Source organism: Janthinobacterium aquaticum (assembly GCF_009208565.1).
Classification (GTDB): Bacteria; Pseudomonadota; Gammaproteobacteria; order Burkholderiales; family Burkholderiaceae_D; genus Janthinobacterium.
In genome coordinates this window covers 168,310-225,280 of record NZ_WFLK01000012.1, presented here as the reverse complement: position 1 = coordinate 225,280, position 56,971 = coordinate 168,310, and the positions used below count along the sequence as shown (strand labels likewise).

Sequence of the window (56,971 nt, the reverse complement as noted above, 5' to 3'; positions counted from 1 at the left end):
ACTCGCCACCAGAGCAAGCTCCGTGCTGCCGTTCGACTTGCATGTGTAAGGCATGCCGCCAGCGTTCAATCTGAGCCAGGATCAAACTCTTCAGTTTAATCTCTGTTACTTTGCCGTTTTACCGGCATGGCCGAACCTTTTAATCGGTTCAAACCCCTCGCATTGCGAGGTGTTTGCTCACTCAAAAAACTGACAGGCCACTACTTGCGTAGCGCCTATTTCATTATTTCTTGTGAACATTTGATATTTTAAGTTTTACGCCGATCCGAAGATCGACGCTGCACTCCATCAAATGCCCACACTTATCGACTGTTAATTGTTAAAGAACTGTATTCGGTACTGCGTTTTTCGCGCTATCGACAAAGCGTTGTGTTTGTCAGCTGCGAAGAAGGAAGAGTATGAAGCGTTTGCAGCATTTCGTCAACCTTCTTTTTTCACTCGCTTCACAGTCACTTGCATGTACTGCGTTGCGAGGGACAGAACTATAGCAAACGTCCGCCAAAGCCGCAAGGCCTGTTTCGCCACACCGTCCAGCCAGCCTCCGATTCATTCCAGCCCGTCTTTTACGCAGCCTGTCGCAATGCACTGGTTGCAGACAGCACATTCAGGCAAAGTGATGACATCGATTAATTCCTGTCACTTCTGCATTTGAAAGTAACGCATGCCCTATTCCAATCCACCTCAGTTGTTGAAGGTCATCCTCACCTGGCTGCAACATGCATTTGATGCAACGACGACCTGGGTTACCCAACTGTCGTGGTGGAAGTTCTTTCTGTTTGCCGCACTGGCGCTGATTGCCGGCTCGATCCTGCAAGATGAACTGTTCTCCTCCGGCCCCGACGAAGAAATCGTCAGCAAATCGAGCAAGCGCGCCAACCGCGGCGGCGAGACAAATATCCTGATCGACGATACCGGTATCCGCTTCAATCCGCGCAACAGCAAGGCCAAGCGCACGACGGAAACACCGGCCGAGCCCACCGAGGATACATCCGGCGAACACGACAAAATAGTTGCGCCAGAGCCCCCCGAGCCGCCTGCTGCACCGGCGACGCCAGTCAAACCCAGCTATCCGGTGACCACCAATGCTTCGGGCGAAGAGGTGCATATTGAACTGCCGCCACAAATCGGCGAAGAGTTGTCGAACGCCATCGAAGAGGCAGTTGACGATGCGGCCGAACAAAAAGTGTCGCGCTATCACAAGCAGGCCTCGACCTGGTTCAAGAGCTTTGTGTCGCTGCTGGTACTGGCCCTGTTTGCCATGAAGGCATTGGTCGGCGGCAAGAAGCGCGCAGAAGCTGAAACCGTCACCGCCAATGAAGCGGCCGAACGCGCCTCCATGCAGCGCCAGCTCAGCGAAGCAAAGATGCAGATGATGCAGGCGCAGGTGGAGCCGCATTTCCTGTTCAATACCTTGGCTTCGGTCGAGCACCTGATCCAGGTCGATCCGCCGCGCGCGGCCAAGATGCAGCGCAGCCTGATCCAGTATTTGCGCGCGGTACTGCCGCAAATGCGCGACAACGCCCTGATCACCAACCTGGGCCGCGAAGCCGACATGGTGCAAGCCTATCTGAACCTGCTGAAAATGCGCATGGAAGAACGCCTGACCATCGACTTCAATATTCCCGACGGCCTGCGCACTGCTGCGTTCCCCCCCATGATGCTGCAATCGATGGTGGAAAACGCCATCAAGCACGGCCTTGAAGTGAAGCCCGAAGGCGGCACCTTGCGCGTGCTGGCCGAAGTGGCGCACAGCAAGCTGCGCGTGACCGTAACGGACGATGGCCTGGGCTTTGGCGCGGTGCCCAGCGACGGCACCGGCCTCGGTCTGCCGACCATCCGCGAGCGGCTCAAGCTGCTGCATGGCGACCAGGGCAGCCTGACCATTACGCCCAACTTGCCCAGCGGCGTGTGCGCCGTGATCGAAGTGCCATACCTGTTATCCAAATAAAGCCGGCGGAGGTGTTGATAAATACGCTAATTCATTGAATAATCAATCTTCGCCAGTTCACACTTGATTGCCATGCCTACAGCCATTATTGCCGACGACGAAAGACTCATGCGGGACCAGCTGCGCCTGCGCCTGGGCCAGGCCTGGCCTGAACTGGAGATTATCGGCGAAGCCAAGAATGGCGACGAAGCGATCGAACTGGTCGACCAGCTCAAGCCGGACTTTACCTTTCTCGATATCCGCATGCCGGGCAAGACCGGCCTGGAGGCGGCGCAGGTAATCGGCAACAAGAGCCGTATCGTGTTCGTGACCGCCTACGACAGCCATGCGGTCGAAGCGTTCGAACGCGGCGCCGTCGACTATGTGCTCAAGCCGCCCGAGCACGAACGCCTGCTCATTACGGTCGATCGCCTGAAGTCGCACCTGATCCAACCGGCTCAGGACGTCAACAGCAGCGTCACGGCCATGCTGGCGCAACTGGCGCAGAAGATCACCACCAAGCCCAGCTACCTGCAATGGATACAGGCCAGCATCGGCCAGGACCTGCGCATGATACCGGTCGAGGAAATCCTGTTTTTCCGTTCCGACGAAAAATATACCTGCGTGCAGACAGCCAAGTATGAAGCCCTGATCCGCAAGCCGGTACGCGACCTGGCCGAAGAACTCGATCCGTCGCTGTTCTGGCAGATTCACCGCGCCACCCTGGTCAATGTCAACGCCATCGAAGGCGTAACGCGCGACATTCGCGGCCGCCATCTGGTGATGATCAAGGGCACTTCCGACAAGCTCGAAGTGAGCCGCAGCTTCCTGCACCTGTTCAAGCAGATGTAGCCAGGCTGGCCGACTGCGCCAGATCAAACCGGCGCGCTGCATCCTGGCTTACGCTGGCATGTACCGCGCTGCTCTTCGCGCGTCTTCATTGCATATTCGCAAGGAGTCGCCATGCCACCGCCTGCTCCGATCATGCTATGGCGCACGCTGCCTTTCGGCGCAGCGGCCGCATTGACAGCGCTCGGCTATTATCTGGCGCGCTCAGGCAAACAACAGGCCGCGCTGTTTGACACATCGCCCAACGCCATGCTGCGCATTGATGGCAACCGCCTTGTCGTGCAGGCCAATGCTGCCGCCGCGCGCCAGTTTGGCAGCACGGCCGGCGCCATGCAGGGCCAGCCGCTGGCGCAATTCATCCTGCGCGACCTGCGCAGCCTCGATGCACACAAAGCCGCTGCGGCTGGATCACTGCCGGACGACATCACCAGCGAGCTGCGCCTGACAGGCCGGCGCGCCACCGACTCCAGCCTGATCGGCCGGCGCCAGGATGGCAGCACCTTCCCGCTTGAAGGCTTCCTGTCGGCCGGCCAGGGCAGGCTGCGCCAGCACACCGTGATCGTGCGCGATATCAGCGCACGCAAGCAGGTACACGAACAGCTGGCCCGCTCTTTCTTGCAGTTACGCGAATTGTCGGGCGCACTGCAAACCATCCGCGAAGAAGAGCGCAAGCACATTGCGCGGGAGCTGCATGACGACCTGGGACAACTGCTGGCCACCTTGCGCGTCGACCTGACGCTGATGCAGCGCCATGCGCAGATGAACGTCGCACTACAAGGCTTGCTGGAGGGGATGGATAGCCTGCTGGTAACGGCCATTACCTCCTTGCGACGCATCGCCAGCAACCTGCGACCGCGCGCGCTTGACGAAGGCGGCCTGTTCTTTGCCTTGCAAAAACTGCGCACTGACTTCCTGCAGCGCCAGCCAGTCCAATTCGACCTGCTGGCCGACGAGAGCGATCTGGTGCTCGACGACACCCACAGCACCGCCATCTACCGCATCGTGCAGGAAGCGCTGACCAATATTGCGCGCCATGCCCAAGCGAGCCAGATCACCATCGCGCTGCACCGCATCGACTCGGAACTGGCCATCACGATCCAGGACAATGGACGCGGCATCGCCGGCAGCGATCTGGAAAAGGTTGCCGCCATGGGCCTGCTGGGCATGCGCGAGCGGGTCTGGGGACTGAACGGCAGCATCGATATCGGCCCGGATGGCGAACAGGGCGGCACGCGCATCGATATCGCGCTGCCGCTGCAGCCGCTTGATGCTGGCCCAGAAAACAACAATGCCGCCCGGCGCGAACCGGGCGGCATTAAGGCTGACTGCTAGCCGTATCAGAACTTGTGGGTCATGCCCATTTGATACATCGATTTTTCGCTGAACTGGTCGCGGCCGCCATACACGTACACGGCGGTACGCTTCGACAGCGGGTAGTCGTAGCCCAGGCCAAACGCCTTGGCCGTTTCTTTACCACTGACCAGACGGCTGTCCTGTTTCTGTTTCACGTAGCTGGCCTTGATGGCGCCGCCACCGATGTCATACGACAGACCCAGCAGGAAGCTCTTGAATTCGCCAACGGTGGCAACGTCGGTATCGGCTTTCGAGTAGTCGAACGTCACTTTGGCAGGACCGAATTTGTAGCCGCCACCGATCAGCCACAGGGTAGGCTCGGCAGCCGCATTGGCAACCGACTGGACTTTCTTCTGGTAGCCGGCGTGGGCGCTGGCAGGACCCATGTCATAGGTAGCGACGACGCTGACGCCCGAATCGGCATCCTTGATTTCGCTGGCGACGTACTGGCCGCTGATCACGAAACCGCTGAACGATGGGCTGTTATAGGTCACGGCATTGCTGACGCGCGATGCGCCGACGGTTGAACCTGCCACTACTGCGCCGTTAGGCGACTGGCCGCCGCGCATGACCGGCTCATTGATCTTGCCGATCACGCCGTAGGTATTGAATGGATCGACGCGCGCCAGCGTGCCGTCCAGCAGGTCCTTGGTGCGGCCCAGGTAGACGGTACCGAAGTCGCCGGTCAGACCTACCCATGCCTGGCGGTCAAACAGGGTGTTGGTGGTGGCTTGCGCACCGGTGTCGGCCTTGAATTCGCTTTCCAGGTTGAAAATGGCTTTCAGGCCGTTACCCAGATCTTCCGTACCTTTGAAGCCGAGGCGCGAAGCTTGATTCTCACGCTCCTGCAGTGCACCGCCGCTGGTTTTGGCGATACCCAGATCGACCACGCCGTACACGGTCACGTTCGATTGGGCTTGCGCCGTCGCTGCTGCGAAGGTACCGATGATCAATGCTGCCAGAGTAATTTTTTTCACTTGAGATTCTCTACATTTAGTTGGACAAGATGAGTTGCTGCTTAGCTGCTGACCCGAATCATGCCCACCAAATGCTTCAACAATATGACATCGACAATTTGTTGTTTTTGCGCAACTCATGCCAAGTGAGAAATTACTGACTAACAAGCAAACCAGTGAAATTTAGATACCCGAGTCGCTGGCAAAGCAATTCCGGGCCAAGCGAGGCTGAAAAATGTCGAGCGCAAGACGTAGGTCGGGTCAGCCCGCAGGGCGTAACCCGACAACACCACGGCCATCGGCATTTTCTCGGCCTCGCGTCTCCGGCCCGCCGCTGTTTTTTACATGCCTTTTGTTATTTCAGGCGGCAGCTGAGAAACCAGTAATACTCAAGCCGCTTCATGCGTATCTCGCGCGCTGAGTTGGCAAATTTCTTGCGCAGATGGCTATCGTTCGGGAAATTTTTCAGCACCTCATAACGCTCGCCAGACGCGGTGGTGCGGAACTGGTGGGTATTGCCTTCCAGATCGGTGCGCGCAATCACGGTGCTGCTGCCGTCGACATAGGAATTGTCGATCAACACTAAGAGCACGTCCTTGCCCAGCTTGGCGCGCAGCTGCTTCAGATATTTTTCCTGGTCTTCCTTCTTGACATGCGACCACCAGAAACCGGCAAACACAGCGGTAAATTTGCCTGCCAGATCGTCCGGCAGGTTAAACGCATCGAGCTTGGCCAAGCTCACGTTATCGGGCAATTCGCGCTCGCGTGCCAGTGCCAGCATTTCATCGTTAATATCGGTGGCCAATACGCTGTCGGCTACCTCGGCAATCACTTCCGTCCAGTAACCGGTGCCGCAGGCCAGTTCCAGCACGGTATGGCCTTCGAGTGCATCGGCCACTTTCTCGCGCAGGCCTTCCAGGTCTTCCTGGCGTTCCGGCTTGTCATAGATGCGCTCGTATTCCTTGGCAATGGTGGCGTAATATTGGGCTAGCTGATCGGTAATCATATTTCTTCTCTTTAATCTGGCCGGACACAGCGTCCGGCCGGGTCATGCGTTGTTTATAGTTCGTAATGCTCTTTTTCGCCGCTCATGGCCTGCTCGATCAACTTGCGATTCAGGGTCGGCGTCAGCAGCTCGATAAAGGTGTAGATATAGCTGCGCAGGTAGGCGCCTTGCTTGACAGCCACACGCGACACATTCATGCCAAACAGGTGGCCCACGGGAATGGCGCGCAGGTTGCGGTCACGCTCGGCGTCAAACGCCATGCCCGCTATGATACCAATGCCCATGCCCAATTCCACATAAGTCTTGATGACATCGGCATCGATGGCTTCGAGCAGCACATCGGGCTTCAGGCCACGCAGCACGAAAGCATGGTCGATCTTGTTACGGCCGGCAAACGCGCTGTCATAGGTAATCAAGGGGAAGCCGGCGATCTCTTCCAGCGTGACCGATTTCGACCGCAGCAGGGGATGGTCGACCGGCACCACCACCACATGCTCCCATTGATAGCAGGGCAAGGTAATCAGGCCGTCGATGGCGGCCACCGATTCGGTCGCAATGGCCAGGTCGGCCTGGTCGCGCTGCACCATTTCGGCAATCTGGCGCGGGTTGCCCTGCAACAGCGACAATCTGACTTTGGGAAACTTCAGCATAAAGGCCTGCACCACCCTGGGCAAGGTATAGCGCGCCTGGGTATGCGTGGTGGCAATGGTGAAGCTGCCGCTGTCCTGCGCCGCATATTCCTTGCCGATGCGCTTCATGCTGTCGATCTCCTGCATCACCAGTTCCACCGATTCGAGCACCAGCCGGCCCGGCTCCGTCAGGCCGCGGATGCGCTTGCCGTGGCGTGTGAAAATATCCACACCGAGCTCTTCTTCGAGCTCGATAATGGCTTTCGACACGCCCGGTTGCGACGTAAACAAGGCCTTGGCGGCGTCGGTCAGGTTGTAATTCTGCCGTACCGCTTCGCGCACGAAGCGCAGTTGATGGAGGTTCATTGCTGGTTTTGCCCTAAAAGTTGCTGCCGGCCACTACTGCGGATTTTGCATGCATGCTTATACCCATATCGCATATAAGCAAATGCATACTTAGTAGTTTGGAATAAACACTAAGTTTATTACTATTGCGGGTACTTTGGGGGTGCTTGCATGACTTTGTCTTATATAGTGTCAGGATTTGCTGTAGGTTTACTGGTTGGCATGACCGGCGTGGGCGGTGGTTCGCTGATGACGCCCCTGCTGACCTTGCTGTTTGGCGTCTCGCCGTCGGTGGCCGTGGGCACCGACCTGGCCTTTGCCTCGATTACCAAGAGCGCCGGCACCCTGACCCATCGCGTGCGCGGCACCATCCGCTGGGATATCGTGCGCCGCCTGTGCATCGGCGCCCTGCCCGCTGCCGTGGTGTCGACGCTGGCACTGAAATCGTTTGGCGCACTGTCGCCCGAAATCGGCCAGATCATCCGTTATTCGATTGCCGGCTCGGTCTTGCTGACTGTGGTGGCGCTGATTTTCAAGAGCCGCATGCTGGCCTGGATCAACGCGCACCCGGAACGCCAGTTGCAAGGCAACAAGTTGGCAGCGGCCACGATGGTTTCCGGCGCCGTGCTGGGCGTACTGGTGACGGTGTCGTCGATCGGCGCCGGCGCCATCGGTGCGACCTTGCTGGTACTGCTGTACCCAAGCATGAGTTCGGCTGAAGTGGCCGGCACCGATATCGCCTACGCCGTGCCGCTGACTGCGATTGCCGCACTGGGCCACTGGTGGCTCGGCTCGATCCACTGGGAACTGCTGATCTCCTTGCTGATCGGCTCGCTGCCCGGCATTACGCTGGGGTCCTGGGTAGCGCGCTCGGTGCCGGAAAAGTTTTTGCGTGTGCTGCTGGCCATGACCTTGACCGGCGTGGCGTTCAAGCTAATCTATTGAAACATGATCTAGTCGGATGACGCGTGCTGCTCAAGCGGCGTACGAATCAACACATATAACATCCCGGTTGTCGGATGACGCGTACCGCTAATCCGACCTACGGACCAGATATATAACACCCAGGCAATCAACGGCTTACTTAGGACCAACTATGTATCATTACGATCAGTATGACCACCTTATCGTCAAAGAGCGCATTGCGCAGTATCGCGGCCAGGTCGAGCGCCGTCTTGCCAATGAACTGACGGAAGAGGAATTCATTCCGCTGCGCCTGCAAAACGGCCTGTACATGCAGCGCCACGCCTACATGCTGCGCATTGCCGTGCCGTACGGCCTGCTGTCGTCAAAACAGATGCGCATGTTTGCCCATATCGCGCGCAAGTACGACCGCGGCTACGGCCACTTCACCACGCGCCAGAATATCCAGTTCAACTGGATCGAACTGGAAAAGACGCCCGATATCCTGACAGAACTGGCCTCGGTGGAAATGCACGCCATCCAGACCTCGGGCAACTGCATCCGAAATACAACGTCCGACCCGTTTGCCGGTGTGGCCGCCGATGAGATCATCGATCCGCGCCCGTACGCCGAAGTGCTGCGTCAGTGGAGCACCTTCCACCCCGAGTTCATTGCCCTGCCGCGCAAGTTCAAGGTTGCCATCAACGGCGCCGAAGAAGACCGCGCTGCGATTGCCGTGCACGACATCGGCCTGACCGCCGTGCGCAACGAAGCCGGCGAAGTGGGCTTCAAGGTGATGGCCGGCGGCGGCATGGGCCGCACGCCGATCCTGGGCAGCGTGGTGCGCGAGTTCCTGCCGTGGCAGCATCTGCTGACCTATACGCAGGCCATCATGCGCGTGTACAACCTGCATGGCCGCCGCGACAACAAATACAAGGCGCGCATCAAGATTTTGTTGAAAGCCATTGGCGTGGAAGAATTCACGCGCCAGGTGGAAGCCGAGTGGGTCGATTTGAAAGACGGCCCGGAAACCCTGAGCGTGGAAGAAATGCAGCGCGTGGCCGACTTCTTCAAGCCGCCGGCTTATGCGGCGCTGCAAGACATCGACTACGCCGGCGCCCATGCCGACAACAAGGCCTATGCCAACTGGATACAGCGCAACGTCAAGCCGCACCAGCGCCCAGGCTATGTGGCGGTGGTGCTGTCGCTGAAGAAAACCGGCGTGCCGCCGGGCGACGCCACGGCCGAACAGATCGATTTTGTGGCCGACCTGGCCGACCGCTACAGCTTTGGCGAACTGCGCGTCACGCACGAACAGAACCTGGTGCTGGCCGACGTGGAGCAGTCGAAACTGTTTGCTCTGTGGCAAGAAGCCAAGGCCCATGGCCTGGCCACGCCCAATATCGGCTTGCTGACCGACATGATCTGCTGCCCGGGCGGCGATTTCTGCTCGCTGGCCAACGCCAAGTCGCTGCCGATTGCCGCCGCCATTTCCGAGCGCTTTGACGACATCGACTTCCAGCACGATATCGGCGAGATCGAGCTCAATATTTCCGGCTGCATCAATGCCTGCGGCCACCATCACGTGGGCAGCATCGGCGTGCTGGGCGTGGACAAGAACGATACGGAATGGTATCAGGTGTCGATCGGCGGCGCGCAAGGCAACAACGCGGCCATCGGCAAGATTATCGGACCATCGTTTTCCGCCCTGCAAATGCCCGAAGTGATCGCGCGCCTGCTGCACGTTTATGTGCGCGATCGCCATGAAGGCGAACGCTTTGTCGATACGGCCCAGCGCCTCGGTATCACGCCGTTCAAGGAACATGTGTATGCAACGCCGATCAAGGTCGGCAACCTGGTGGGAGAAGACGAATATGTTTGAAGTACGCGAAGAAATCATCAAGAACGCCGCCGTGGTTGCCAATGACTGGGGCGTGCTGCGGCTGGACGAAGGCGACACGCCGGAAACGGTGAGCGTGCCGGCAGGCAAGGCTATCGTGCCGCTGTCCGTATGGCAGGCCCAGCGCGAGACGCTGGCCGCGCGCCTGCCTGACGTTGGCGTATGGCTGGCCGGCGATGAAGATCCGGCCGCACTGGCCGATGTGGTTGACCAGTTGGCCGTGATCGGCATCGACTTTCCGAAATTTACCGATGGCCGCGGCTATTCGATCGCCTTCAACCTGCGCACCCGCTTAGGCTACCAGGGCGAACTGCGCGCGCTCGGCGACGTGCTGCGCGACCAGCTGTTTTCGATGCACCGCGTGGGCTTCGACGCCTATGCCACGCGTCCGGACCGCAGCATCCATGACGCACTGAAAGGCCTGTCGGTATTTTCCGAAACCTATCAGGCATCGTGGGACCAGAAGTCGCCGCTGTTTCGCCGCCATCATCGCGAAGGCGTCAACCCCGACCTCGACAACGCGGCCGGCATTTAAGGAAACAGCATGAGCGACTTGTCCACTTTAGTCACCGCCACCGAGCAAACGCTGACACGTATCGCTGCCGATTTTTCGCCAGCCGTGTTCGCGTCCAGCCTGGCAGCCGAAGACATGGTGCTGACCGACCTGATCCTGAAAGCAAAGCTGCCTATCGGTATCTTTTCACTGGAAACGGGCCGGCTGCACCAGGAAACCCTGGCCGTGCTGGGCAAGGTCAAGGACCATTACGACCACGACATCACCCTGTACCGTCCGCAGCCGCAAGCCGTGGCGCAGTATGTGGAACAGAACGGCCTCAATGCGTTTTATGACAGCGTCGAGATGCGGCGCGAATGCTGCCGCATCCGCAAGGTCGAGCCACTGGGCCGTGCACTGGCCGGCAACAAGGCCTGGGTCACCGGCCAGCGCCGAGCCCAGTCCACCACACGTGCCGAACTGCATGTGCAGGAAGAGGACGCGGCGCACGCCATGACGAAATTCAATCCGCTGGCCGACTGGTCCGAAGAAGATGTGTGGAACTATATCCGCACCAACAACGTGCCCTACAACGCGCTGCACGACCAGGGCTACCCGTCGATCGGTTGCGAACCTTGCACCCGCGCCGTGCAGCCAGGCGAGGATGTACGCGCCGGACGCTGGTGGTGGGAAAATCCCGATTCCAAGGAATGCGGCCTGCATATGGTGGACGGCAAGTTGATCCGCATAAAATCCGTGGCAGCCTGAACAAAAAACAAAGATTGAGAAAGCACCGACTATGAGCAATATTTTGAACCAGCGTCACCTCGACAGCCTTGAATCGGAAGCCATCCACATCATGCGCGAAGTGGCGGCCGAATCGTCCAACCCTGCCCTGCTGTTCTCGGGCGGCAAGGACTCGGTCGTGCTGCTGCGCCTGGCTGAAAAAGCTTTTCGCCCCGGCAAATTCCCGTTTCCCCTGGTACATATCGACACCGGCCACAATTTCCCGGAAGTTATTACCTTCCGCGACAAGAAAGTGGCTGAACTGGGCGAGCGCCTGATCGTCGGCTCGGTCGAAGACTCGATCAAGCGCGGCACGGTGCGCCTGCGCAATCCGGCTACCGACTCGCGCAATGCCGCGCAGGCCGTGACCTTGCTGGAAACCATCGCCGAACACAAGTTTGACGCCTGCATCGGCGGCGCGCGCCGCGACGAGGAAAAAGCCCGCGCCAAGGAACGTATCTTTTCCTTCCGCGACGAATTCGGCGCGTGGGACCCGAAAGCCCAGCGTCCTGAACTGTGGGATCTGTATAACACGCGCGTCCATCCGGGTGAAAACATGCGCGTGTTCCCGATCTCGAACTGGACCGAACTGGACGTCTGGCAATATATCGCGCGTGAAAAACTGGAACTGCCGCCGATCTACTTTGCCCACGAGCGCCAGGTGATTCCGCGCAATGGCCTGCTGGTGCCGCTGACCGACCTGACGCCGCCGCGCGAAGGCGAAGCGGTTGAAACGCAGGTGGTGCGCTTCCGTACCGTCGGCGATATCTCGTGCACCTGCCCGGTTTCGTCCGATGCCGCCACCGTCGACGCGATTATCGCCGAGACGGCAATCACGCAAATCACGGAGCGCGGCGCCACCCGCATGGACGACCAGACCTCCGAAGCCTCGATGGAAAAACGCAAGAAAGCAGGATACTTCTAATGAACGCAGCAGCTAACATGACCGACATCACCACCAACGACAGCGTCGAGCGCGGCATGCTGCGCTTTATCACGGCCGGCTCCGTCGATGACGGCAAGAGCACGCTGATCGGCCGCCTGCTGTTCGACAGCAAGGGCATCTTTGCCGACCAGCTCGACGCCATGTCGCGCTCCAAGCACAAACGCACCGTCGGCGACACGGTCGACCTGTCGCTGCTGACGGACGGCCTGGAAGCCGAACGCGAACAGGGCATCACCATCGACGTGGCCTACCGCTACTTTGCCACGCCCAAGCGCAAATTCATTATTGCCGACACCCCGGGCCACGAGCAGTACACGCGCAATATGGTCACCGGCGCCTCGACCGCCGACGCGGTGATCATCCTGATCGACGTATCCAAGGTCAAGCTGGGAGACGATGGCAGCGTCGAGCTGCTGACCCAGACCAAGCGCCATTCGACGATTGCCCATCTGCTGCAGATCGAGCACGTGGTGGTGGCCGTCAACAAGATGGACCTGGTCGGCTACGATGAAACCGTCTACAACCGCATCGTGGCGGCCTACCGCGATTTTGCGCAGACGCTGGGCCTGAAGGACATCACGCCGATCCCGCTGTCGGCGCTGGCCGGCGACAACGTGGTCGCGCGCGGCGACAATCTGGGCTGGTACAACGGCCCGACGCTGATCGAGCTGCTTGAATCGCTGTCGGTCTACGATGAATCGCACGACGCGCCGTTCCGCTTCCCGGTGCAACTGGTGGCGCGCCACAACGGCCATGAAGCGAACGACTTCCGCGGCTATATGGGCCGCATCGAAGCGGGCAAGGTCAGCGTCGGCGATACCTTGGTGGTGCAGCCTTCGGGCCAGAGCGCCACCGTCAAGGACATCGTCACGCTGGACGGCTCGCTGCCGTCGGCCGTGGTGGGCCAGTCGGTCACGCTGTTGCTCAATGAATACCTCGATATCTCGCGCGGCGACCTGCTGGCAGGCGCCGACCGTCCGGCCACGCTGCTGAAACAAGTGACGGCCGACGTCTGCTGGCTGTCCGAAGACGCACTCGACCTGCGCCGCAAATACTGGATCAAGCACGGCACGAAGCAGACTGCGGCCAAGATCACGGCCATCGATTCGGTGCTCGATATCAACGTGCAGCAGCGCCATGCGGCCGACGGCCTGAAACTGAACGACATCGCCCGTATCAGCCTGAACGTGCAGCAGCCGCTGGCCGCCGACGCGTACGACGATATCCGTGCGACCGGGGCGTTTATCCTGATCGACGAAGTGACGCATCAGACGGTGGCGGCGGGAATGATCCGGGTTTAAGGCACTCAACCCGACGGCACATTCTGGGGTCGGCAATTCTGACCTCGGCATATCACGTAGGTCGGATTAGGCCCCGCAGGGGCCGTAATCCGACAACATTGTTGACGTTTATGGTGTTTGTCGGATTACGTGGGGCTTTGCCCCACTGATCCGACCTACGCATCAACCAAGCAACCAATCAAGGCAAGCATGAACAGCACCTCTACTCTTCCCGGCAAGGTCTACCTGATTGGCGCCGGCCCTGGCGCGCAGGATCTGATGACATTGCGCGGCGCGCGCCTGCTGGCGCAGGCTGACGTGGTGCTGCACGATGCGCTGGTGACGGACGAGATGCTCGAGCTGTGTCCGCAGGCGCGACATATCCTGGTGGGCAAGCGCTGCGGCCAGCTGTCGACGGCGCAGGCTTTCATCAACAAGCAACTGATCGACCAGGCGCGCAAGCACGCCGTGGTGGTGCGCCTGAAAGGCGGCGATCCGATGCTGTTTGGCCGCGCCGATGAAGAGCTGCGCGCGCTCGAAGAAGCCGGCATCGAGGTGGAAGTGGTGCCCGGCATTACCACTGCGCTCGCCGCCGCCGCTGCCAGCAAACAGCCTTTGACGCGCCGTGGCGTGGCGCGCAGCGTGGCGTTTTTCACTTCCAGCACAGCGCCCGGCGAATCGGAACACACGGCCGTGCCGGACTGCGACACGCTGGTGCAATATATGGGTGGGCGCGAAGCGATTGCCACCGCGCAGCGGCTGCTGGCGCAAGGCCGTCCAGCCAGCACGCCGGTGGTGGTGATTGAAAACTGCAGCCGTCCGGAACAGTGCATCGTGCGCATGGATCTGGCGCAGCTGGCACAAGGCTTGGGCGACAAGCAGGGACCGGTGCTGGTGATGCTCGGTGAAGCGATGGCGCTGCGTAGCGGTCAGATCGATAATAAAGTAATAACATTATCTAATCTTGCCAAGCGGGCCTGAAATTGCTTGTCAGCGTGATAATTGGTGTATTTTTACCGACCTGAAAGTCAGTAACTGACGTTTTTGCGCAAAACATGGTAGGATGCGGACGCAACTTTTCTCGACTTACTGCGTCCACGGCCCTGCCAGACGCGCCTCTGGCGGCAACGCTGCCGATAAAAGCTGCGTCCGCCGCCGCAATACCGCGCAGCGCAACTCCAGCTCAGATTATTCATGACTTTCAACTCCATGCGCGAATCGCTGTATTCGCTCAGCCGCAGCAATGCCGGCGTGACTTCGGCCGTCCTGTTCAGCATGATCGCCGCCATCGGCCTGTGGAACATCTTTCCCGATATCGACAATGAAAACCACCTGCTCGAATGCCTGCAGGCGCTGTTCCTGGCACTGGCCTGCGGCGTACACGCCACACGCGCCTGGCAGGAAAGCGACCGCCAGACGCTCAGCTTCCTGATGCATGCCGGCCTGGCCGTGCTGCTGTTTGCCTTTCTGCTGCGCGAACTCGATATCGACAGCTTTGGCGCCGAACCGTTCTGGACCTACCTGGAAAAAGTGCTGCGCGTCATCGGGCTGCTGATGCTGCTGCGCACGCTGATTTTTATCGCGCCGCGCGCCGGCAAGGTACTGAGCCACGCAGCGATGATTTTCGGCATGCGCGTGACCATCCTGACCGCCATCGGCGGCCTGCTGATGGTTGCCGGCTGGCCGTTCGACAAGAAGGTCATCCACGGCCTGTCGGAGGCCCATTCACTGCTCGGCGAAGAAGTGTGCGAACTGGGCGCTTACCTGCTGCTGTTTCTGGCCTCGTTGTCCGACACCACGGCCGCGCGCCTGGTCAGCCTGGCGCCACGCAAGAAGGCTTAAACCCGCTCGAAGGACGACGGCTGCGGCAGCAGTTGCTGCAACGTGGCCGCGACCTGCTGCAGGCGCGGATCGTCGCTTGCAGCGTCATCGCAGGTGTCGTTCATGCAGAAAAACGGCAGGCTGCCAAAACGCGTCAGCAAGCTGTCCATCTGCAGCGATGCATCGGCTTCGCCGGTAGCGATATACAGGGGATCGAGCACCTGCTCGCGCGCATAGCCCATGTGTACCATCCAGCGCGGCACCAGGTCCGGCAACAGCGCCGGCGCCTGCCACGAACGAAACACGCTTCTGCGCACGCCGGCAAACAGGGCCGGCGCCAGTGCTTCGAGTTCATGCAGCCGACTTTTGCGCAAGGGCCGCGGCGCATGCGCATACAGGCAAGGCTGGTGCACATAGCCTGCGTACTGCGACGAGAGCCATTGCCGCGACACCGTGGCGCAGTTGACGGGCGCCGCCACATCAGCACGCAAGACGTCCTGCGGCGCCACTTGCGCGCTTTCCGTAAATGCGGCCAGGGTACCGCCCTCCCCCTCGCCAAACCACAAGCCAGGCTCGAACGGTGCGCCGAAAAACACATCGTCGTTAAGATAAATAAAGCGCTCGGACAGACCGGCAATATGGTGCAGATACGATTCGATATGGCCCGAATCGAACACCGGCAAAGCGCTTGCGGCCATCAGGCTGGCGTGATCAACGATAGTCAGGCGCCCTTCCAGGCTGGCTGCGTCGCGCAGCCAGGCCGGCACTTGCCGGTCGGTGACCAGGTAAATATGTCCATGGCCGGGAAAGAAGCGTTCGAGTGCGCGCAGGTTGTAGCGCAGTTCGCCATTATCGCGGTAGCGACCGGCCACATTGCCATGCAGCGCCAGCTGTCCAGGGTCGCCTGAGCACCACTTTGCATAAGCGTCGGCGCGGCGCGCCTGCCAGGCCGGATCGGCGCCGTCCACCCATAGATAGACGATGTCGATGGCGGCCGTGTCAGCCTTGCTGCTCACCGTGTCAATCAAGCGCCAGGTGCAGCGACGCAGTAGTCGGCCATGGCGGCCAGTACGCTGGCGCTTTCGCCGATGGCCGGCACCACTTTCAGGCGCAATTGCGGGTGGGCTGCGCGCAGTTCATCGAGCAGCAGCGGCAGGTCGCGCAGCACATGGCCGCCCTGACCCAGAAATACCGGCACCACAGTGGCGTCCAGCACATCGCCTTCGGGCAGCTCGGCCAGCAGCTCGGCCACCAGCTCGGGCAGGCGCGGCGTCATCAGTTCCAAAAACGCCAGCGCCACGCGCGTATCGGGCAGGCGCGCCTGAGTCAGGTCGCGCAAGCGCTCGAACGGGGCAGCCCACGAGGCGGCGCGTGCGCCATGGGCAAACAGAATCAGCGCCTGCCGGGATGTATTGTTTGTCATCAGTGTCGCTCCACCCACCAAAGGCTTGCCAGTGCTGCAATCAGATAAAGCACGCTGGGCGCCGCCGCCGTGACAAAGGCCGGCCAGGTGCTGAGCAGGCCCAGATGCGAGAACAGGGTATTGACCAGCATAAAGCTCACGCCGAGCATAATGCCGACAAAAATCTTCAGGCTCACGCCGCCACTGCGCGTATGCATATAGGCGAACGGCAGCGCCAGCGCCATCAGCACAAAGATGGCCAGCGGGTCGATCAGTTTTTTCCAGAAAGCGATGCGAAAGCGCTCCGTCTCCTGCTTGTTCTCGGCCAGGTGGCGCGTATAGACGGCCAGTTCGCCCACCGACATGCGCTCCGGGTCGGAGGCCGAGACGGTCAGGATTTTCGGCGTCACTTCCGACACCATGTCTTTGGTGGCGCTTTTCACGGTACGCACCAGGCTCGTTTCCTGGCCAAAGTAGTTTTTCAGCTGCGGCTCGTAGCCGGGCGTGGTGCTGGCGCTGTTGGAAAAAGTGGTTTCGGTCACGTCGGTCAGGCGCCAGATATTCTGGCCCTGGTAGACGGCGCTGGCCGCCGATGTCATCACGCGCAGGCGCATGGTGCTGTCGAACTCGTAGAGCTTGACGTTTTTCAGCTGGCCGTCCGGGCGCGCTTCGCCGGCATTGAAAAAACGCGAGCCGGTCACTTCGCCGCTCAGGCCATCGCGCTTGATCATGTCCTTGGTCCACAGGCCGGAGCGGAATTCGCTCGACACAGTAGCGCCGCGCGAGGTCAGTTTCAGACGCTCGGCCAGCGGCTCGGTACGGGGCGTGATGAATTCGCCAAACACAAAGGTAATGACCACGAACACCAGGCCGATCAGCATCACGAAACGCGCTGCCATGCCGGTCGACATGCTCGATGCGCGCATGATGGTAAATTCGCTGCTGGCGGCAAACTGCGCCATCGTATAGATGGTGCCGATCAGGGCCGCAATCGGCATCACCTCATACACATGGCCGGGCACCAGCACCAGCACATACAGGAAAGCGTACTGGATGGTGTAGCCATTGCGGCCCACCTTGGGCAGCTCGCCAGTGAGATCAATAAAAGCCTGCAGCGCCAGGAAGGCCAGCAGCACGAAGAACACGGCCTGGAATATCGAGACCGCAAAATAGCGCTGTAATATCTTCATTTCGTTACCGCTTCACTTGTTTTGCCGGCGCGGCGCGCGCGCTTGAAGGACGCCAGCAGCACCAGCGGATGATAGCGGTGGTTGACATTGAGGCGCCAGGCAAACAGCAGCACCACCGCCACGCCTGCGGCCAGGTGCAGCGGCCACCAGGCCATGCCAAAGCCCAGGCGGCCCTGCTTGACACTGGCCTCGATCACCTTGGTCAGATTGCTGTAACTGAAGAAGATCAGCAAGGCGATGATCAGGTTGGTCGAACTGCCGGCGCGCGGATTGACAAAGCCCAGCGGAATGGCCAGCAGCACCAGCATCAGCGCGATCAGCGGCGCGCTGATGCGCCACATCAGTTCGGCCATGGTGTACTGGTTGTTGGCGGCGATCAGCGCCACCGTGCTCATGGCGCGTACGCTCAGGTCGGCGCCCAGCGCCTGCTGTTTGCTTTCGATGCGCATGATGTACTGCTCAAATTCCATGGTCTGGAAATCGGCCTGGGTCGGAATGCCCTGGTAGCGGCGACCGTTTTTCAGCACCAGGAAGCGGCTGCCGGCGGCGTCGGTATTGATCACGCCTTCTTTTGCCACCACGACCACCGCCGTGCCCTTGGCATCGACCGTATTGACGAATACATTGTGCACCACGTTCTTCTCGCCACCGCCGCCTTCGACAAAGAAGATGCGGTTGCTGCCGGCCGATTCGCGGAACTGGCCCGGCGTGACCTTTTGCAGGTCTTCGCGCTTTTCAAAGCGCGACACGTATTCATCGCTCTTCTGCTGCGCCCAGGGCGTCGCATACAGGCTCAGGCTACCGATCACGATAACCAGCGGCAGGCCAAAACTCAATACCGGTGCGATCCAGCGCGACAGGCTCAGGCCCGAGGCAAACCAGACCACCATCTCGGACTCCTTGTAGCTGCGCGTGACGACCATCAACACCGAGATGAAACCGGTCAGTATCAGGATGGTGGGCAGCTGCATCAACGCCGAAAAGGCGATCAACGCCAGTACGTCGGACGAGGCGATCTTGCCGCCGGCCGCCTTGCCCAGGATGCCGATCAGGGTCCAGGTAAGCAGGATGCTGAATAAAACAGTGAAGGTGGCCCCGGCGGCACTTGCCAATTCACGTCGAAGGGCACGTTGAAAAATCATTCGGAGTTTATAATTCGGGTCAGTTAGTTGAGTAACACGTTACTAGTAAATGAAAACGGAGAACCAAATGGACTTTAGCATAAAAGCATTCGATACCAAGAGCACCCTCGGCACGGCCAAAAGCGGATGCATCGCGGTTGCGGTATTCGAAAACAAAAAACTGTCGCCAGCGGCACAATCGCTGGACAGCAAGGGTGCCATTTCGGCTGCGCTGAAGTCCGGCGATATCAGCGGCAAGCCCGGCACCACCCTGCTGCTGCGCGCTGTTGACGGCGTCAGCGCCGAGCGCGTACTGCTGGTCGGCATGGGCAGCGATGAAGCCGTCAGCGAAAAAAGCTTCGCCACCGGCGTACAGGCTGCATTGAAGGCTTTCGGCTCGCTGGGCGCCGCGGACGCCATTATCGCATTACCGCTGGCCGAAGTGAAAGAGCGCGACGTAAATTGGGCCATCCGTTGCGTGGTGCAGGCGGCGCACGACAGCGCCTACCGCAGCGACTCGCAAAAAAGCAAGAAAGACCCGGCACCGGCAGGCGTGCGCAAGATCGTGCTGGCAGCGCCAGCGACGCCATCGACCCGCAACGCACTGGCCCAGGCCATCGCGATTGCCAACGGCTCGGACCTGACGCGCAAGCTGGGCGACCTGCCGGCCAATATCGCCACGCCAACCTACCTGGCCGACACCGCCAAGCAGCTGGCCAAGGATTACAAATTCGACGTCGAAGTACTGGACCGCAAGCAGCTCGAAGCGCTGAAAATGGGCAGCTTCCTGTCGGTCACCAACGGCAGCGAACAGCCGCCGAAGTTCATCGTCCTCAAGCACATGGGCGGCAAGGCCAAGGATGCGCCGGTGGTGCTGGTTGGCAAAGGCATTACCTTTGACACCGGCGGCATCTCGCTCAAGGCCGGTCCTGGCATGGACGAAATGAAGTACGACATGTGCGGCGCCGCGTCGGTGCTGGGCACCTTCCGCGCCATCGGCGAAATGGGCCTGAAGCTGAACGTGATCGGCGTGATCGCCGCCTGCGAAAACATGCCATCGGGCCGCGCCACCAAGCCGGGCGACATCGTCACCTCGATGAATGGCCTGACGATTGAAATTCTGAACACCGACGCCGAAGGCCGCCTGGTGCTGTGCGACGCGCTGACCTATACCGAGCGCTTCAAGCCGGCCGCCGTGGTCGATGTCGCCACCCTGACGGGCGCTTGCGTGATCGCGCTGGGCCACCACAACACCGGCCTGTTTACCCGCAGCGACGCAGCCCATGACGCACTGGCCAATGAACTGCTGAACGCCGGCAAGCAGGCCAGCGACACCGCATGGCGCATGCCGATCGAGGAAGCCTACAACGAACAGCTCAAGTCGAACTTTGCCGACCTGGCCAATATCGGCACGCCAGGCGGCGGCGCCGTGACCGCTGCCGCGTTCCTGGAAAACTTCACCAGGAAGTACACCTGGGCGCATCTGGACATCGCCGGCACCGCCTGGAAATCGGGCGCATCGAAAGGCGCTACCGGTCGTCCGGTGCCGCTGCTGACGACGTTCCTGCTGAATCGCGTGCAGTAAACGCATTGCGCGCCGGCGATGCTCGGTAGGTCGGATTAGCGCTACGCGCGTAATCCGACAACTTCGCTGAGGCCAACAATGTTGTCGGATTACGGCGCTGCGCGCCTAATCCGACCTACGTCCTCTCATACATCCTCTTAATAAACAACCGGATCGGGTATCGGCGAAGGCTTGCTGGCGGGAGCTGGTGCTGGCATCGGCGCGACGGTCGGCTGCACCACGGCCTGCGGCACGGCAGCAGCGGGCGCGGACGCAGGCAACGGCGCTGGCGCCACCGGCGTAACCTTGCGCGCCGGTTCCTGCATCACAATGGTCAGGGTGGACGGATAGTCAAAGGCGGCGCCGGTATTGCGGTCGACGATATAACCGACGCCCATGGTCAGGATCACATTGCCCCACAGGCTGCCGTTGACCCGCGAATCAATCGCTTCGCTGGCCACCACTGGCGCGGCGCCCGGCTTCTTGCAATCGACGCTCAACGGCGCTTCGCTCTTGCGAATAATGATGCGGCCCGGGGTGGTGACAAACCATTTACCCATGTCGTTGCTGATCACGCAGCCGGCACCATGCAGTTCGCGGTTATCGTAGATGGTCTGCACCAGCACCATCTGGTCGGTCGACCCGGCAATCGTGCCGCAGCCGGCCAGGCCGGCACTGAACACAGCGGCGGCGGCAACGGCAATGCTGCGCATGGCGGTGCGTTACTTGACGGGAATCGGCTGGCTGGCCGGCACCGGCACAGCCGTTACGCTGTTCTTCGGACTGCCGTCGATCAGGCGGTCCGAATACACCAGGTAAATCAGCGCATTGCGTTTGCTGTCGACCATGCGCACCACGCGCACGTGCTTGAAGAAAATCGAGGCGCGCTCGGAAAACACTTCTTCCTGGCGCGGCAGCTTGCCAGTGAACTGCAGCGGACCGACCTGGCGGCAGGCCACCGAAGCGTCGGCCTTGTCCTCGGCCAGGCCGACAGCGCCCTTGATGCCGCCGGTCTTGGCGCGCGACAGGTAGCAGCTCACGCCTGGCACGCGCGGATCATCGTAAGCTTCCACCACGATCTTGTGATCGGGGCCGATCAGCTTGAAAACGGTGTCGACCGAGCCGACGGTTTCGGCCTGGGCCGCAACGCAGGCCGCGCCCAGCAGCAAGACGCCGGCGCACAATTGACGCATGCTAGTCATAAGCAGTTCCCGGACACATGCAGGCACGGCCTGCATGGATTGATCATGAATTAATTAATGGGGGCGAAGCGCTGCACCATGACGCCATCGACCTCGATCAGCTGAAAGAACACGTCTTTCGGCCGGGTCCAGATCGAGCCGTCCGCAGCGCGGTAGACGATCATTGGCGTCAGATCCGCTTCCAGCGTGGCTTCGCACACCAGTTCGTAAATGCCGCCTTTGTAATGACGGTAACGCATCGTCGCTCCCTCAGGCCTTCGATTGTTCGCTCGTTTCGTCAGCCAGGCTTTTTTGCTTCAGCTTCAGCCCCTGGATGACTTTCAGTATGCCTTCCATGCCGGCTGCGCCATCGGCGCCGTTAAAGGCGTCAAGCACTTCGTTGAGCACCTTGTTGCGCACGGCCGCCTCTTCCAACGACATCTGCGCGGCGCGCTCGGCCTCGGCTTTGGCTGCTTTTTGCGCAGCGGTCATGCGCGGCTTGGCAGCAGGCTTGCCATGTGTCAAGGCAGCCTGCCAGATTACCCAGCGACGCTGGGTTTCAAAAATCAGATACTCTTCCGGCTTGTCTTCCCTACGCCGCACAATGTGGCCGTCACGCTGCGCCCACGCTTCAAATGCAGTTCGCATTTTCTTCCTTTGATATGCTACGCGCAAGTCTCACTATTAAAACTGCAACATTTCTCTATGGTAGCATTTATTGATGCTAAAAAACAATCTCCACAGATAACAATGCATTCTACATAACAAGTCTGGCGCCGCCATGGCAGCAATGCTGCGCTCTGGCTGGTCAGTAATCCGAAATACGCCGTACACGGCAGTATTCCTGTTTGCTTAATCCCTGGCTGTAACAAAACTGTGTGACACAATTGTTACATTGCGTCATTTTAGTATTTTTTTTCGCGCTTCAGCGAGAAAGTTTCATCTTTATCGCAGCAACCGGCCTGCCCACAGGCCGCCAGCCCCGTATTTCGCGCCCCTTGTACCAAGGATAAATTCATCATACACAAAAACATATTAACAAGGCGCGACGATTGGTGAAAAATATATACTTTTTTTATACATTACTTCCCTTTGGGCAAATAAAACCACGTTCGTGGAATCCGCAGGTACGTCGTCGCCGGCCATGCGCTAAGATTCGGACTTGAACTTGCTCAATTCGCTGTATAAACAAACAAGGATTTATCGTCATGAAACTCGCCACCTGGAACGTCAATTCGCTCAAAGTACGCCTGCCCCAGGTACTGCAATGGCTGGCCGACAACCCGGTCGACATATTGTGCTTGCAGGAAACCAAGCTGACCGACGACAAGTTCCCGGTTGCCGAGATCGAAGCGGCCGGCTACCAGGTCGTGTTCAGCGGCCAGAAAACCTATAACGGCGTGGCCATCCTGTCGAAGCTGCCGATCGAGGATGTCATCAAGAACAATCCGCTGTATGAAGACCCACAGCAGCGCATCCTGGCCGCCACCATCGGCGGCGTGCGCGTGGTGTGCGCCTATGTGCCCAATGGCCAGAGCGTGGACTCGGACAAATACGAATACAAGCTGGCCTGGCTGGCCGCGCTGCACGACTGGCTGGCCGGCGAAGCGCAGCAGCATGCGCAACTGGCGGTGGTGGGCGACTACAATATCGCGCCGGATGACCGCGATGTGCATGATCCGGTCGCGTGGGCCGGCCAGGTACTGGTATCGGACAAGGAGCGCGCGGCGCTGCAACGTCTGTTTGACATTGGCCTGGCCGACGCCTTCCGCCTGTTCGAACAGGCCGACAAGTCATTTAGCTGGTGGGATTACCGCCAGCTGGGCTTTCGCCTCAACAAGGGCCTGCGCATCGATCATATCCTGCTGTCGAAAGCCCTGGCGGCGCGCTGCAGCGCCTGCATCATCGACCGCGTGCCGCGCAAATGGGAGCAGCCGTCCGACCATGCGCCGGTCATTGCGACAATCGACTGACCCGCTCGAGCAGCATGCGCGCATTGGAAGCAGGCACCGGTGCCGAGAACAGATAACCCTGCGCGTAGTGGCAGCCCTTTTGCTGCAGCAATGAGAACTGCTGCTCCGTTTCCACGCCTTCGGCCACGGTCGACAACTGCAGGCTGTCGGCCAGCGCGATGATGGCCGAGACGATGGCGCGGTCTTCCGCGCTCGATTCGAGGTCCTTGACGAAGGCGCGGTCGATCTTGACTTTCTTGACCGGAAAGCGCTTCAGGTAGGCCAGGCTCGAGTAACCGGTGCCGAAGTCGTCGATCGACAGGCGCAGTCCCATGGCGTTGATCTGGCGCAGGATTTCCAGCGTATGCTCGCCATGCTGCATCAGCGCCGTTTCGGTAATCTCGAATTCCAGCATGGCCGGGTCGATGCCGCTCTCTTCGACGATGGCGCCGATCACCGCCACCAGCTTCTTGTGCATGAACTGGCGCGGCGACAGATTGACCGCCAGCGGCACCGGCACCAGGCCTTCGCGCCGCCAGGCCATGCTCTGCTCGCACGCCTTGCGCATCACCCATTCGCCGACCGGCACGATCATGCCGTTTTCCTCGAGGATGGGGATAAAGCGGTCCGGCATCACCAGTCCGATGCCAGGACGGCGCCAGCGCAGCAGCACTTCCATCGCATGCAGCCGGCGCGTGGCGATATCGATGACCGGCTGGTAGAACAGCTCGAACTGGTCTTGTGCCAGCGCCGTGCGCAAGCTGCTTTCCAGGTCGAAGTGCAACACCGCCGCCTGGTTCATGGTCTGGGTAAAAAACTGGTAGTTATTGCGTCCGCTGTTCTTGGCGTGATACATGGCCGCGTCGGCATGGCGCATCAGCGCATCGACATCGACGCCGTCGTCCGGATAGACGCAGATGCCGATCGACGGCGTAATGTGCAGCACATGGCCTTCGAGCGGAAACGCCGGCGTCAGCGCATCGATGATCTTTTCGGCTACCCGGCTCGCTTCGCCGGCATTGCGGATGCCCGGCGCGATCACCACGAACTCGTCACCGCCCAGGCGCGCCACCGTGTCGCTGACGCGCACCGCCCGGCACAGGCGGCCGGCGACCTCCTTGAGCAGCATGTCGCCGGTCATGTGGCCGAGCGAATCGTTGATGTTCTTGAAGCGGTCGAGATCAATGAACATGACGGCCAGCTTGCGCTCCGAGCGCTGTGCGGCCAGCATGCCGCGCTCGAGCCGGTCGGCCAGCAGCGCGCGGTTGGGCAGGCCGGTCAGGTTGTCGTGGTAGGCCATGTGATGCACGCGCGCTTCGGCCTGGCGCCGCTCGACGATTTCGTCCTGCAACTGCGCGTTGGCGCCGGCCAGTTCGGCGGTGCGCTCGAGCACGCGCAATTCAAGCTCGTCGCGCGCCAGGCGCACCGCTTCGGCCGCCTCGCGGCGCGCCGTCACATCGTCGACCAGCCAGACCGAGCGGCCATGCGCATGCGCCAAGTCGAACGGGCGGCCCGACAGGCGCGCCCAGAAGCGGCTGCCGTCCTTGCGTACCAGCTGGTATTCCGACATATGCACGCGGCCGGCCTCGAAATCGCGCGCTGTCTCGTTGCGCGCCGCGCGCCACGCCGCCACGTCCGGATACAGCGCCCGCACCGACAGGCCGTTCACTTCGCCCGGTCCGTAGTCAAACAGCTCTTCCATCTTGCTGTTGGCGCGCAGGTTGTAGCCGCCTTCGACCACCGAGATGCCCAGCACGGCGCTGTCGAGGATGGCCTGGTTTTCCAGCAGCGCGTTGCGCAACGATTCTTCGGCGCGCTTGGCTTCCGAGCGATCCTCGACGATCCAGATGGTGCCGCTGGCCGGGTCCTGGGGATTGATCACGTAGGCGATCAGCTGCGCCCACAGCGTGCTGCCGTCGCGGCGCTGCATTTCCACTTCGGTCTGGAACGGCTTGCCCACCGACAGGAAGGGAAACGCCGCTGCGCCCAGCATCTCGTAGGCATGCTGCGAGGCGTACAGCGCGCGCCCGGGCAGGCCCAGCGCCTCGTCGCCGGCATAGCCGAACATGTCGGCAAAGCCCTGGTTGTAGCGCGTAATGATGCGCTCGCGGGTAAACAGGATGCTGATCGAGGCGTTATCGAGGATGGCCTGCTGCTCCAGCAGGCTCTTGCGCAGCAGCTGCAATTCGCGCTGCGGCACGCGGATATCGGCAAACACCAGCAGCGCGCCGTCGCTGCCATGCGGCTTGGCCCAGACCTGCACGGCGATGGCGCCCTCGTCACCCTGCAGGCTGCTGTCCCAGTGCCGCTCGCGTCCCGCCGGCTCCGGCACACTATCGAGTACGCTATCGAGCATGGCTTTGCTGGCAGCGCGCTCTTCGACGCTGACATGGTCGAGCAGCACCGCGCCGTGCAGGTCATGTCCCAGCAGCTGTGCCAGCGCCGCATTGGCCGCCACCACCACGCCGCCGCTGTCGCAGGCGCAGGCGGGCAGCGGGAACAGTTGCAAGGCATCGGCAAGCGGATCGGAATGGAGCTGGTCGCGGTTCATGGACACCAAATCATGGACACCAAAAAAGTTAGGCGCGGCAGGCGCGCGAAGTCGTGCCATGATCATAAACCAGTTTATGGCGGTTTTTTCATCTCCAGCGCGCCAGCGTCAGGTTGATCGCTTTTGCGCGAAAAAATGACGCGATAAATCAGCTACAATCGCCGCATGCGCCGCGCTCCCCTGCCCCCAATCGACCAACGCGACAAGCCCGTTATCTGGACCGTTTCCGTCTCGCGCCTGTTCGACCTGTTCCGCGACATCACGCTCGAATACGACGAACTGGCCACCATCGAGCCGATCAACCTGGGCTTTGACGACGCGGTGCGCCATATCCGCGAACGCATGGCCACCGAGCGCTGCGACGCCGTGATTGCAGCTGGCTCGAACGGCGCCTACCTGAAAGGCCGGCTGGCGGTGCCGGTCATTATCGCCAAGGCCAGCGGCTATGACGTGATGCAGGCGCTGGCGCGCGCGCGGCGCATCGCGCCGCAGGTAGCCGTTGTCACTTACCAGGATCCGCTGCCGGAACTGGCCGAATTTGCCACCACCTTCGGCATCGAGGTAGTCCAGCGTACTTACGCCACCGAAGAAGATGCACGGGCGCAGATCAATGAACTGAAAGCGGCCGGCATCAAGGCGGTGGTAGGTGCCGGCCTGGTGACCGACCTGGCCGAAGAAGCGGGGCTGGCCGCCGTCTTCGTCTATTCGGCCAGTGCGATCCGGCGCGCCTTTGACGATGCGCTGGAAATGGCGCGCCTGACCCAGCTCGAAGCAGGCCGTGCCAGGCGCGCGCCAGCCTCGGAGCCGGCGCGCGCGCTGCATGGCCTGCACGACCTGCGCGGCGAATCGGTGGCAATGGAAGCGCTGCGCCAGTCGGTGGTGCTGTATGGCCGTTCGCCGGCCACCGTGCTGATCCAGGGGGAAACGGGCAGTGGCAAGGAACTGGTGGCGCAGGCGATCCACCGCGAAAGCCCGCGCAGCCTGGGCGCCAACCGGCCCTTTGTGGCGATTAACTGCGGTGCGATTGCCGAGTCCTTGCTGGAGTCAGAACTGTTCGGCCATGAGGACGGGGCATTTACCGGCGCGCGCCGCGGCGGCCACGCCGGCCTGTTCGAAGCGGCCAACCACGGCACGCTGTTCCTCGATGAAATCGGCGAAATGCCGCTGGCGCTGCAAACGCGCCTGCTGCGCGTGCTCGAAGAGCGCGAAGTGGTGCGCGTGGGCGGCACGCGGCCGATTCCCATCCACGTACGCGTGATCAGCGCCACCCACTGCGACCTCGAACAGCGCATCGCCGAAGGACGCTTCCGGGCCGACCTGTTTTATCGTCTGGCCGTGCTGCGCCTGCGCCTGCCGGCCCTGCGCGAACGCGCCGGCGACATTGCCGGGTTGGCCGAATGGTCGCTGAAAAATGCGCTGGCGGCGCTGGGCGCGCGGCCGCAGCCCAACCTGCGCGCCGAGCTGGCGGCCTGCGTGCCGCTGCTGCAGCGCCATGGCTGGCCCGGCAACGTGCGCGAACTGCGCAACCTGGCCGAGCGGCTGGCGCTGTTCCTGGCGGCCGAACCGCTGCAGGCGCTCACGCCAGCGTTTATGCTGGACGTGGCGCCGGAGCTGGCCGCTGCCGCTGTTGCTGACCCGGCGCCTGCGGCTGTTACTGCCGCAGCGCCGCCGGAGAAGGCGCAACAGCAGCAGGAAGAAAGCGCGGCCGAGGTACTGGCGCGCTTTGGCGGCAGCCGCGAAGCGGCGGCGCACTACCTGGGTGTCAGCCGCACCACGCTGTGGCGTCGCTTGCGCGCCACCTAGTCCCTTCACTCTTTTCCACCACCACCCATGCCTGCACCGAGCGATGACTGGCCCTATTTGCAGCGCCTCTGGCAACGCTGCACTACCCCTGCGGCGCCGTCCGGGGAAGACCTGCGCGAGCAGTATCACGGCGAAGTCAAGGCGCTCTACCGACGCGGCATCTCGCTTGAGGACGCACTGGTGTTCCTGGTGCAGCAAAGGCCATCGCTGGAAGGCTACCAACAGTGGCTGGCAGCGCGTACGCGTGAGTTGCCGGTGCCCGATGACAGCGAACAGGCGCAATCACTGTCGCGCGAAGAGCTGCAGTTCTGGGAACAACATGGCTATCTGGTGCTGCGCGGCGCCGTGCCGCGCGCGCAGTGCGAGGCGGTACAGCAGGCCATCTGGAACTATCTGGGTGCCAGCGCCGACCAGCCGGCTTCATGGTGCCAGGAGCATCCCGGCAAGCGCGGCATGATGCTGCAGTTTTCCGATCATCCGGCGCTGGCGGCGAACCGGCATGGCGCGCGCATCCGCAGCGCCTACGAGCAGTTGTATGGCAGCAGCGCCATCTTTGCCACGATCGACAAGGTCAGTTTCAATCCACCCGTCATCGACGGCCATGGTTTCATGGGCAGCGCCCTGCATTGGGACGTCAGCCTGCAGCCGCCGATTCCATTCAAGCTGCAGGGCCTGCTGTACCTGTCCGACTGCGCAGCCACCGATGGCGCTTTTCATTGCGTGCCCGGCTTCCAGCACCGCTACGCAGCATGGCTGGCGCAGGTGCCACCCGGGCAGAATCCGCGCGACCTGGCCAGCCAGACGCTCGAGCCGGTCGCCGTCGAAGGCCAGGCCGGCGACTTCATTATCTGGCACCAGGCGCTGCCCCATTGCGCTACCCCCAACCACGGCAATGCGCCGCGCATGGTGCAGTACCTGACTTATCTGCCCGAGCAGTGCGTGGACCAGCCTGACTGGTACTGACCGCCTGTCCGCTGCAGCAACCACTGGTCATTTTGCGCTATCACGATAATCTGGACGCCACTACGATAAGCACCTGTCAACCGTGGAGACCATCATGTACCGCACTGTCCTGTCCGCCTTTCTGCTTGCCGCCGCCAGCCTGGCCATGCCCACCATCGCCATCGCCGCCCCTGTCCATCCTGCGTTCGAGGTCGCCGTCAGCGGCCAGGCCAGGGATCAAGGGCCTGGCCGCCATATTGTCCTGATCCCCGGCCTGGCGTCGTCTAGCGAAGTCTGGCGCGACACGGCCGCCCACCTGTGCGCGCCCGGCACCGGTCGCCAGTGCCATGTGCTGACGCTGGCCGGCTTTGCCGGCACAGCACCGGTCGAGGGCGATCTGCTGGCGCAAGTGGAAGGCCAGCTGGCTGCCTATATCAGCGAACAGAAAATGGCCAGCCCGGTAATCATCGGCCATAGCCTGGGCGGCTTTCTGGGCCTGAAGCTGGCCATCGATTATCCGCAGCAGGTGGGTAAACTGGTGGTGGTCGATGCGCTGCCGGCACTCGGTGCAACCCAGCTGGCGTCGATCACGCCAGAGCAGTTGCAGCAGATGGCCGCGCAAATGCGCAGCGCCATGCAGGCCCAGGACGACGCGACCTTTGCCGCCAACGCCCGGCGCAGCGTAGCGTCGATGGCCAGCGCACCGGACGATATCGCACGCATTGCCAGCTGGGGCCAGCGCTCGTCGCGCAGCACGGTCACCGACGCCATGACCAGCATGATGGGCCAGGACCTGCGTCAGGACGTGGCGCGCATCAAGGCGCCGGTGCTGGTGCTGGGCAGCTGGGCCGCCTACAAGGGTTACGCCACGCGCGACGCCATTCTGCAGACCTTTCGCACCCAGTACCAGCAGTTGCCGGGCGTGCAGATCGCCCTGGCCGAGTCGGCGCGCCACTTCATCATGTACGATGAGCGTGACTGGATGCTCGAGCGCATCGACACTTTTCTGAAATAAGGCATGCCCACTACCGCACCACCGAAGCCCCTGCTGGCCCGCCTGAACTGGTACTGGATCTTCCAGCTGGCCGGCTGGAACGGCGCAGCCCTGCTGTCGCTGGCAAGCCTCAGCCGTGCGCCGCTGAGCGCCGCCATTATTGGCGTCAGCTGGTGCGGCGCGGCCACCGGCCTGCTGCTCTCGATAGCCTGGCGGCGCCTGCTGCGCCGGCGCGGCTGGATCGCCGGCAGGTTTGCCTGGCAGCGCATCGTGCCGTGCCTGCTGCTGATCGCGCTGGTGCAAAGCCTGCTGGTCGGCGCCAGCTATGCGCTGCTGCAGCCGTTCGGTCCCGTCACGTCCTGGCTGTGGCTGCCGTCGGCGATGGTCTCGTGGTTCGGCATTTTTCTGCTGTGGACGATTCTGTATGCAATGATCATCGCGCTGCGGCGCGCCAGCCGGCTGGAAGCCGAAACATTGCGACTGCAGGTGCTGGCCAAGGACGCCGAGCTGCGCGCACTGCAGGCGCAGGTCAATCCGCATTTTTTCTTCAACAGCCTCAATAGCGTACGTGCGCTGGTGTTTGAAGACCGCCAGGCAGCCGCCGACACGCTCGACCGGCTGGCCGCGCTGATGCGCCATGCCTTGAATGCCGGTCGCCATGACACCGTGGCGCTGGCCGATGAACTGGGCGCCGTGCGCGCCTACCTGGAGATCGAAGCGATCCGCTTCGAAGCACGCCTGACAGTGCGCTTTGAAATCAAGTCCGGCCTGGGCGCCACGCCGATACCGCCAATGGCGTTGCAGACACTGGTGGAAAACGCCGTGCGCCACGGCATCGAACAGCAGCCTGAAGGCGGCACCATCGTGCTCAACGCGCAGCGGGCGGCCGACGGCGTGCGGATCACGGTGGCCAATAGCGGCGTGCTGCGCACAAACTCCGCGTCAACCGGACTGGGCCTGGCCAATGCGCGCCAGCGATTGCAGCTGGCGCTCGGCCCTGCCGCCAGCCTGTCGCTGGCCGAACACAATGGCTGGGTGCGGGCCGAGCTGTTTTTGCCGGAGCCGTCATGAGCGATCAAGTCTTGCGGGTGCTGATCGTCGACGACGAGCGCCTGGCGCGCGCCGAATTGCGCCGTCTGCTCGCTAACCATAAAGAGGTCGAGATCGTCGGCGAAGCGGCCAGCGCCGCCGAGGCAATGCAGCTGTGCGCGCAGCTGCAGCTTGACCTGCTGCTGCTCGACGTGCAGATGCCGGGCGGCTCCGGCTTTGACCTGCTGGCCGCGCTTGACCAGGCGCCCGAAGTGATCTTCTGCACCGCCTACGACCAGTACGCGCTGCAGGCGTTTGCCGTCAATGCACTCGACTACCTGCAAAAACCGGTGCAAAGCGTGCGCCTGGCGCAGGCGCTGGCGCGTGCCGGCGCGCGGGTGGCGGCGCAGCCTGTACCCCCACCACGCAAGATCTTTATCAGGGATGGCGAGCGCTGCTGGTTTGTGGCGCTGGCCGACATTACGCTGTTTGAATCGGAAGGCAATTACACGCGCGTGCATTTCGGCGCCGAGCAGGCCCTGATGCTGCGCTCGCTCAACCAGCTGGAGGAGAAACTCGACCCGGCGCAGTTCTTTCGCGCCAACCGGCGCCAGATTGTCAGCCTGGCGCAGATTGCCAGCGTGGCGCCAGGCGACGGCGATGGCTTGCGCCTGCAACTGGCCGGCGACACGGTGATCGAGGTATCGCGCCGCCGGGCGCAGCAGTTCAGGGCTGAGAACTGTCTGTAGCGCTGCCTGCAGGTTTCAGGGCCGGTATGGCTTGCGGACGGAACTGGCGCAGCGGCTGTTCCCTGAGCTTTTTGTCCAGCAGGCCCAGCGCCACTTCAAGCTGACGGTCGCCGCCATTGAAGGTGGCGTGCGGCGGATTTTCCACTTCCACATCCGGCACCACGCCCACGCCTTCGATCAGCCACTGGCCGTCGACGCCGAACTGGCCGTTTTCTGCCACGCGCGCCATGCCGTTATCGAGCAGGCGCGTATTGTCGCTGAGCCAGACGCCGGCGCCGGCGGTGCGCTTGCCCACCAGCGGCGCCAGGCCCAGCGCCTTGATGCCGGCAGCAAAAGTCTCGCCGTCCGAATAGGTCAGCTCGTCGACCAGCACCACCAGGTGGCCGCGGAAGGTGTTTTGCATGTTCGACGACGGCTGCACACCGGGCGGCGCCCAGAAGGCCCAGGCCTTGCGCAGCAGCTTTTCAATGATCCAGCTGTCGATATTGCCGCCGTTATTGCGCCGCACGTCGATAATCAGCCCTTCGCGGTTGATATTGGCGTAAAAGTCGCGCGCAAACGAGGCGATATCGCGTGCGCCCATCGCGCGCAGATGCAGGTAGCCGATGCGGCCCTGCGAGCTGGCGGCCACCTGTTCGGCGCGGCTCAGTTCCCAGTCGCCATAGCGCAGCGCCGTCTGTCTGGCCATATTGACCGGTGTGACGATCATGGCACGCGGCGCCGCCTTGCCGCGTTTGACCTGCAGCAGTACCTGCTTGTCGGCCTGGTTCAACAGCAGGTCGGCAATGTCGCGCGCCTGCAATACGTCCTTGCCGTTGACGGCGGTAATCACATCGCCCTCTTTCACATCCACCTCGGGGCGCGACAGCGGCGCGCGCTCGGACGGAAGCTCCGGTTCGCTGCGGTAGATATGCTCGACCTGGTAGCCTTCGCCGGTGCGCACCAGCACCGCCCCCAGGCCTGACGGCGCACCTTCCTGCTCGGTGCGGCGCAATTCGCCGGGGCGGATCTGCGAATGCAGCGCGCCGACTTCGGCCACCATCATGCCCAGCAAATCATTGAGTTCGGCGCGGTCGGTCACGCGTTCGACCAGCGGCGCATATTTGGCGCGCGCCGCGTTCCAGTCCACCCCGCGCATCTTGGCGTCATACAGAAAGTCGCGGTGCAAGCGCCAGGCGTCGTTGAACATCTGCTGCCATTCCAGGCGCGGGTTCGACACAAAAGTCCAGTCCTCGACTTTCACCCTGGCCTTCGCCAGGTCGGAGGGCAGCTTGGCGCCCGCCTCGATTACCAGCATGTCGCCGGCGCCCTTCTCGCTGGCCGTGCGGTAGTACAGATGCTTCTTGTCCTGCGCCAGGTCGAATTCGCGCACATTGGCCACCAGCAGTTCGGGCTTGCTGCCGGTATTGCCGATGGCCAGCGTTTTCAGGCTGGACTTGGCTTCGGCGCCACTGTCGCGCTCGAGGAAATACAAACGCTTGTCGTCCACCGCCAGCGCCTGATAATTGCCGGCGGCCAGCGGCACCTCGTACAGGCGCGCGGCCAGCCCTTCGGTGACGATGGCAGGCAGCACGGCCGGCGCTTTCTTCACGGCGCTTTTGGCAACCTTCTTGTCGACGACCTTTTCCGCCGCCAGTTCGGCCGCCTTTTCATCGTCGGTTTCGGCTGGCTTGACGCCCGGGCGGCTCAATTCGTCGTCGGCCTGGAACGGAAAGCGGTTGCCAGGCTGCAGCGCCAGCGCATACACGCCCACGCGCTTGTCAAAGACCGGGCCCATATTGCGGTCGCCCCAGGGCGAGCCGTTGGACAGCTGGAAATTGCGCGCCGACAGGAAGTACAGCCAGCGCCCGTCCGGAGAAAACATGGGCGAACCCGACGTGTAGCGGTCACTGGTGACAAAATGCAGCTGTTTTGCCGCCAGGTTGTACAGGCCGATCTGCTCGCGCTGTTCGTTGCTGGCCACGCGCACCAAAGCCAGGTTGCGGCTGTCGGGCGACCATTGCACTTCGTCGTGCTTGTCCACGCCGGCCTTGCCGGCGTCGTCGATCAAGGTATTGGCCTTGCTGGCCAGGTCGAGCAGCCAGAAACGGCCTTTTTTGTCGCTATGCGCCAGATAGCGCCCATCGGGTGATGGATACAGCTTCCAGCGGTGGCTGTCGCCGTTATTGGTCAGGCGCACGCCCGGCCCAGAACCGTCGGCCGGGTACTGCCAGATTTCGTTTTCGCCGCTGGTGTCGACGATGGCAAACACGTGTTTTTCATCGCTGGAAAACACCGCATCGCGGGCGCGCGCGCCTTCGGGAATGGCGATATCGACGCGGCGCAAGCTGCCGGTGCCGGCAATGCTGACGCGCCCACGCGCGGTCAAAATAATGCGTTCGTCCTTGCCGGAAATCTGCACGTTGGACAGGGTGTCGAGCGGCGAGCGGATCTGGCGCGCACGCTGCTGATCGAAGTCCGATAGCAGGCTGATCGGCAACGGCTGGGATTGCGTGGCAACGGCGCCAGCAGCCGGCGCGGCCAGGTCCAGCAGATGCAGGTCGGCACCGAGCTGGTAGACGATTTTGCCGTCACCGAGCTGGGCATTCCTCACATCCCACTGCACATGGCGGGTCAGGGCGCGGCGGTCCGAGCCGTCCGGCAGCATGCTCCACAGATTGTCGCTGCCGCTCTCGTCGCTGATGTAATAGACGCGGCCCTGCCACCACATCGGGCGCTTGTTGTTGCCATCGCGCACGGCTGCGTCAGTGTGCATGGGCTGCGCCTCGCTCTTGCCGTCGAGCGCAAAGCGCCACAGCTGTGCATGCGCACCGCCACGGTAGTTGCGCACATTGTCGTTGGTCATGGCCAGGCCGAAGCGCGTGAAGTACAGCGTGGTGCCGGCGTCGTCGAGCACGGCGTCATTGGCGTCGGCCACCGGAAAGACACGCCGCGTCAGCTTGAGCGGATCGACCGCCGCCACGATGCGGCGCGAAGCCGGGCCATCGGTGTTTTGCGTGCTGACCAGCACTTCGCCCTGCGCCGTCCAGCCCAGCACCAGCACGCCGCCGTTGTCATAGGTGATGCGACGCGGCAGGCCGCCGGCCAGCGGCATTACATAGGCATCCTGCGCACCCTCGTAGGATGCGGAAAACGCCACCCACTGGCCGTCGCGCGAGATGGCGGCATTGGTTTCATAGCCGGGATGGGTGGTGAGGCGCTGCGCCGGGCCACCGCGCACGCTGCTTTTCCATAAATCGCCTTCGGCGGTAAACACTACGGTATCGCCGCGCACGGCAGGAAAGCGGAAATAACTGGAGGATGCAGAAACCGCAGAAGCGGCCTGGGCGCAGGCGCTGCCGAGCAGGCCGGCCGACAACAGTAGCAAGGAAAGGCGATGGGATATTTTCATGGGCATCCAGAGAACGTTCAGGGGCACGGACATCATGTCGATACCGGAAAGCAATTCTGGCATAACTATGACCAAAGAAAACCTTCTTTATGACACAAATGGATGTAAAAAAACCCGCGCCATTTGCATGGGCGGGTTTTTTGAAGTTGGCAACCTTACTCGACTTCGACCGTCTCCGGTGCCGCCGTTGGCGCCGCATCGGGCGGTTCCGGGAACTCCAGCACGACCTGGTCCTTGTCGTCGAGGTCGACCGTGACCTTGCCGCCGGAGACCAGGCGACCGAACAGCAGTTCGTCGGCCAGCGCCTTGCGGATCATGTCCTGGATCAATCGCGCCATCGGCCGCGCACCCATCAGCGGATCGAAGCCCTTCTTGCCCAGGAAACCGCGCAGCTTCTCGGTAAACACCGCTTCGACCTTTTTCTCGTGCAGCTGCTCTTCCAGCTGCATCAGGAACTTGTCGACCACGCGCAGGATGATTTCCTGGTCCAGCGCGCGGAAGCTGATGGTGGCGTCGATACGGTTACGGAACTCCGGCGTAAACATGCGCTTGATATCGCCCATTTCGTCGCCGGCCTGCTTCGAGCTGGTAAAGCCGATCGATGCTTTCTGCAGGCTTTCCGCACCCGCATTGGTGGTCATGATAATGATCACGTTGCGGAAATCGGCTTTGCGGCCGTTATTGTCGGTCAGCGTGCCATGGTCCATCACCTGCAGCAGGATATTGAAAATGTCCGGATGGGCTTTTTCAATTTCATCGAGCAGCAGCACCGCATGCGGCTTCTTGGTAATGGCCTCGGTCAGCAAACCGCCCTGGTCGAAACCGACATAGCCCGGTGGCGCACCGATCAGACGGCTGACCGCATGGCGCTCCATGTATTCCGACATGTCGAAACGGATCAGCTCGATGCCGAGGATAAACGCCAGTTGCTTGGCCACCTCGGTCTTGCCGACGCCGGTCGGACCGGAGAACAGGAACGAGCCGATCGGCTTGTCCGCCTTGCCCAGGCCGGCGCGCGCCATCTTGATGGCCGAGGCCAGCGCATCGATGGCAGGGTCCTGGCCGAACACCACATTGCGCAGGTCGCGGTCGATGGTCTGCAGCTTGCTGCGGTCGTCCTGATTCACGGTTTGCGGCGGAATGCGCGCGATCTTGGCGATAATGTCTTCGATCTCGGTCTTGCCGATAGTCTTTTTCTGCTTGGACTTCGGCAAAATGCGCTGCGCTGCACCGGCTTCATCGATCACATCGATGGCCTTGTCGGGCAGATGGCGGTCGTTGATGAAGCGCGCCGCCAGCTCGGCCGCCGTCGACAGTGCCAGCGCCGAATACTTGACGCCATGGTGCTCTTCGAAGCGCGACTTCAGGCCGCGCAGGATCTGCACCGTCTGCTCGACGGTCGGCTCGTTGACGTCGACCTTCTGGAAGCGGCGCGACAGGGCGTGGTCTTTTTCAAACACGCCGCGGTACTCCGTGAAGGTGGTCGCACCGATGCATTTGAGCTGGCCATTGGCCAGGGCCGGCTTCAGCAGGTTCGATGCGTCCAGCGTGCCGCCCGACGCCGAACCGGCGCCGATAATGGTGTGGATCTCGTCGATGAACAAGATGCCATGCGGATTGTCCTTGAGCTGTTTGAGCACCGCTTTCAAGCGCTGCTCGAAGTCGCCGCGGTACTTGGTACCGGCCAGCAAAGCGCCCATATCGAGCGAAAACACCACCGCGTTTTGCAGCACTTCGGGCACATCGCCCTGCGTGATGCGCCAGGCCAGGCCTTCTGCAATGGCGGTCTTGCCCACGCCGGCTTCGCCGACCAGCAGCGGATTGTTCTTGCGGCGACGGCACAGGATCTGGATCACGCGGTCGACTTCGTCTTCGCGCCCGATCAGCGGATCAATGCGGCCATCGGCAGCAGCCTTGTTCAGGTTTTGCGTAAACTGGTCGAGCGGGCTTTCCTTTGGCTGGCCGTCGGCCGGCGCTTCTTCCACGCCCTCGGAGGCCTTGGCCGCTTCGGCCGACTGATCCTTGCGAACACCGTGCGAGATGAAGTTGACCACGTCCAGGCGCGTCACGCCCTGCTGGTGCAGGTAGTACACGGCATGCGAGTCTTTTTCGCCAAAAATGGCCACCAGCACATTGGCGCCGGTGACTTCCTTCTTGCCATTCGATGCCGACTGCACATGCATGATGGCGCGCTGGATCACGCGCTGGAAACCGAGCGTTGGCTGGGTATCGACTTCGCCCGTGCCAGACACGGTCGGCGTGTTATCGCCGATGAAGTTGGTGAGGGTCTTGCGCAGGTCTTCAATATTGACCGCGCAGGCACGCAACACCTCGGCAGCCGAGGGGTTGTCCAGCAGTGCCAGCAGTAGATGCTCAACCGTGATGAATTCGTGCCGTGCCTGCCGAGCTTCGACAAACGCCATGTGCAAACTTACTTCCAATTCCTGCGCAATCATACTTCCTCCATCACGCACTGCAGGGGATGGCCTGCCTTGCGCGCATGCGTTAATACAAACTCCACTTTGGTACACGCTATATCTTTAGAGAACACGCCGCACACTCCTTTGCCGTAGCGATGAACACTGAGCATGATTTGCGTTGCCGTTTCACGGTCCTTGTTGAAATACTCTTCGATAATGGCCACCACGAATTCCATCGGGGTGTAGTCGTCGTTGAGCAAGGCTACCTGGTAGAGCGGCGGCGGCTTGAGGACTTGCCGCTCCAGTACGGTATCTGAGTCGTGCTTGGTTGCCATACGCTTATTCTAATGCTTTCACAGTGGTTGTCATGCGCATTATCTGCGCCTTTCAATTGTTTTCAATCTTACGCGTTTTCTCAGTCCTGCGCAGATGGCGCCCTTCTTGCCGAAATCAAGAGTTGCTTTTTTGGTCGCTGTGAAGAATTTGGCAAGATCAATGGAAAAGCGCTTGACTTCAATATTTATTCCGCCAACAATGCTGTATCGACTGTTGCAGTAATGTACAGCTTGATAAGAAGTGAGACGTGAGGAGGGGGCAAGAAGCTTCTTGCTTTTATGGCTCGTGTGATTTGTTTTAATTTTGAAAGTTCTTTTTATGGCAACAGGTACAGTTAAGTGGTTCAATGATTCCAAAGGTTTTGGCTTCATCACCCCAGATGACGGCGGCGAAGATTTGTTTGCTCACTTCTCCGCAATCAATATGAACGGTTTCAAGACCCTCAAAGAAGGTCAAAAAGTTCAATTCGAAGTCACGCAAGGCCCTAAAGGCAAGCAAGCTTCCAACATCCAAGGCGTTTAAGCATCCCCCGCCCTCAGATGCTTAAAGACCCCGCTCCACGGAGCGGGGTTTTTTTATCCCCGCTCTGCCCTATTCCATCTGTTCGATCATCACGGTGCCAAAGCCCGAGCACGACACCTGCGTGGCGTCTTCCATCAGGCGCGCAAAATCATAGGTCACGCGCTTGCTGGCAATGGCCTTCTGCATGGCCGCAATAACCAGGTCGGCCGCTTCCGTCCAGCCCATATGGCGCAGCATCATTTCGGCCGACAGGATCAATGAACCGGGATTGACCAGGTCCTTGCCTGCATACTTGGGCGAGGTGCCATGCGTGGCTTCGAACAGCGCCACCGAGTCGGACAGATTGGCGCCCGGTGCGATGCCGATGCCGCCGACCTGCGCCGCCAGCGCGTCGGACATATAGTCGCCATTGAGGTTCAGAGTGGCAATCACGCTGTACTCGGCCGGACGCAGCAGGATCTGTTGCAAAAAGGCGTCGGCAATCGAATCCTTGATCAGCAGGTCGCGGCCGGTGCGCGGGTTTTTGATCTTGCACCACGGGCCGCCATCGATCAGTTCGGCGCCGAATTCCTGTTGCGCCAGCGCATAGCCCCAGTCGCGAAAACCGCCTTCGGTGTACTTCATGATATTGCCTTTGTGAACAATCGTCACCGATGGCTTGTCATGGTCGAGCGCATACTGGATTGCCTTGCGCACCAGGCGCTGCGTTCCTTCGATGGAAACCGGCTTGATGCCCAGCGCCGAGGTTTCAGGGAAACGGATATTGCTCGCGCCCAGCTCGGTCGACAGGAAATGAATCAGTTTTTTCACGCCTTCCGAGCCTTGCGCATATTCGATGCCGGCATAGATGTCTTCCGAGTTCTCGCGGAAAATCACCATCGAGGTTTTTTCCGGCTCGCGCAGCGGCGACGGCACGCCCGGGAAATAGCGCACCGGGCGCAGGCAGACATACAGGTCGAGCTGCTGGCGCAGCGCCACGTTGAGCGAACGGATACCGCCGCCGACCGGCGTTGTCAACGGCCCCTTGATGGCCACCAGGTAGTCGCGCAGCGCGTCGAGCGTCTCCTGAGGCAGCCAGGTATCGGCGCCATACAGGCGGGTGGCTTTCTCGCCGGCATAGATTTCCATCCAGCTGATCTGGCGCGCGCCGCCGTAAGCTTTTTCTACCGCCGCGTCGATCACCCTGCGCATGACCGGCGTTACATCGATGCCGGTGCCGTCACCTTCGATAAAGGGAATTACCGGATGGTCGGGCACGTTGAGCGTAAAGTCGGCGTTGACGGTGATTTTTTGGCCGTCAGCAGGTACTGTGATATGTTGATACATCAAAATCTCCGGGTGGGACGAGCGGGCAAGTCACTACAGAACTGCGCAGACTGCACCTTGCACCATGAAGGCGCAGGGAAGCCAGCTAGTCTTGTATAAGACATAAGATGCATCATATTATGCACCACTATGTAACATGACGCCAATCATGGCGTCACGACTGCCGTAAAACCCGGCCATCACGACACTTCCGACCCATCACGACCCATCACGACCCATCACGATACAGCGCCATGCCACTGATATTATTCAATAAACCATTCCAGGTCCTGTGCCAGTTCTCACCACAGGAAGGCCGCGCCACGCTGGCCGACCACCTGAGCATTCCCGGCATCTATCCGGCCGGCCGGCTCGACGCCGACAGCGAAGGGCTGCTGTTGCTGACCGACGACGGCCGCCTGCAGCACGACATCAGCCACCCCGACCGCAAAGAGGCCAAGACCTATCTGGTGCAGGTCGAAGGCGTGCCCGATGCGGCCAGCCTGACCAGGCTGCAGGCGCCGCTCGATCTGGGCGACTTCGTCACCCAGCCGTGCAAGGCGATACAGATTGCCGAGCCGCAATGGCTGTGGCCGCGCAACCCGCCGATCCGCGCGCGCCTTGATCAGCCAACGTCCTGGCTGGCGATCACCTTGAAAGAGGGAAAAAACCGCCAGGTGCGGCGCATGACGGCCGCCGTCGGCCTGCCCACGCTGCGCCTGGTGCGCAGCGCCATCGGCCCGTTTTCACTGGCCAGCCATCCCTTGATGCCGGGCGAATGGTGCGAGGTACCGACCGAGGCCGTCGGCAAACGCTGAAGCGAGGCCGGCTGTTGCAAAAACCTGACGGCCGCTGCCCCGTCTTGACGCCCTGCCAGCCAGCATGGCTTAATCGCCGCTTCCATCGCGAACGCCGGGCTCATGAAATATTTATTTATCCGTAGCACGCTCTGCATGGCCATGGCGACATTGGCCATCCTGGCGCAGGCCCAGAATGGTCCGTTAAAAAGCGTGCAACTGACGCTCGGCAACCAGCTTATACAAGCCGAAGTGGCGGCAACAGAAGAGCAGCGCGAACAGGGCCTGATGTACCGCGAGAAAATCGAGCACCACGTCGGCATGCTGTTTGTGTTCGACCGCAGCGCGCCGCAATGCATGTGGATGAAAAATACCGCACTGCCGCTGTCGGTGGCGTTTCTCGACGCCGGCGGGCGCATCATCAATATCGAAGACATGCAGCCGCATACCTATGACAGCCACTGCTCCACGCGCGGCATGCCGGCGCGCTACGCGCTGGAAATGCAGCAGGGCTGGTTTCGCACGCACCAGGTCAGACCGGGGATGGTGGTAGGAAAGCTGCCGCCCTGACTGTGGGCCGCGCAGCCAAAACGAGAAAAACCCGCCAGAACAAGTCTGCGGGTTTTTGCTGTTCAAGCAAAGGCTGGCGCGAAGGCCGGCCTGGCGTGAATTAAGCGGACAGTGCTTTCAGGGCAGCTGCCAGACGGCTCTTGTGGCGAGCTGCCTTGTTTTTGTGGATGATCTTTTTGTCAGCGATACGGTCGATGGTCGACACGGATGCCTGGAAGATCGCAGCAGCAGCTGCTTTGTCGCCACCCAGGATCGCCTTGCGAGCAGCTTTGATAGCCGTGCGCAGGGTCGAACGTTGGGACGAATTGTGTGCGTTTTGCTTAACTGCTTGACGAGCGCGTTTGCGCGCTTGTGCGGTATTTGCCATGGAATTTCCTAAAACAGGGTCAAAGTGCGTTTGCAAACATTAGTGTTTGCCAACCGGTGCGTTCTGTGCGTCTGCCGAACCATGTGTGCCAAACCAGTGCCTGTCAAACATTAGTGTCTGCGTAACAGAATTCTGTACAGCCTTCGATTATAACGATATTTTCAAGCGAGGGCAATTCAAAAAAAACAGTGTCGACGCCAAAGCACGCAAAAACAGGGCTGCCAGCCGCGTTTTCGGCGTACTCAGAAACATAATTATTACCGGATTTTAACCGTTTGTGCACCCTGTGCCCGGCTATAATCTGCCCCCATGAACCTGCTCCGCACCCTCGCCGCCATATCCAGCATGACCATGCTGTCCCGAATCACCGGTTTGTTGCGCGAGAGCCTGTTCGCGCGCGCCTTTGGCGCCGGCGCCTACACCGACGCCTTTATCGTGGCCTTCCGCATCCCCAACCTGCTGCGCCGCCTGTTTGCCGAAGGCGCGTTTTCGCAGGCTTTCGTGCCCATCTTGTCGGAATACAAAAACCAACAGGGCGAAGCGGCCAGCAAGCAACTGGTCGACCATGTCGCCACCACGCTGGTGTGGGCCACGCTGATCGTGTCGCTGGTGGGCATCGTCGGCGCGCCGTGGTTTGTCTACGCGATCGCCACCGGCCTCGAGAAGGACCCGGGCGCCTTTGATGCCGCTGTCTGGATGACGCGGCTGATGTTCCCTTATATATGCTTTATGTCTTTCGTGGCGCTGGCCGGCGGCGTGCTCAATACCTGGCGTGAATTCAAGATTCCCGCCTTCACGCCAGTGCTGCTGAACCTGTCGTTTATTGTGGCATCGTTGTTTCTGGCCCAGCATCTGCAGCAGCCGATCTACGCCATGGCCATCGCGGTCTTCGTGGGCGGCGTGCTGCAGGTGGCGATCCAGGTGCCGGCGCTGATCAAGGTCGGCATGCTGCCGCGCCTGTCGATCAATCCGGCCAGCGGCCTGAAAGACGCCGGCGTGCGGCGCGTGCTGAAAAAAATGGGGCCGGCCGTGTTTGCCGTCTCGGCCGCACAGATCAGCCTGATGATCAATACCAGCATCGCCTCGCGCCTGGCCGAGGGCAGCATTTCCTGGCTGTCGTATGCGGACCGCTTGATGGAGTTCCCCACCGCCATGCTGGGCGTGGCATTGGGTACGATCTTGCTGCCCAGCCTGTCGAAGGCCAATGTCGATGGCGACAAGACCGAATATTCATCACTGCTCGACTGGGGCCTGCGCTTGACCTTCCTGCTGGCCCTGCCTGCGGCGGTGGGCATGGCCACGCTGGCCACGCCGCTGATCGCCACCCTCTTCCATTACGGTAAATTTTCTGCCGAAGCGGTGACCATGTCGACCGAACCGCTGGTGGCCTACAGCCTGGGCCTGATCGGCATTATCCTGGTCAAGACGCTGGCGCCGGCGTTCTATGCACGCCAGGATATCCGCACGCCCGTCAAGATTGCCATCGGCGTGCTGATTGCCACGCAATTGATGAATCTGATTTTCGTGCCCTATATTGCCGTGGCCGGCCTGGCACTGTCGATCGGCCTGGGCGCCTGTCTGAACGCCAGCTTCCTCTACTGGGGCCTGCGCAAACGCGGCATTTACCAGCCCAAGCCTGGCTGGCTGACGTTTTTCCTGCGCCTGTTGCCGGCGCTGGCCGTGATGGGTGGCGTGGCCGCCTATGGCGCCGCACGCATCGACTGGATTGCCATGCAGGCGCACCCGCTGCTGCGCGCCGGCGCGCTGGGCCTGCTGATCTGCGCCTGCGCAGTAACTTATTTTGGCGTCCTGCTAGTAGCCGGTTTTCGCTTCCGCGACTTCAAGCGCAGCGCCTGAGCAGATGATCAGGCTGTTCGCAATATAACCGCCAGGCGACGATGCCGCCAAGTTAGCGTTCCTGCTCGACAAGCCCAACAGTAAAGGTGACAACACTCCTGCCGCCGGCACAGGAGCACCGGGCCAAGCGAGGCTGAAAAATGTCGAGGGCAAGGCGTAGGTCGGGTTAGCCCGCAGGGCGTAACCCGACAACACCACGGCCATCGGCATTTTCTCAGCCTCGCGTCTCTGGCCCGCCATTTTTCGCCTTGCCGCTTTTATTAAAGCAAAAAAATCAGACAGCGCCCTTGATGCGGCGACGCGCGGCAAAGCCGACTAATGCCAAACCACCCAGCAACATGGCATAAGTCTCCGGCTCAGGCACCGGGAGGGCTGCCACTGTTGCCGTGTACTGCGTATTGCGGGCAACAGTATCACCGACAATATCGACCCGGTAAGTGCCGGCCGCCAGTGGCCCGCCCCAGCTCAGCTCCTGCGTCTTGGCGCCAATTATGCTGTTGAACGAGCCATAATTGACCTTGCCATCCTCGCTGTACAAGGTGCCGGCAAAGCCGGTGATGGCGTTCAGGTCGACCGAGAACGTCTGCTGCGCGCCAAAGGAAGTCGCCGATGGCGTCAGCAACTGGAAAAACCAGCTGTCATTGATGGCGAAGCCGACCTGTGCGAACTTCTGCGAAACATCGGACAGCGTATCGGAACCGGTCGGATCGAGGATACCCAACAGATGATCGGTCGCCGAGGCGCTGAACGATGCGGCCGCCATCACGACACCGGCCGCAATAAATTTCATTTTCATAGCTTATTCCTTCGAAGTGAGTGATGGCTGCCGTATTGCAGGCCACCAGGAGTACCAATAGTACTGAAGGAAATGGTAGCATAATCATACCGCAATTCGTTGCAATTATTTTATCTGAGTTTCAATTATTGAAATAAAATTTCGGCGTGAAACACTTGCCTATGTCGAGTAGTTGCAATGAGAAAATGGTTATTGCAACCGAACTCAGCAACATAGAATGAAGCAACGCGCGGACGTGCAGGACGTGCGCCTGCCCACCGGCACATTGGACGGCGACAGTAAGCAGCATGCACGCAACAGTCTCGAATTTTCTGACAGCGGCCTGAGCGTTACTGGCCGAAATATGATATATTTCCTACAAATAAGTTTTGTTACTGACAAGAGCAACAGCAAAACCACCAGCAAGACTACCTGGGTACAGGCCTTATCCACGCCTGACCTTGAAAAGCATTTTGTTACCGCACACAACGGTCGCAGTAACGGAAGGCTGCAATATGCGCTTCACGCGTGCGTCTACGCACCGCGCACCTGCTTCTTAAGAGAGCGATCATGTTTAAATCTGTTTCCGCACCTGCTACCATTTCCCTGCTGCTTGCAACGCTGTTGTTTGCCGGCAGCGCGCAAGCGCAAACTGCGCCGCAGCCGCGCGACCAGCAAAAAAGTTGCCTGGCCAGCACCGCCAACGCCAATGGCGAAGCGAAAGAAGCCAATATGGACGGCACCTACAGCGCCTGCAGCCTGGCCAACGGTTTTATCGGCATCGATGTGCGCGCCAACGACGGCGTCGGCCAGACACCGGAATTCAGTACGCCAGTGTCTGACCAGGAATTGCGCACGTTTCAATCGGGCGACGGCACCCACCGCCTGGCCACCAAGCCGGGCGCCGGCGGCAACCCGACCATTGAAAACCACTGGCCCAGCAGCGCCAACGACAACAGCTATCGTTTTGCTACCCGTGACTTTGTCGCCAACGAGCAATTCGAACCGCTGGACGACGCGCGCAGCTACGGCCTGCCAGGTGCCGCTGGCCGCACAGCGCTGCGCAGCAACAGCGGCGACAGCGAAGCGCCTTTGACGACGTCGGCCTCGCTGTCGGACAGCGCTCCCCAGGGCAGCGGTGTGGGCAGCGGCGGCTCGGGCGGCGGCCTGAACACCACCACCAACAACCTGTTGCCGGTCACGCCGAACGTGCCGGCCGTGCCCGAGCCGGAAACCTACGCCATGCTGCTGGTGGGCCTGGGACTGGTGGCGCTGGCGCGCAAGCGCAAAGCTGCCAAAGCATAAGCAAAAAGGCTCGCAAGAGCCTTTTTTTTCGACCAGGAAAAATGCATCAGCGCCGGAAATTGGCGTACGGCGCCGCCAGCGGGTCGCCGATAAACAAGCCTTGCGCCGGCCACATCACGCTGCCCCAGTACGCTTCAAGGGCGGTGTTGCCGGCCAGGTAGCTGCGCAACAGCAGGCCGGGATGGGGAAACTTCTGCCAGTAGCTGCACGGCTCGCTGACGGTGCCATAGCTGGCCGTCGCGCCCGCTTCCAGCCAGCGCTGGCTGCTCATCTGCGTACTGCCACGCAGATCGCCGCCAAACGACGTCAGGTGATCGGCCAGCGCACCAGGCAGGAAGCGCAGCGTTTCGAGCTTGTCCACCCTGGCGATGCCGGTCTGGTAGATCATGATGTCCTGCGCGCCTTCGAGGCTGTCGGCTTTCAGCTGTTTGACCGTCAGCTTGCGCTGCGCCAGCGTCCCGGCCGGCGGGAACAGCTGCGCGCGGCTGCTGCGCGCGGCATCCGAGGTTGTCAGGTAATACGCGTTGGCCGGCGGCGGCGAGAAGTTCCTGACGGCGCCACGGTCGGCCACGGCCTTGGCCTCTTCGGCAAAATCGATCGGCAGCAGCATCGACAAGCGCATGCCCAGCTGCGTATAGGGCTGCGTGACCTTGCTGTTGTAATAGCGGCTCGGTTTGCCGGGATCGCAGCTTTTGTTGCACTGGCCGGCATCGTAGCCCAGCGTATAGGCCGAGGTGATCGAATTGCATTCAACCGCATACGGCGCGCTCCACACCATCAGCACAGCCTGGATGCCGGGCTTGAGCTGACTGTCGATGCGCTCCTTGAGCTGGGCAAACTGATCCATGCTGAGCTTGCGCGGCCGGTTCGGGATGCTCACATGCGCGACATTGGCCGCCGGGATGCCGTGCACCTGCCGGTAGTATTCGCCCACTTCCACGCTATTGGGTTCGGCATCGTTGATCACGATGGCCAGTTGCGAGGGCTGAAGGCCCAGCGCTTCGGCTGACGGCACGGCAGTGGCCGCAGGTGGCGCATCGGCGTGCACCGGCGCAGCTGCAGCCGCAGCCAGCGCCAGGGAAAAACAGATCAGGTTACGCAAGGGTCGTATCGCCAGTAAAGGAATCGAAACAAAAGTCGAAATAGAAGCCGAAATATTGCCTCGATTATAGCCCTGTACTGGCCGGCTTCAGCAGTGCGCTGCAGGTAAAAAACTAGACGCGCCGATAGACGTCTTCCAGCCGTACGATATCGTCCTCGCCCAGGTAGCTGCCCGACTGCACTTCGATCAGGTGCAGCGGCAGCTTGCCGGGGTTTTCCAGCCGGTGCGTCATGCCGATCGGGATATAGGTCGATTCATTTTCCGTCAACAGGCGAACCGTGTCGCCGCAGGTGACCCTGGCCGTGCCGCTGACCACCACCCAGTGCTCGGCGCGGTGGTGATGCATCTGCAGCGACAGCTTGCCGCCCGGATTGACGGTAATACGTTTGACCTGGAAGCGCTCGCCGATATCGATGCCTTCGTAGCTACCCCAGGGCCGGTACACCTTGCGATGCTGCAAGTGCTCGCTACGCCCCTGCTGCTTCAGATGATCGACCACCTGCTTGACGCGCTGCACCTGGTCCTTGTGCGCCACCAGCACGGCATCGTCGGTCTCCACCACCACCAGGTCCTGCACGCCGATCACGGCCACCAGGCGCCGTTCGGCGCGCACCAGGCAGTTGCGCACGCCATCGAGATACACATCCCCGCGCGCCACGTTGCCGTTCTCGTCGCTGGCCTGCACTTCCCACAGCGCCGACCAGGAGCCGACATCGCTCCAGCCTATCGACACTGGCAGCACCACCGCCTGCGCCGTATGCTCCATCACCGCATAATCGATCGAGTCCGATGGACTGGCAGCAAAGGCCTTTTCATCGAGTCGGCAAAAATCGAGGTCGCGGTAACCGTCGCGCACGGCCGCCTCGCACGCTGCCAGCATGGCCGGCTGATAGGCGCGCAATTCGTTCAGGTAGCGCGCGGCGCGAAACAGGAACATGCCGCTATTCCAGAAATAATTCCCGGCGGCCAGGAAGGACTGGGCCGTAGCCAGGTCCGGCTTTTCCACGAAACGCTCGACCTGGCGCCCATTGCTGCCTGCGACTACCTGTGCACCGCTACGGATATAGCCATAGCCCGTTTCGGCGCTGGCTGGCACGATGCCAAAGGTAGCGAGCGCACCAGCTTCTGCCAGCACGGCCGCCTCGGCAATGGCGCGGTGAAACGCCGCTACGTCGGCGATCACATGGTCAGCCGGCAGTACCAGCATCAGCGCCTCCGGATCGATGGCCAGCAGATACTGCGCCGCCACGGCCACGGCCGGGGCCGTATTGCGACCCACCGGTTCAAGCACGATGCCCAGTGGCTCAAGCTTGATTTCACGCAGTTGCTCGGCCACCATAAAGCGATGCTCGTTGCCGCACACCACCAGCGGCGCCATGAATTGGACACCATCTGCCACCTGCCCGCGCGCACGCTGCGCCGTTTCCTGCAACATGGTGTGCTCGGTCACCAGGGGCAGCAGCTGCTTGGGCAGCACGGCGCGCGACAGCGGCCACAGACGAGTACCGGAGCCGCCCGACAAAATGACTGGATAAATATTCATGAAAATGCTTTCCTGATGACTGTTTTTACTTGCTCATGCCAGGCACCGGTGCCGCCGCCGGGAACAATCGCGCATAGGCCGCCAGCAGTTTCGGCGCCTCGTATTCCCATTCCAGCTCATTGATCACGCGGTGGCGGCCGAACTCGCCCATCTGCGCGCGGCGCGCCGGATCGTCAAGCAGCTCGACGATCTTGCGCGCCATGTCGACCGGGTCGTTCTTCAGCGCATACAGCGAAGCCTGCTGCGCCGAGACCTTGCCTTCGACCAGGTCGAACTGCACGATCGGTTTGCCCAGCGCCATGTATTCCATGATCTTGTTCATGGTCGACTTGTCGTTCATGTCGTTGGCCACATCCGGGTTCACGCACACGTCCGAGGTATTGAGCATTTCCAGCAGTTCCTGATCCGGCACGCGGCCGGTAAAGGTCACGTAGTCGGCAATGCCCATCTGCTGCGCCATCTGCTTCATCTGTTCGAGCGAGGTGCCGCCGCCCACCAGGCCGAACTGCACATCCTGGCGTCCCAGCGTCTGCACGATATACTGGGCAGCCTGCAGCAGCAGGTCGATGCCTTCCTGCGCGCCCATCACCCCCACATAGCCGACCAGGTAGGCGCGGCCTTTTTTCAGCGCAGGTACCGGAGGCAGCACGCGCAGGCGATCCAGTTTCGGGCCGCTGCGCACCACATACACGTCTTCCGGTTTCATACCACCACGCTCGATGGCGATCTTCTTGTACGACTCGTTGGTGGCGATCGACACATCGGAGCTCTTGAACGACCAGCGCTCGAACAGCACCATCAGCTTGTAGAAAAAATCGCGCCGGCCGAACTTGGCTTCGTACAGTTCCGGGTTGATGTCGTGATGGTCAAACAAAAAGCGCTTGCCCATCGTCAGCTTGAAAAAGCCGCCGATCAAAAACAGCAGGTCGGGCGGATTGCAGGCATGGATCACGTCGAAGCCGCGCGCAAAATGCACCTTCCACGCCAGGCGGAAGGTATGAAACAGCGCCAGCGAATACTCGACCAGGTAGCCTTTGGCGCCCTCGGCTTCCAGCGGCAGGCTGTAGCGATGGATATGAATGCCGTCGATGGCTTCGTAGCGCGACTCGTAGCCTTTGCCGGTCGGGCAGATGATCGACACTTCATAGCCATTGGCGTGCAGCGTGGTGGCTTCCTGCCAGACGCGCCGGTCAAACGGCGACGGCAGGTTCTCGACCAGGATCAACACGCGGCGCGGCTTGCCGCCCATGGCATTACCAGCAGATGCCGTCATATTGTTCTCCACTTTGCTCTTTGCTGATGCGCACCAGGTCGACGATATACTGGTGCGGTTTGAGGCTGCCCGGCACGGCCTTGAATTCGGCGGCGCCATTGCCGATCACGATGGTGTCGGCAAAGTCGAGCACTTCCTGCATCGAGGTCACCATCAGCTTGGAGATATGCGGAATATGGTTGAGGATGTAATCCTGGTTGGCGCCGGTCAGCGCGGCCAGGTTGACGTTCTTGTCGTAGAGTTTCAGCTCATAGCCCTTGCCCAGCAGATGTTCGATTACATCGACCAGTGGCGACTCGCGCAGGTCGTCGGTGCCGGCCTTGAACGAAAAGCCCAGAATACCGACCTTGCGCGCGCCTTTGTCGACGATCATCTTGAGGCCTTTTTCCACCTGCTTCTGATTCGACGGCAAAATCGCATTGAGCAGCGGCAGCTCCAGGTCCAGCGCGCGCGCCTTGTAGGTCAGCGCGCGCACATCCTTGGGCAGGCACGAGCCGCCAAAGGCAAAGCCGGGTTTCATGTAGTACGGTGACAGATTGAGCTTGGTATCCTGGCAGAAGATCTCCATCACCTTGTGGCCGTCGATGCCGACCGCCTTGCAGATATTGCCGATCTCGTTGGCAAACGCCACCTTGACTGCATGCCAGGTATTGTCGGTGTACTTGACCATCTCGGCCGTTTCCACATCGGTGCGCACCAGCGGCGCATCCATTTTTTCATACAGCTGCACCAGCAGCGCGCCGGCCTTTTCGTCGGTCTCGCCGATCACGGTCTTGGGCGGATTGTAGTAATCGTAGACGGCCGTGCCTTCACGCAGGAATTCAGGATTGTTGCAGACGCCAAAATCAACGCCGGCCACCTTGCCCGACGCCGCTTCCAGGGTCGGGATCACCAGCGCGCGCATCGAGCCTGGCAGCATGGTGCTGCGCGCCACCACCACATGGAACGAGTCTTTTTCGGCCATCGCCGCGCCGATTTCCTGGCAGACCTTGCGCACATGGCTCAGGTCCAGATTGCCGTTCAGCTGGGACGGCGTGCCCACGCAAATGAGCGACATATCCGAAGAAAATACGGCGTCGCGCACGTCCGCCGTAGCGCGCAGATGGCCGCTCTTGACGGTGGCGGCGATCATCTCGCCGATATCTTTTTCAATAATCGGCGTGGCGCCTTGGTTGATCAGGTCGACCTTGGTGCGGTTCGGATCGACGCCCACCACCTGATGGCCGTCGGTAGCCAGGCAGCCAGCCGAAACGGCGCCCACATAACCCAAACCAAATATGCTGATTTTCATGTTTTCCTCGTGTATAGATATCAGATGTGTTGCTCGGCATCGACTGCCAGATGCAGGGTGGTGCACAGCCGCGCGGGACCCGCCAGGTGCGCGCGCCAGACCAGCGTGGGCGAGGCCTGCTTTTCATCAAAGCGGTGCGAGATCCAGCCCATCACCGGCTGTTCGCTGCCGCGCACCAGCGCGATCGTCGCACCGGCCACCTGCGGCAGGTGCATCTCGAGCGCAAACGCCTTGCCGCGCACCTTGAGCACGGCGCCCTCCAGTTCCAGCTGGCACTGCGGATCGATGTGCCAGAACAGCTCGACCTCGTGCGCGCCCTGCCCTTCGAGCTCATCGACCACCTCGATCAGCGCGCCGTCCGGCGCCACGCGCACCGTGCGCCGGTGCAGCAGCGGCTGCGGCAAGGCCATATAGCCGTCATGACTGGCGCGCCACAGCTTTCCGCCCTCGCCATCGTGCTGCCACGCTTCGCACACGCTGCGCGCCTTGCGCAGCCACAGAAAATTGCCGCCCGATTCGGACTGGTCGCGGCCATCGATACGCAGCGTGTTGTGGGCGCTGGTGCCGCGAAAATAATCGCGCCACTGCTTTTGCGTATGGTAAGCGTAAGTACCCGGATCGACCAGCACCGCCTGCCCGGCCACCGACAGGCTCAAGGCCAGCGCATCGGCATGGCCGTGCGCGGCGATGCCCAGGTAGCCGAGCGGCCCGGCGTCGGCAATCAGGCGCACTTCCGATGGCGTATCGAGCCGCGCGCCCATTACATAATAGCCGCCGTCGGCAAAACTGCGCGGCAGCGCCGGCGCCATGCCAGCGTCCAGCGCGTCAAAGGCAGCTCGCCCTGCTTCGCCCAGCAGCCAGGCGCTCTTTTCGTCAAAGCGGCCAGCCTTGCGTTTGAAGTCGCCGCGTCCGAACAGCGCCGCGCCGCTGGCCAGCAGCGAGGTGTAGGGATTGGCGCCGGGCGACTTGTCCCAGTTGGCCAGCTGGGCGTCGTCGGCATCGCCGATCATCGGCACCTGGCCGGCCACGTTCATCATGGCGGCCAGGAACTCCAGCATGGCTTCCAGCCGCTGCAGGAAGGCGGCCGAGCGCGGGCGGGCGTTGGCGCGGCCGGCCAGCACGCACAGCAGCATCTCGTCGGCCACCGTGTGCTGGTAATAGATCGCCTGTTCGCGGTTGACGCCATCGGGCCCGTTCTGCTCCAGCGCCTGTTCTTCCAGCTCACGCTCGGTCTGCGCCAGCCAGCCGGCGCTCTCGGGCCAGCACGGCCAGGTCAGCGCCGCCACATGCAGGCCGGTCAGCTCGCCGAACAGATGGTTGTTGGCCGAGGAATGGCGCGAAAAATGCCCGGCAATAAAATGGCAATGCTGGTAGATGCTGGCCAGCCAGCGCTGCAGGAAGGCCGCGCCGTCCGCCCCCTGGAACAGCACGCTGCCGGCGCCGCCCAGCAACTGCCAGGCATGCGACCAGCTGACCAGGCGCAGCGCCAGTTCCAGCGCGCTGCTCCAGTTCGGCCCCAGCGGATACGGGCATTGCTGCCACCACGATTCAAGCAGCGCCTGCACGCCGTGCGCGTAGCGCAGCTCACCGCTCAGCGCATAGGCCATCGCCAGGTCGCTGATGCACAGGTGGCGGTTGGGCTCCCACAGACATTTGATATCGCCCACTACGGCCTCGTCGCGGTAGTTGAGCAGCTTGCCAAAGCCAGACGGCGCCAGCGTGCCGGTCTTCGGGTCGCGGTTCCATTCGGGCGGAAAACCAAGCGCCACGTCGCGCAGCGCAAACACATCGAAGCGACCTGCCAGGATGCGTTCGGCCGCCGCCAGGTGCGGTGCGGCGTCATGCGGCCGGCCCAGCCACGGCTGGCCGAACTGCAGTTGCAGGTTCGGCGCCGGCGGCGACGGCGCCATGCCGACGCCGCGCGCCTGCAGGCGCTGCTGCAGCGCATCGCGCACGCGGTGCGCTACCTCCGGCGCGCCCATGGCGCGCAGGCGGTTCAGTTTCCAGGTCAGTTGGCTCAGCATCGCCATCCTCACAGATACTGGCGATGCCAGATTTCCAGCGTCAGCAAACTCCACAACAGCTTTTCGTGGTTCTGCCGTCCCTGGACATGCTCGGCCAGCACCTGTTGCAGCGCATCGGCATGGTAGTAGTGGCGCGTGCGCGACGAGGCGCCCGTCAGGTGCTCATACAGATAGTCTTTCATCGGCCCGCGGAACCACTCGTTGACCGGCACGCGGAAACCCACTTTCGGCCGCGCCAGGATCGCCTGCGGCAGCAGCTGTTTCATCGCCTCGCGCAAGATCCATTTGGTGGTACGACCACGTACGCGGTAGTCGTCGGGCAGGCTCGATACATAGGCCGCCAGCTCATGGTCCATGAACGGCATGCGCGCTTCGAGCGAGGCGGCCATGGTCATGCGGTCGCCGCGTTCGAGCAGGTTGTCGGGCAGCCAGCTCAGCTGGTCGAAGCACAGGATGCGGCGCAGCGCACTGCCTTCGCCACAACTGAGGCCCGCCTCGCGCGTGCGCGCCGGCGCCGGCATGGCCACCAGGCGCGCGCGCTCCTGGTCCGACATCATGCCGAACCAGCGCGGCATGCGCTCGTCAAAATCGTCCAGTCCCAGGTTGACGATGGCCGTCTTGGCGCGGCGAAAACGATACGGCAAGGCGCCGATGGCCGGCTCGATCAGGCCGCGCCGCAATGCCCCCGGCAGCAACTGGTAGTGGCCGGCATAGCGCTCGTACACATGCTTGGGATAGCCGCCGAGAATCTCATCGGAGCCTTCGCCGGTCAGCACCATCTTGACCGTCTTGCGCGATTCTTTCGCCAGCAGATAGATCGGAATATCGGACGGCTCGGCCACCGGTGCATCACGAAAGCGCACCAGGTCGGGCAGCAGCGCGATCACCTGGTCGACCGATACTTCCAGCTCGTGGTGTTCGGTGCCGAACTGGCGCGCAATATCGGCCGCGTAAGCCAGTTCGCTGAAGCCGCCCTCGCGAAAGCCGACCGAAAAGGTCTTGACCGGCACGCCGGCATGGCGCGACATCAGCGCCACCACCGCCGACGAATCGATGCCGCCGGACAGAAAGGCGCCGAACGGCACGTCGGAAATCATGCGGATGCGCACCGATTCATCGAGCTTGTCGAGAAAGGTGGCGACCGGGTCGGCCGGCAGCGGCGCAGCCACGCGCGGGCGGCTGTCGGGCGGCGTGTAATACACGCGCTCGCGCAGCACGCCGTTTTCCCAGGTGGCGGTGGAACCGGGCGCGAGTTTTCTGATGCCTTCGAACAGCGTGGCCGGGCCAGGCGCATAGCGGTAGGCAAAATAGTCCCAGATGGCCGCCTGATTGGCGCTTGCGTGCTCACCCACGCCAGGCAGCGCCAGGATGGCCTTGATCTCGGAGGCAAACGCCAGCTTGCCGTCCTGTTGCCACAAAAACAGCGGCTTCTTGCCGAACGGATCGCGCGCCATGAACACGCGGTTGTGGCGCGCGTCCCAGATGGCAAAAGCAAACATGCCGCGAAAATGCTGCACGCAGTCTTCACCCCACTGCACATAGGCGTGCACGATGGTTTCGGTGTCGGAGGCGGTGCGGAACTGGTAGCCCAGCGCGATCAGTTCCTCGCGCAGCGGCTGGAAGTTATAGATCTCGCCGTTGAAGATGATCTGCACATCGCCGGCCGCGTTGCCCAGCGGCTGGTGGCCGGTGGCGATATCGATGATCGACAGGCGCCGGTGCAGCAGCCCTACCTGCCAGGCGCCATCGAGGGTCGTTGCCTGCAGCACGCCGGTATCGTCCGGCCCGCGGTGGGCAATGGCACGCCCCATAACCTCGAGCGCTGCCAGCTGGCCCGTCACGGCCGAGGGAAAAATCAAACCGGCTATGCCGCACATAAGATCTCGCTTTAAAAAACGGTTCAGGCCACCGGCGAGGCCAGCAGGGTATGGTAGAGACGGCGGAAATCCTGCGCCAGCCGTTCGACGGTATAGGCGCTTTCAATTCGCTCGCGGCAAGCTTGTCCCATGCGCTGCAACAGCGCACGGTCTGCATCGAGACGCACGATGGCGTCGGCCAGCGCCTGCGGGTCGCGTGGCGGCAGGAACACGCCATGCACGCCGTCCTGCATCACGTCGGCAATCGCCCCCACCGGGCAGACCAGCACCGGCGTGCGCGCCGCCATGCTTTCAAGCAGCGCGTACGGCAGGCCTTCCTGGTGATAGGTGGGAAAGCAGAACAGGTCGGCATCACGCCAGACCGCGTCTTTTTCAGCGCCAAAAACCGGCCCCAGCAAACGCACCTCCTGCTGCAGGCCCAGCGTGGCGATGCGCGCGCGCAAGGTCGCCTCCAGCGGTCCGCTGCCGGCCAGCGACAGGCTGACATGCACGCCTGCCGCGCGTACCAGCTGCAGCGCGTCGAGCAGGTCGAGCAAGCCCTTGTTTTCAGCCAGCCGCCCCACATACGCCAGCGCCAGCGGGCGCGCAGGCGCCAGCGGCCTGGCGCCGTCGTCAGCGCCCGCCTCGATCGCGTTCGGGATCACTTCAAGCGACAGCGCCGGATCGAAACTGCGATAGCCCTGCAGTTCGCACTGGGCCAGCAGCACCACCGAATCGGCCGCCCGCAGCACGCGCCGCAGCAGCCCTGTCAACAGCGGCCTGCCCTGGAAGAAAACCTGCGGCAAGGCGCCGCCGTGCACCTGGTACACGACCCGCTTGCCCATCGCCTTGGCCAGCGCCAGATACACGATATCGCGCCAGTAGCTGCGCCACTCCATCGAGGTATTGATATGCACGATCTGCGGACGCTGCCTGCGCACGGCCTGCACGAACTGCAGCGGGCTGGCGGCAAAACGCAGCAGCTTGCTCAGGCGCGACTCCTTGCGCCCTTCGCTGCCCACCTGGAAGTGCACCAGCTGGTGGTCGCGCGCCAGCGAGCTGTGAAAGAGTTGATTCAAGTGAGTGGTTACCCCGCTTACCGCGTGAAGCGCAGGACCGAGCAGCATTATCGTAGTCATATTTACATTATATGTTATACATTTGCAATTAAGACGCCTGCTCGCATATTTTTCTGCATCGCGCCGATTCTGACAACATCTTTCTCTGTAGATAATCCACCTGCCCCAGCGCCCAGGCCGCTGCGTCAGCGCACTGCATCGCGCAGCTGCGCATAGCGTTGCGCCAGCGCCTGCGCCAGTACGCGGTAGCTGCGATGCGCCTCGATATAGGCGGCACCGGCCCGGGCACGGGCGCGCGCAGCCGGTACATCGGACAGGATCGCTACCATAGCCGCAGCCATCGCGGCCGGCTCACTGGCCGTCAGCCAGCCGGCGTCGCTGGCCGCCAGCACTTCGGCCTGGTCCGGGCTGTCATTGCCGACGGCCGGCATGCCCAGGGCCAGGTATTCCAGCAGCTTGGTGGGGGAGCTGACATCGAACAGGACGCCGCGGGGGATATACGACAGGGCAGCGTCGGCGCCGGCAAGCAAGGGCCAGGCCTGGCTCGACGGCAGCCAGCCCGTTACGCGCACGGCATCGGCAAGACCGGCGCGGCGCGCGCAGGCCAGCAGCGCATCGACATCGGATGGCGTATCGGAGGCGCCTATGAGCAACAGGCAGGCGTCGGGCACCTGGCGGCGCACCAGCAGCAAGGCATCGAGCAGGCGTTCAAGCTGGCGCGACTGGTCCAGCGTGCCCAGGTAGGCCAGCAACGGGGTGCGCTCCCAGCCAGCCGGGCGCACAGGCGCAATAGCCTGCGCCTGCAGCACCTCCATGTCGACCCCCATCGGCACGGCCGTCAGGCGCCCGGCGGCAATGCCGCGCGACTGCATCATGCGCAGCATGGCCTCGCTTTGCACGAATACATGGCTGGCGCGCGGCAAGACGATGTTGTACAGCAGCCACTGCTCGCTCAGGCCCTTGTACAGCACCAGCCGCGCGCGCAGCGAGGGGCGCTGCGCAAGGCTGCTGCGGGCGCGCTCGATGCGTCCTTCGCTGATCAGGTAGGAAACCCAGTAATAGAACGGTATGCCCTTCAGGCGCGCCACCAGCAGCGCCAGCAGGCCGGTGGGCACCATGTCGCGCACCTGGATGGCGTCGCAGCTGGCGCGGCGCGCACGCAACAGGGCGCGCAGGCAGCGCCACTGGAAAGCGAGCTCACGCAGCAGCCGGCTGCGCAGGAAGCGTCCGCTGCATACCGAACGGTAGCCTTGCTGCTGCGGCGGCAACGTCGAAGGCATGCCAACCATATCGCACTCGACGCCATGGCGCGGCAGATATTTGCCGAACAGCACCGCCACATCGGGGCGAAACGTGGGCAGGCTTTCCGGCACCAGTTGCAAAATCTTCAGCGGCATAGGCGGTTCAGTAGGGGTCAACGGTCAGCGAGCGGCAATCGGCACGCATGCCACGCAGCATATCATGCCCTTACGAAATAATTAATTAC

General features: G+C 61.7%; 49 protein-coding genes and 1 rRNA gene. 23 read left to right on the top strand and 27 right to left on the bottom strand.

Annotated features, from left to right (window positions below):
* Positions 1 to 97, bottom strand: a 16S ribosomal RNA gene (locus GCM43_RS18990); the annotation flags it as partial.
* Between the two features lie 564 nt (positions 98 to 661).
* Between GCM43_RS18990 and GCM43_RS18985 the strand changes: the two genes are divergently transcribed.
* The 3 genes from GCM43_RS18985 to GCM43_RS18975 all read left to right on the top strand — a co-directional run bounded on the left by GCM43_RS18985 (position 662) and on the right by GCM43_RS18975 (position 4,108).
* Entirely contained in the window at positions 662 to 1,948 is a 1,287-nt protein-coding gene (locus tag GCM43_RS18985) for a sensor histidine kinase (RefSeq protein WP_152247161.1), read from the top strand.
* A gap of 72 nt (positions 1,949 to 2,020) precedes the next feature.
* The gene (locus GCM43_RS18980; RefSeq protein ID WP_152247159.1) at positions 2,021 to 2,779 is read left to right on the top strand and encodes a LytR/AlgR family response regulator transcription factor; all 759 of its coding nucleotides are present in this window, start codon (positions 2,021 to 2,023) and stop codon (positions 2,777 to 2,779) included.
* 111 nt (positions 2,780 to 2,890) lie between these two features.
* Entirely contained in the window at positions 2,891 to 4,108 is a 1,218-nt protein-coding gene (locus GCM43_RS18975; protein WP_152247157.1) for a PAS domain-containing sensor histidine kinase, read from the top strand.
* A 5-nt stretch (positions 4,109 to 4,113) separates the two neighbouring features.
* Here GCM43_RS18975 and GCM43_RS18970 read toward each other — a convergent pair whose 3' ends face one another.
* The 3 genes from GCM43_RS18970 to GCM43_RS18960 all read right to left on the bottom strand — a co-directional run bounded on the left by GCM43_RS18970 (position 4,114) and on the right by GCM43_RS18960 (position 7,086).
* Entirely contained in the window at positions 4,114 to 5,106 is a 993-nt protein-coding gene (locus GCM43_RS18970) for a porin (protein WP_152247155.1), read from the bottom strand.
* 334 nt (positions 5,107 to 5,440) lie between these two features.
* Positions 5,441 to 6,091: a class I SAM-dependent methyltransferase gene (locus GCM43_RS18965; protein WP_152247153.1), complete on the bottom strand. Its 651-nt coding sequence runs from the start codon at positions 6,089 to 6,091 to the stop codon at positions 5,441 to 5,443.
* A gap of 53 nt (positions 6,092 to 6,144) precedes the next feature.
* Positions 6,145 to 7,086: a CysB family HTH-type transcriptional regulator gene (locus GCM43_RS18960; RefSeq protein WP_152247151.1), complete on the bottom strand. Its 942-nt coding sequence runs from the start codon at positions 7,084 to 7,086 to the stop codon at positions 6,145 to 6,147.
* Positions 7,087 to 7,236: 150 nt separating this feature from the next.
* Between GCM43_RS18960 and GCM43_RS18955 the strand changes: the two genes are divergently transcribed.
* The 8 genes from GCM43_RS18955 (at position 7,237) to GCM43_RS18920 (ending at position 15,215) form a co-directional block, all read left to right on the top strand.
* Positions 7,237 to 8,010 carry a sulfite exporter TauE/SafE family protein gene (locus GCM43_RS18955; RefSeq protein ID WP_152247149.1) on the top strand — a complete coding sequence of 258 codons (774 nt, stop codon included), beginning with the start codon at positions 7,237 to 7,239 and terminating at the stop codon, positions 8,008 to 8,010.
* Positions 8,011 to 8,161: 151 nt separating this feature from the next.
* Positions 8,162 to 9,850, top strand: a complete 1,689-nt coding sequence (locus tag GCM43_RS18950) for a nitrite/sulfite reductase (protein WP_152247147.1) — start codon at positions 8,162 to 8,164, stop codon at positions 9,848 to 9,850.
* The gene (locus tag GCM43_RS18945) at positions 9,843 to 10,403 is read left to right on the top strand and encodes a DUF934 domain-containing protein (protein WP_152247145.1); all 561 of its coding nucleotides are present in this window, start codon (positions 9,843 to 9,845) and stop codon (positions 10,401 to 10,403) included. Before GCM43_RS18950 ends, GCM43_RS18945 begins: the two co-directional genes overlap by 8 nt.
* Positions 10,404 to 10,412: 9 nt before the next feature.
* Positions 10,413 to 11,129, top strand: a complete 717-nt coding sequence (locus GCM43_RS18940) for a phosphoadenylyl-sulfate reductase (RefSeq protein ID WP_152247143.1) — start codon at positions 10,413 to 10,415, stop codon at positions 11,127 to 11,129.
* A gap of 31 nt (positions 11,130 to 11,160) precedes the next feature.
* Entirely contained in the window at positions 11,161 to 12,072 is a 912-nt protein-coding gene (gene cysD, locus GCM43_RS18935) for a sulfate adenylyltransferase subunit CysD (RefSeq protein WP_152247141.1), read from the top strand.
* Positions 12,072 to 13,394 (top strand): sulfate adenylyltransferase subunit 1, encoded by a 1,323-nt coding sequence (locus tag GCM43_RS18930; RefSeq protein WP_152247139.1) that lies wholly within the window; start codon positions 12,072 to 12,074, stop codon positions 13,392 to 13,394. The genes cysD and GCM43_RS18930 overlap by 1 nt, the downstream gene beginning before the upstream one ends.
* Positions 13,395 to 13,583: 189 nt before the next feature.
* Positions 13,584 to 14,354 (top strand): uroporphyrinogen-III C-methyltransferase, encoded by a 771-nt coding sequence (gene cobA, locus GCM43_RS18925; protein ID WP_152247137.1) that lies wholly within the window; start codon positions 13,584 to 13,586, stop codon positions 14,352 to 14,354.
* Between the two features lie 213 nt (positions 14,355 to 14,567).
* Positions 14,568 to 15,215, top strand: coding sequence for a hypothetical protein (locus GCM43_RS18920; RefSeq protein ID WP_152247135.1), 648 nt, complete (start codon positions 14,568 to 14,570; stop codon positions 15,213 to 15,215).
* On the opposite strand, the gene GCM43_RS18915 is transcribed toward GCM43_RS18920, so the two are convergent.
* Genes GCM43_RS18915 through lptF form a run of 4 tightly spaced genes read right to left on the bottom strand, consistent with a single transcriptional unit; the run spans position 15,212 to position 18,928 of the window.
* Positions 15,212 to 16,210: a Stealth CR1 domain-containing protein gene (locus GCM43_RS18915; protein ID WP_226929561.1), complete on the bottom strand. Its 999-nt coding sequence runs from the start codon at positions 16,208 to 16,210 to the stop codon at positions 15,212 to 15,214. The genes GCM43_RS18920 and GCM43_RS18915 overlap by 4 nt on opposite strands.
* A gap of 8 nt (positions 16,211 to 16,218) precedes the next feature.
* Positions 16,219 to 16,617, bottom strand: coding sequence for a sirohydrochlorin chelatase (locus tag GCM43_RS18910; protein WP_152247133.1), 399 nt, complete (start codon positions 16,615 to 16,617; stop codon positions 16,219 to 16,221).
* Positions 16,617 to 17,786: an LPS export ABC transporter permease LptG gene (gene lptG / locus GCM43_RS18905; protein ID WP_152247131.1), complete on the bottom strand. Its 1,170-nt coding sequence runs from the start codon at positions 17,784 to 17,786 to the stop codon at positions 16,617 to 16,619. The genes GCM43_RS18910 and lptG overlap by 1 nt, the downstream gene beginning before the upstream one ends.
* Positions 17,783 to 18,928: an LPS export ABC transporter permease LptF gene (gene lptF / locus GCM43_RS18900; RefSeq protein WP_152247129.1), complete on the bottom strand. Its 1,146-nt coding sequence runs from the start codon at positions 18,926 to 18,928 to the stop codon at positions 17,783 to 17,785. Before lptF ends, lptG begins: the two co-directional genes overlap by 4 nt.
* A 67-nt stretch (positions 18,929 to 18,995) precedes the next feature.
* On the opposite strand from lptF, the gene GCM43_RS18895 reads away from it, so the two are divergent.
* Entirely contained in the window at positions 18,996 to 20,492 is a 1,497-nt protein-coding gene (locus GCM43_RS18895) for a leucyl aminopeptidase (protein WP_152247127.1), read from the top strand.
* A gap of 137 nt (positions 20,493 to 20,629) precedes the next feature.
* Here the strand turns inward: GCM43_RS18895 and GCM43_RS26410 are convergent, their stop codons facing one another.
* From GCM43_RS26410 to GCM43_RS18875, 4 genes are read right to left on the bottom strand one after another with little or no spacing between them, the layout of a single operon-like run.
* Positions 20,630 to 21,184 (bottom strand): hypothetical protein, encoded by a 555-nt coding sequence (locus GCM43_RS26410; RefSeq protein ID WP_193315679.1) that lies wholly within the window; start codon positions 21,182 to 21,184, stop codon positions 20,630 to 20,632.
* Between the two features lie 9 nt (positions 21,185 to 21,193).
* Positions 21,194 to 21,664, bottom strand: a complete 471-nt coding sequence (locus GCM43_RS18885) for a CreA family protein (RefSeq protein WP_152247195.1) — start codon at positions 21,662 to 21,664, stop codon at positions 21,194 to 21,196.
* Between the two features lie 59 nt (positions 21,665 to 21,723).
* Positions 21,724 to 21,912: a DUF1653 domain-containing protein gene (locus GCM43_RS18880; RefSeq protein WP_071078859.1), complete on the bottom strand. Its 189-nt coding sequence runs from the start codon at positions 21,910 to 21,912 to the stop codon at positions 21,724 to 21,726.
* Between the two features lie 10 nt (positions 21,913 to 21,922).
* On the bottom strand, positions 21,923 to 22,300 hold the full coding sequence (locus tag GCM43_RS18875) for a hypothetical protein (RefSeq protein ID WP_152247125.1): 378 nt from the start codon (positions 22,298 to 22,300) through the stop codon (positions 21,923 to 21,925).
* 560 nt (positions 22,301 to 22,860) lie between these two features.
* Between GCM43_RS18875 and xth the strand changes: the two genes are divergently transcribed.
* Positions 22,861 to 23,625: an exodeoxyribonuclease III gene (xth, locus tag GCM43_RS18870; RefSeq protein WP_152247123.1), complete on the top strand. Its 765-nt coding sequence runs from the start codon at positions 22,861 to 22,863 to the stop codon at positions 23,623 to 23,625.
* Here xth and GCM43_RS18865 read toward each other — a convergent pair.
* Positions 23,606 to 26,155, bottom strand: coding sequence for a sensor domain-containing protein (locus GCM43_RS18865; protein ID WP_226929560.1), 2,550 nt, complete (start codon positions 26,153 to 26,155; stop codon positions 23,606 to 23,608). The genes xth and GCM43_RS18865 overlap by 20 nt on opposite strands.
* Positions 26,156 to 26,320: 165 nt before the next feature.
* Between GCM43_RS18865 and prpR the strand changes: the two genes are divergently transcribed.
* From prpR to GCM43_RS18840, 5 genes are all read left to right on the top strand, one after another.
* Positions 26,321 to 27,958, top strand: a complete 1,638-nt coding sequence (gene prpR / locus GCM43_RS18860) for a propionate catabolism operon regulatory protein PrpR (protein ID WP_152247121.1) — start codon at positions 26,321 to 26,323, stop codon at positions 27,956 to 27,958.
* Positions 27,959 to 27,985: 27 nt separating this feature from the next.
* Positions 27,986 to 28,921 carry a phytanoyl-CoA dioxygenase family protein gene (locus tag GCM43_RS18855; protein ID WP_152247119.1) on the top strand — a complete coding sequence of 312 codons (936 nt, stop codon included), beginning with the start codon at positions 27,986 to 27,988 and terminating at the stop codon, positions 28,919 to 28,921.
* A 94-nt stretch (positions 28,922 to 29,015) separates the two neighbouring features.
* Positions 29,016 to 29,915 carry an alpha/beta fold hydrolase gene (locus tag GCM43_RS18850; protein ID WP_152247117.1) on the top strand — a complete coding sequence of 300 codons (900 nt, stop codon included), beginning with the start codon at positions 29,016 to 29,018 and terminating at the stop codon, positions 29,913 to 29,915.
* A 3-nt stretch (positions 29,916 to 29,918) separates the two neighbouring features.
* A complete protein-coding gene (locus GCM43_RS18845) occupies positions 29,919 to 30,965 on the top strand; it encodes a sensor histidine kinase (protein WP_152247115.1) in 1,047 nt (348 codons plus the stop codon).
* Positions 30,962 to 31,672, top strand: a complete 711-nt coding sequence (locus GCM43_RS18840) for a LytR/AlgR family response regulator transcription factor (protein ID WP_226929559.1) — start codon at positions 30,962 to 30,964, stop codon at positions 31,670 to 31,672. Before GCM43_RS18845 ends, GCM43_RS18840 begins: the two co-directional genes overlap by 4 nt.
* On the opposite strand, the gene GCM43_RS18835 is transcribed toward GCM43_RS18840, so the two are convergent.
* The 3 genes from GCM43_RS18835 to clpS all read right to left on the bottom strand — a co-directional run bounded on the left by GCM43_RS18835 (position 31,650) and on the right by clpS (position 37,818).
* Positions 31,650 to 35,063 carry a S41 family peptidase gene (locus GCM43_RS18835; protein ID WP_226929558.1) on the bottom strand — a complete coding sequence of 1,138 codons (3,414 nt, stop codon included), beginning with the start codon at positions 35,061 to 35,063 and terminating at the stop codon, positions 31,650 to 31,652. The genes GCM43_RS18840 and GCM43_RS18835 overlap by 23 nt on opposite strands.
* 155 nt (positions 35,064 to 35,218) lie before the next feature.
* Positions 35,219 to 37,519, bottom strand: coding sequence for an ATP-dependent Clp protease ATP-binding subunit ClpA (gene clpA / locus GCM43_RS18830; protein WP_152247111.1), 2,301 nt, complete (start codon positions 37,517 to 37,519; stop codon positions 35,219 to 35,221).
* A complete protein-coding gene (gene clpS, locus GCM43_RS18825) occupies positions 37,516 to 37,818 on the bottom strand; it encodes an ATP-dependent Clp protease adapter ClpS (protein ID WP_152247109.1) in 303 nt (100 codons plus the stop codon). The genes clpA and clpS overlap by 4 nt, the downstream gene beginning before the upstream one ends.
* Positions 37,819 to 38,137: 319 nt before the next feature.
* On the opposite strand from clpS, the gene cspE reads away from it, so the two are divergent.
* Positions 38,138 to 38,341: a transcription antiterminator/RNA stability regulator CspE gene (cspE, locus tag GCM43_RS18820; RefSeq protein ID WP_152247107.1), complete on the top strand. Its 204-nt coding sequence runs from the start codon at positions 38,138 to 38,140 to the stop codon at positions 38,339 to 38,341.
* A gap of 69 nt (positions 38,342 to 38,410) precedes the next feature.
* On the opposite strand, the gene icd is transcribed toward cspE, so the two are convergent.
* Entirely contained in the window at positions 38,411 to 39,667 is a 1,257-nt protein-coding gene (icd, locus tag GCM43_RS18815) for an NADP-dependent isocitrate dehydrogenase (protein ID WP_152247105.1), read from the bottom strand.
* A 233-nt stretch (positions 39,668 to 39,900) separates the two neighbouring features.
* Between icd and GCM43_RS18810 the strand changes: the two genes are divergently transcribed.
* Positions 39,901 to 40,464 carry a pseudouridine synthase gene (locus GCM43_RS18810; protein ID WP_152247103.1) on the top strand — a complete coding sequence of 188 codons (564 nt, stop codon included), beginning with the start codon at positions 39,901 to 39,903 and terminating at the stop codon, positions 40,462 to 40,464.
* A 141-nt stretch (positions 40,465 to 40,605) separates the two neighbouring features.
* Positions 40,606 to 41,013 carry a DUF192 domain-containing protein gene (locus tag GCM43_RS18805; protein ID WP_152247101.1) on the top strand — a complete coding sequence of 136 codons (408 nt, stop codon included), beginning with the start codon at positions 40,606 to 40,608 and terminating at the stop codon, positions 41,011 to 41,013.
* A 100-nt stretch (positions 41,014 to 41,113) separates the two neighbouring features.
* Here the strand turns inward: GCM43_RS18805 and rpsT are convergent, their stop codons facing one another.
* On the bottom strand, positions 41,114 to 41,380 hold the full coding sequence (rpsT, locus tag GCM43_RS18800; protein WP_152247099.1) for a 30S ribosomal protein S20: 267 nt from the start codon (positions 41,378 to 41,380) through the stop codon (positions 41,114 to 41,116).
* Positions 41,381 to 41,689: 309 nt separating this feature from the next.
* Between rpsT and murJ the strand changes: the two genes are divergently transcribed.
* On the top strand, positions 41,690 to 43,237 hold the full coding sequence (gene murJ, locus GCM43_RS18795; RefSeq protein ID WP_152247097.1) for a murein biosynthesis integral membrane protein MurJ: 1,548 nt from the start codon (positions 41,690 to 41,692) through the stop codon (positions 43,235 to 43,237).
* Between the two features lie 274 nt (positions 43,238 to 43,511).
* Here the strand turns inward: murJ and GCM43_RS18790 are convergent, their stop codons facing one another.
* On the bottom strand, positions 43,512 to 44,033 hold the full coding sequence (locus tag GCM43_RS18790) for an FxDxF family PEP-CTERM protein (RefSeq protein ID WP_152247095.1): 522 nt from the start codon (positions 44,031 to 44,033) through the stop codon (positions 43,512 to 43,514).
* Between the two features lie 549 nt (positions 44,034 to 44,582).
* Between GCM43_RS18790 and GCM43_RS26200 the strand changes: the two genes are divergently transcribed.
* Positions 44,583 to 45,317, top strand: coding sequence for a PEP-CTERM sorting domain-containing protein (locus GCM43_RS26200; RefSeq protein ID WP_226929557.1), 735 nt, complete (start codon positions 44,583 to 44,585; stop codon positions 45,315 to 45,317).
* Between the two features lie 46 nt (positions 45,318 to 45,363).
* Here the strand turns inward: GCM43_RS26200 and GCM43_RS18780 are convergent, their stop codons facing one another.
* From GCM43_RS18780 to GCM43_RS18745, 8 genes are all read right to left on the bottom strand, one after another.
* The gene (locus GCM43_RS18780; RefSeq protein ID WP_152247093.1) at positions 45,364 to 46,419 is read right to left on the bottom strand and encodes a TIGR03790 family protein; all 1,056 of its coding nucleotides are present in this window, start codon (positions 46,417 to 46,419) and stop codon (positions 45,364 to 45,366) included.
* A 112-nt stretch (positions 46,420 to 46,531) separates the two neighbouring features.
* Positions 46,532 to 47,962, bottom strand: coding sequence for a mannose-1-phosphate guanylyltransferase/mannose-6-phosphate isomerase (locus tag GCM43_RS18775; RefSeq protein WP_152247091.1), 1,431 nt, complete (start codon positions 47,960 to 47,962; stop codon positions 46,532 to 46,534).
* A 25-nt stretch (positions 47,963 to 47,987) separates the two neighbouring features.
* Entirely contained in the window at positions 47,988 to 49,235 is a 1,248-nt protein-coding gene (locus GCM43_RS18770) for a glycosyltransferase family 4 protein (RefSeq protein ID WP_193315678.1), read from the bottom strand.
* Complete coding sequence (locus GCM43_RS18765; RefSeq protein WP_152247089.1) at positions 49,216 to 50,526, bottom strand: nucleotide sugar dehydrogenase; 1,311 nt, start codon at positions 50,524 to 50,526, stop codon at positions 49,216 to 49,218. Before GCM43_RS18765 ends, GCM43_RS18770 begins: the two co-directional genes overlap by 20 nt.
* A gap of 20 nt (positions 50,527 to 50,546) precedes the next feature.
* Complete coding sequence (locus GCM43_RS18760) at positions 50,547 to 52,550, bottom strand: heparinase II/III family protein (protein WP_152247087.1); 2,004 nt, start codon at positions 52,548 to 52,550, stop codon at positions 50,547 to 50,549.
* Positions 52,551 to 52,558: 8 nt separating this feature from the next.
* The gene (gene asnB / locus GCM43_RS18755) at positions 52,559 to 54,427 is read right to left on the bottom strand and encodes an asparagine synthase (glutamine-hydrolyzing) (RefSeq protein WP_152247085.1); all 1,869 of its coding nucleotides are present in this window, start codon (positions 54,425 to 54,427) and stop codon (positions 52,559 to 52,561) included.
* 23 nt (positions 54,428 to 54,450) lie between these two features.
* Positions 54,451 to 55,533 carry a glycosyltransferase family 4 protein gene (locus GCM43_RS18750; RefSeq protein ID WP_413770968.1) on the bottom strand — a complete coding sequence of 361 codons (1,083 nt, stop codon included), beginning with the start codon at positions 55,531 to 55,533 and terminating at the stop codon, positions 54,451 to 54,453.
* A 137-nt stretch (positions 55,534 to 55,670) separates the two neighbouring features.
* Entirely contained in the window at positions 55,671 to 56,882 is a 1,212-nt protein-coding gene (locus tag GCM43_RS18745; protein ID WP_152247081.1) for a glycosyltransferase, read from the bottom strand.
* Positions 56,883 to 56,971 lie beyond the last annotated feature (89 nt).

Coding starts and splice junctions, on each gene's coding strand:
- GCM43_RS18985 (WP_152247161.1), top strand. CDS start 662: ATGCCCTATTCCAATCCACCTCAGTTGTTGAAGGTCATCCTCACCTGG.
- GCM43_RS18980 (WP_152247159.1), top strand. CDS start 2,021: ATGCCTACAGCCATTATTGCCGACGACGAAAGACTCATGCGGGACCAG.
- GCM43_RS18975 (WP_152247157.1), top strand. CDS start 2,891: ATGCCACCGCCTGCTCCGATCATGCTATGGCGCACGCTGCCTTTCGGC.
- GCM43_RS18965 (WP_152247153.1), bottom strand. CDS start 6,091: ATGATTACCGATCAGCTAGCCCAATATTACGCCACCATTGCCAAGGAA.
- GCM43_RS18960 (WP_152247151.1), bottom strand. CDS start 7,086: ATGAACCTCCATCAACTGCGCTTCGTGCGCGAAGCGGTACGGCAGAAT.
- GCM43_RS18955 (WP_152247149.1), top strand. CDS start 7,237: ATGACTTTGTCTTATATAGTGTCAGGATTTGCTGTAGGTTTACTGGTT.
- GCM43_RS18950 (WP_152247147.1), top strand. CDS start 8,162: ATGTATCATTACGATCAGTATGACCACCTTATCGTCAAAGAGCGCATT.
- GCM43_RS18945 (WP_152247145.1), top strand. CDS start 9,843: ATGTTTGAAGTACGCGAAGAAATCATCAAGAACGCCGCCGTGGTTGCC.
- GCM43_RS18940 (WP_152247143.1), top strand. CDS start 10,413: ATGAGCGACTTGTCCACTTTAGTCACCGCCACCGAGCAAACGCTGACA.
- cysD (WP_152247141.1), top strand. CDS start 11,161: ATGAGCAATATTTTGAACCAGCGTCACCTCGACAGCCTTGAATCGGAA.
- GCM43_RS18930 (WP_152247139.1), top strand. CDS start 12,072: ATGAACGCAGCAGCTAACATGACCGACATCACCACCAACGACAGCGTC.
- cobA (WP_152247137.1), top strand. CDS start 13,584: ATGAACAGCACCTCTACTCTTCCCGGCAAGGTCTACCTGATTGGCGCC.
- GCM43_RS18920 (WP_152247135.1), top strand. CDS start 14,568: ATGACTTTCAACTCCATGCGCGAATCGCTGTATTCGCTCAGCCGCAGC.
- GCM43_RS18910 (WP_152247133.1), bottom strand. CDS start 16,617: ATGACAAACAATACATCCCGGCAGGCGCTGATTCTGTTTGCCCATGGC.
- lptG (WP_152247131.1), bottom strand. CDS start 17,786: ATGAAGATATTACAGCGCTATTTTGCGGTCTCGATATTCCAGGCCGTG.
- lptF (WP_152247129.1), bottom strand. CDS start 18,928: ATGATTTTTCAACGTGCCCTTCGACGTGAATTGGCAAGTGCCGCCGGG.
- GCM43_RS18895 (WP_152247127.1), top strand. CDS start 18,996: ATGGACTTTAGCATAAAAGCATTCGATACCAAGAGCACCCTCGGCACG.
- GCM43_RS26410 (WP_193315679.1), bottom strand. CDS start 21,184: ATGCGCAGCATTGCCGTTGCCGCCGCCGCTGTGTTCAGTGCCGGCCTG.
- GCM43_RS18885 (WP_152247195.1), bottom strand. CDS start 21,664: ATGCGTCAATTGTGCGCCGGCGTCTTGCTGCTGGGCGCGGCCTGCGTT.
- GCM43_RS18880 (WP_071078859.1), bottom strand. CDS start 21,912: ATGCGTTACCGTCATTACAAAGGCGGCATTTACGAACTGGTGTGCGAA.
- GCM43_RS18875 (WP_152247125.1), bottom strand. CDS start 22,300: ATGCGAACTGCATTTGAAGCGTGGGCGCAGCGTGACGGCCACATTGTG.
- xth (WP_152247123.1), top strand. CDS start 22,861: ATGAAACTCGCCACCTGGAACGTCAATTCGCTCAAAGTACGCCTGCCC.
- GCM43_RS18865 (WP_226929560.1), bottom strand. CDS start 26,155: ATGAACCGCGACCAGCTCCATTCCGATCCGCTTGCCGATGCCTTGCAA.
- prpR (WP_152247121.1), top strand. CDS start 26,321: ATGCGCCGCGCTCCCCTGCCCCCAATCGACCAACGCGACAAGCCCGTT.
- GCM43_RS18855 (WP_152247119.1), top strand. CDS start 27,986: ATGCCTGCACCGAGCGATGACTGGCCCTATTTGCAGCGCCTCTGGCAA.
- GCM43_RS18850 (WP_152247117.1), top strand. CDS start 29,016: ATGTACCGCACTGTCCTGTCCGCCTTTCTGCTTGCCGCCGCCAGCCTG.
- GCM43_RS18845 (WP_152247115.1), top strand. CDS start 29,919: ATGCCCACTACCGCACCACCGAAGCCCCTGCTGGCCCGCCTGAACTGG.
- GCM43_RS18840 (WP_226929559.1), top strand. CDS start 30,962: ATGAGCGATCAAGTCTTGCGGGTGCTGATCGTCGACGACGAGCGCCTG.
- GCM43_RS18835 (WP_226929558.1), bottom strand. CDS start 35,063: ATGAAAATATCCCATCGCCTTTCCTTGCTACTGTTGTCGGCCGGCCTG.
- clpA (WP_152247111.1), bottom strand. CDS start 37,519: ATGATTGCGCAGGAATTGGAAGTAAGTTTGCACATGGCGTTTGTCGAA.
- clpS (WP_152247109.1), bottom strand. CDS start 37,818: ATGGCAACCAAGCACGACTCAGATACCGTACTGGAGCGGCAAGTCCTC.
- cspE (WP_152247107.1), top strand. CDS start 38,138: ATGGCAACAGGTACAGTTAAGTGGTTCAATGATTCCAAAGGTTTTGGC.
- icd (WP_152247105.1), bottom strand. CDS start 39,667: ATGTATCAACATATCACAGTACCTGCTGACGGCCAAAAAATCACCGTC.
- GCM43_RS18810 (WP_152247103.1), top strand. CDS start 39,901: ATGCCACTGATATTATTCAATAAACCATTCCAGGTCCTGTGCCAGTTC.
- GCM43_RS18805 (WP_152247101.1), top strand. CDS start 40,606: ATGGCGACATTGGCCATCCTGGCGCAGGCCCAGAATGGTCCGTTAAAA.
- rpsT (WP_152247099.1), bottom strand. CDS start 41,380: ATGGCAAATACCGCACAAGCGCGCAAACGCGCTCGTCAAGCAGTTAAG.
- murJ (WP_152247097.1), top strand. CDS start 41,690: ATGAACCTGCTCCGCACCCTCGCCGCCATATCCAGCATGACCATGCTG.
- GCM43_RS18790 (WP_152247095.1), bottom strand. CDS start 44,033: ATGAAAATGAAATTTATTGCGGCCGGTGTCGTGATGGCGGCCGCATCG.
- GCM43_RS26200 (WP_226929557.1), top strand. CDS start 44,583: ATGTTTAAATCTGTTTCCGCACCTGCTACCATTTCCCTGCTGCTTGCA.
- GCM43_RS18775 (WP_152247091.1), bottom strand. CDS start 47,962: ATGAATATTTATCCAGTCATTTTGTCGGGCGGCTCCGGTACTCGTCTG.
- GCM43_RS18770 (WP_193315678.1), bottom strand. CDS start 49,235: ATGACGGCATCTGCTGGTAATGCCATGGGCGGCAAGCCGCGCCGCGTG.
- GCM43_RS18765 (WP_152247089.1), bottom strand. CDS start 50,526: ATGAAAATCAGCATATTTGGTTTGGGTTATGTGGGCGCCGTTTCGGCT.
- GCM43_RS18760 (WP_152247087.1), bottom strand. CDS start 52,550: ATGCTGAGCCAACTGACCTGGAAACTGAACCGCCTGCGCGCCATGGGC.
- asnB (WP_152247085.1), bottom strand. CDS start 54,427: ATGTGCGGCATAGCCGGTTTGATTTTTCCCTCGGCCGTGACGGGCCAG.
- GCM43_RS18750 (WP_413770968.1), bottom strand. CDS start 55,533: ATGCTGCTCGGTCCTGCGCTTCACGCGGTAAGCGGGGTAACCACTCAC.
- GCM43_RS18745 (WP_152247081.1), bottom strand. CDS start 56,882: ATGCCGCTGAAGATTTTGCAACTGGTGCCGGAAAGCCTGCCCACGTTT.